Here is a 48,502-nt window from a genome sequence, read left to right on the forward strand (position 1 = left end):
AAGCCGACATCCGCGCCTGGGTCAAGAACTGGAATGCAGACCCCAAGCCGTTCATCTGGACCAAGACCGCCGAGGAGATCCTCGAATCCCTCGCAAGATTCTGCCGACGGATCTCCGGCGCAGGACACTAGGCCGGCACCGGCATGTCCTGGCCGGCGGATGCCGTCACCTGCACGGCCGCTACGAGCGCAAGGCCGAGCATTTCCTGGCCTTCGTCGCCCTTGCCGCAGCCCTGATCAGCTACCGGAGACTCACTGCCTGGACCACTCTGTCAGGCGCTCGGGCCGGTGCGTTCGAAGAGGCAGAACGGGTGGCCCACTGGGTCGTACAGGACGCGTACGTCAGCCTGGGGCTGGAGGTCCGCCACGGTCGCCCCCAGAGCACAAGCATGCTCGACGGCTGATGACAGATCGTTCACCTCGATGTCCAGGTGCATCATCATCTGCTGCTCTGACCGTGTGGAGGGCCACCGCGGAGGCGTGAAGAGCGGCTCCGCCTGGAACGACAGTCCGGCACTGCCGTCGGGCGCTGCGATCTCGACCCAACCCGGTTCTTCCTTCCGCACCGGCCACCCGAGCAGGCCCTGATAGAACTGCGCCAGCTCATGGGGGTTCGGTGCATCAAGAGTGGTCGAGGCCAACATGAAACGCGGTCGGGGCTTCATGCAGCTCTGCTGCCCGGATCCGCTGCTGACAAGCCAGCCGTCCACCAACCGACCGCCGGTTTCTCGCGGTACCCGGGACGCCTGTCATCATCGGCTACGACCAGGTCGCCGTCGAACCGGGCCTGCACGCGCCGGTCGCTGAGGTCTTCCAGGACAAGAATCTGCTGAAGTACGAGGACGGTTGGCGCCCTCTTGGTCTGCGAGGAAGCGCCAGGTGTGCCCCTTGCGGCCGGTTGCTGCACGGCATGCCCGTGTTGGTCGCCGCCAACGGCTCCCATGGAGGGGTACTGAGCGTGAGGGTGATGCCCGGTCCAGTTCTTCCAGGTGCTCACGCATCTGCGCCATCAGGGCGGCGACGTGGGCCCGCTCGAAAGCGATGGTGCCCCCTTCGGGCTCTTGCCGTCGTCCACCGCGACCAGGGCGTTCGCGGCGATGATCCCGTCGAAGTCGCGGCTCAGCGCGGCCGCCCGAGCCAGGGTGGGGAACAACACCGTAGGTGCCGATTTGGGGCGGCCGCGTGTCCGACAGTGCCTCAGCTGCGGCGGCTCGCCGACTGCTCCAGCCGCTCGACCAGCTCGGCAGCCATGGCCTTGATGGTTTCCAGCCCCTGGCGCCCCCACGGCTGCGGGTCCTGGTCGACCACGCAGATCGTGCCCAGCACCACGCCGGTGCTGTCTATCAGCGGTGCGCCCAGGTAGGAGTGGACGCCGATCGCGTCGACCACCGGGTTACCGGCGAACCGCGGGAAGTCGCGGATGTCCTCCAGTACCAGTGCCCGGCGGCGCTTGACCACGTGGGGGCAGATGCCCATGTCGATGTCGCGGGGCATGACGCGGCCGGGCACGGGTTCCTCCAGCAACGGCGGCCCCACGTGAGCCGTGGTGTCCTGCGCGGCGCTGTACAGCCCCGCGAAGTACTGGCGGTCCGCGTCGAGGAAGAAGTTGACCCCGGCGTAGCAGCCGCCGGTACGGTGTGCCAGCTCCCGGGCGAAGGCGTCGAGTTCGGCATCCGGACGAGCATCGATGCCCAGCTCGCGCAGCCGCTCGGATCGGGCACGCACCTGCGGATCCTCCGGGGGGAGGAGCAGATGGCGCAGGGCGATCCCGGCCTCAGGCCCGGACGGTGAGTTGGTCGGTGTCGCTGCCATGGGAACTCCTTGTCGTCATCAGATGCTGAACCAGATCGAGCAGCACGCGTATGCCCGAGTTCTGGACGCGGGCGTCGCACAGCACCACCGGCACCTCCGGCCTGAGGTCGAGCGCGGTGCGCACCTCCTGCGCGCGGTAGCGGTGAGCTCCGTCGAACTCGTTGACGGCGACGACGAAGGGGATGCCACGCCGCTCGAAGAAGTCCACCGCCGCGAAGGAGTGCTCCAGCCTGCGGGTGTCGGCGAGGACCACCGCTCCGAGCGCTCCCTCGGAGAGTTCGTCCCACATGAACCAAAAGCGCTCCTGCCCGGGCGTGCCGAACAGGTACAGGACGTGGGACGGACTGAGCGTGATCCGGCCGAAGTCCAAGGCCACCGTGGTGGTGGCCTTGTTCTCCACTCCGTCCAGCCGGTCCGTGGCCGCGCTGACGGCGGTCAGCATCTCCTCGGTGCTCAGCGGCTCGATCTCGCTGAGCGCGTTGACGAAGGTGGTTTTTCCCACGCCGAAGCCGCCGGCGATCAGCACCTTGACACCCACCGGCAGGATGTCGGCGGGCAGCGGGTCACAGTCGTTTGAGGAGGCCATCGCGTATCGCTTCCAGGAGGTCTGGATCAGGTGGTGCGCAGGGGCTCGTGGGCGCCGGGCGCGTGTCACCTGCGACCACCGCGCCTCCCTCGGCCAGATCGGACAGCAGTACCTTGACCACGGCGGCGGGCACCTGCATCCGGGCCGCGACCTCGGCGACGCTCACCGGCTGTTCGCACAGCGCCAGGACCTGCGCATGCTCCAGGCCGTAGGCGCCCTGTGTCTGGGCGCCGGTGGCCCGCACCGTGGTCACCAGTGTGAAGTGGGACGTGGCCCTGGTCCGGCCGTCGCTCAAGGTGTAGGGACGGACGAGCCGTCCGGCCGCTTCGTCGAGCTGCGGTCCGTCTGGGAGGACCGGCGTCATCGGTCACCCCACCGGGTGCCGGGGCGGTGTGGCCAGGTGCGGACGCACGCTCTTCACCATCATCCCCATCTCGTAGCCCAGTACGGCCGCGTCCGCATCGCGTCCGGCCAGCACCGCCAGCACCGCGCCGTGCCCGGCGGACGAGACGAACAGCAGCGAGGAGCTGAGCTCCGTCACGACCTGTCGCACGTCACCGCCGTCGTCGAAGTGCCGGCCCGCGCTGCGCGCCAGCGAGTACAGTCCACTGGCGAGCGCGGCCAACTGGTCCGCGGCGTCCTGGTCGAGCCCCTCCGCTGCCTTCACGAGCCCATCCGAGGACAGCAACAACGCACTTCGGGTGTGCGGCACCCGGTTCACCAGCCCCGTCAACAGCCAGGAAAGGTCTTCGCTCGCCACGATCTGTGTACTCCTGTTCGGCAGAAGGAAAGTTGTGCTGCACGGACCTCGAGGGCTTCGGGGCGGCCTCGGTCATCAGGGCGTCTGCGCTTCCTCGGCCCTGCGTAGTCCAGTCTGGAATGCGGCCATCAGGCCGGGGTCGTGCGCGATGTCCTCGGCAGCAGCGGCGCTGCGGACCGGCTGCGGCGCTTCGCCGGCATGGTCCTGACGGCGGCGCTGAGGCAGCTCCGGGCGGTCGTCCTCGCCGTCGGAGCAGGCCGGGGCGGGCTCGGGTCCGGTATCGGACCTGCTCGGCTGCGCACCGACGCTCGCCTCTGCCGCCCGGGGGTCCACCGCCTCGGCCTCCCCCAGGTCGTGCGGCTCCGCGTCGGGGGCAGGGGCGGTGTGGTGCGCCGGAGCGGGAGCTGCCGGCTGCGGACCGAGCAGTGCCTGGGGCAGCACCATGACGGCCTGGGTGCCGCCGTAGACGTTGCTCTGCAACTGCACGGCGATGTCGTGCCGCTGAGCCAGGACGGAGACCACGTACAGGCCGATGCGGCCGTCTTGCAGCAGTTCGCCGAGCGCGACCTTGTCGGGTGCATTCAAAACGGTGTTCATCTGTCCGCGCTCGGCCGGGGACATGCCCAGGCCCCGGTCCTCGACCTCGATCGCCACCCCCGCGGCGACGGGCTCCACCCGCACGTGCACGGTGGTGTGGGGCGGGGAGAAGACCGTCGCGTTCTCCAGCAGCTCGGCCAGCAGATGGACGACGTCGACCACGGCGTGGCCGCTGACCGATCCTTCGACGGGCGGGACCAGTTTGACCCGGGCGTACTGGTCGATCTCGGCGACGGCGGAGCGCAGCACGTCGGTCAGGCCGACGGGGCGGGTCCACTGGCGGTGGGTGTTCGCGCCGCCGAGCACGGCCAGGTTCTCGGCGTAGCGGCGGATCCGGGTGGACAGGTGGTCCACCCGGAACAGTCCCTTGAGCAGGTCGGGGTCCTCGACCTCGTTCTCCAGGGTGTCCAGCAGGCCGATCTCGCGGTGCACCAGGGACTCCAGACGGCGCGCCAGGTTGGCGAACACCTCGAACTGCTCCAGCCGGGAGTGGTGTTCCGCACCGATCGCGGAGGCGGCGGTCTCCAGCAGGGCTGCCTCCGCGTCGTGCCGGGCCACAGCGATCTCGAATCCAAGGCGGGAGAGTTCGTCCGGGCCGGTCTGCGGGGGGAGTTCCGGCCGGCGCCGCACAGGCCGCTCTCCCGCCCGCAACCGACGGCACAGTGACTCCAGTTCGGCCCTGCCCTCGGCTGTGGCACGGGTCAACTCGGCAAGCTCGGCACGGTTTCGGTCGGCTGCGCGGGACAGCTCCGCCCAGTGCTCGGTGACTGCTCGTGCCTGCGCCGAAGCCCGCATGCCCGCGATCGCGGTCGCCATGGTGCCGATGAGTACCGCGCCGCCGAACGCCGCGCCCTGGTACGCCCGGTCCAGGTGGCCATCGCAGGCCAGCGCGGTGGCCACCGCACCGGTCACGGCGACCACGCCCGGCGGCAGCACGGACGACAGCACCAGACGCCGTCTCAGGGACCCGGCCGGCGTCTCGGCCGCAACACGGGGTGTCACGGGCGACGCCGTCCGGTCGTCGGGTGGCATGGAGGGATCAGGCATAACAGTCCCTGGGCAGTACGATGATCAGGCCGAGCGCGCACGTTATCGCGGACCGGGACCCTGGTGTCAGCCCCTGGTGCGTACGGAAATAGAACCGTTGTACTTTGAACGCTTTCCCCAAGCGTCGGTCCCGGACCTGCGAGCGGGGTAGGGCCACCGGCGCGGGGGACAGCATCGTGGCCGCGGCCGTCACCTGCGGGCTGGTGCGCGATCACCGCGCCTCCATGGCGGATTCCGTCGGGCAGCGAGCCGAGCGGGGTCAGCCGTTGTGGTCCCGCACTCGGCCGGCGCCCGAGGCGTCGATGCGGTCCACGCCCGTGGTCCGGTCCCAGACCACCCAGCCGTCCGCCTCGATGACACCACCCGGTGCCAAGGGATGTCGCCGCCGGGCACGAAGGACGTCAGGGGGATGCGTTGGACGGCACCCCCGCGCTGGCTGATCCCCAGCACGAACCGGGCCGGGTCGAACCGTGGGTCCCAGCGGATGCGGTGGTAGATCTCGTCGCTGGTTCGCATCACGCCTCCTCTCCGACCGTCACACCTATTCCTCCAGGATGCCGCCCCCTGCCATCGGCAGCCCTTCCTCACTCACCGCGACCTGTGAGGTGCGGTGCGTGAGGGAGTCGGCGTGGGCAATGGGTGCTGCGGAACGGGGCTCCCGAGGCTGCCGTCGTACTCATGCACGATATGGCGATGCACTACGGCGCAGGCCATTAGTAGGACTCCGTTAGGTCTGTCCCGAGGTCCTGTTTGGGGGCATGTTGGGTGTGTGGATGCACATGAAGTGAACCGTACTCGGACGACGTTGGCGTTATTCGTCGCTGATGTGTTCGCGTCGGTGCCGCGCAGGGACCAGCGGGCCAGGGCGACTGCTATCTGCGGGAGCTGATGCTGGAGGTCCTGCACACTGTCGATCTCGACTATCCTGCGGCACTCGCGACGGCAGACCTGTTCCACGATGGCGTCCTGGTTGGCATCGGCGCGGCGATCCGCGCAGCGCGACACCTGCCCGAGTGGGGAACGGGCGCGCTGATCGCAAGGGTGGAGCCGAAGGTCTATGCCGGGCACGGCGTTCGTGTACTCGATCTCAACCGGTGACGCCCTTCCGCCTCGGCCAGCACCCCACGTCCCCGGTGCATCCCCACCGATAACCTGTCCCGTCTCCCGGTAGGCACCATGGTGAATGCCTGCTTGTGGTAGGCGCCCGGGCAAGCCCAATCAGGTTCCTGCGTGTCCCACTGCGGTCCGCCGATGAGGCAGGCAAGCAACTGCGCAGATCGGGACGACATGTCTGCCACCCCTGTGGTCGCTGGCGTCCATCGCCCTCGCGCCTGACAGCCCCAACTGCTGCCCTCGGGGCCACGACGGCGTAGTCCGTGTCTATCAAGCTTAGATACGGCAGCAGCGTGTCCCGCCTCAGCAGACCACCCGCTGCGGAGGTGGTGCAGGCATTCGCGCACCTACCGCTGCTTGGCCAGAAAGCGCTTCGCGATGGTGCGGGCACCGGAGGGGTTCATGCGCATGCGGGCGAACTCGATGCCGTCTCGCGCAGAACGGTCAGGGCCGGCGGGGTCCGGTGCCGTCTGCGGTACCAGGCGGAGGAGAGCGGCTGCGGGCCGAAGCCAGGGAGCAGGACAGGCGCATCCGGGAGCGGCACGCCCGACCCGCAGCGTCGGATGGCGACGGGCCAGGGCCGGTGGCAGCCTGGATTACAACACCTTTCGTTTTCACAGGAGGTGGAGTGCCCGTGCGAAGCCACATATCGCGCACCGGAAGACTGCTGAGCACCGCCGCGGTCGCCGCCCTGTCGGCCACGCTCCTCCCCGCCGTCACGGCCTCGCCCGCGGCGGCCGTCACCTGCGACCAGGCCGTCGCCAACCGGGCCCCGACGGCCGGGACGGTCACCGAGGCCAGGAATGTCGTGATGTGCCTGATCAACGCGCAGCGCACACAGCGCGGACTGCGTCCCCTCACCATCAACCAGGCCCTGACGAACGCGGCCCAGCAGCATGCCGTCGCGTCCGTCCAACTGAAGTGGTGGGGAATGGGCCGGGACCCGCACCGCAACCCCCAAACAGGCTCGACAGCGCAGAGCCGCATCCAGGCGGCCGGATACTGTCCCAACCCACGCTCGTGGGAGTTCAGCGAGATCACCTACACCGGGTGGGGTGGATCGGGAACTCCGCAGGCCGCCGTCAACTGGTGGATGAACAGCCCCGGTCACCGCGCTGTCATCCTCAAACCGTCGCTGAGCGAGATGGGCCCGTGGGCGCAGCCCGGCTCGGCGGACCGGGCCGGGGCCTCGTCGTCCAGCGCCGGCACCTACGTCGTGACGTTCGGACGCTGTCAGCGGTGAATCCCCGATCGGCTATCGGCGACGGGGCGTTCGTCCGCTTCCGAGCGTCGTCCGCCACGCCCGCACCGACACCGAACCGCAAACAGCCCGGACGGGGGCCGTTGAGGCTGTTCGAGCGCCGCCTCTGGATGGGAGAGCTCGCAGTCTTCGGGTGCGTACGAGGGTCTCGAGGGTTCGTCTGTGACGGCAGCGCTGGAGACTCGCCAGCATCCAGGACGGACCCTAAATGGTTAGTTCGAGGAGCCGCTTGTAGCAGCAGACGGCGGATGCCAGCCCTCGACGCCGCCCTTTTCGTGGGCGCCGCGGATGCCGGGCACGGGCTCGCAGTAGAGGCCTCGATGCCGTAGCGGGAACGGAAGGCGGTACAGCGTTCGGCTTCGATCCAGCGGCGTGAGAGGCCCAGCACCTGGGCGGTCCGTGGCTCATCTTCTTCCGCGGTCCCGGCAAAACCGATGCGAGAGCCTTCCGCATTGCTGTGATCCGGCCTCATGAATGGCGGACGAGTTCGAGCATCAGCACGGCTTCCCGCCGGCACCAACGAGGTCCGGCCAGCCAGCCGCGACGATCAGACCGCGGCTCGCGCGCCTGCCCCTCAAGCGGGCCTCATCTCGGCTGACCTGGTCAGTTTCCAGGACAGCATCGGCGACGTCACCTGGGCGGACGTCGGCAACGGCTACTTCCTCGCCCCTGTTACTGACCTTCAACGCATGATGTCGTCATGCTGGTTGGCGCTGGAGGCCGGTGCCGGTGGGGCAGCCGTCGAGGACGTCGGGGCGGTACTGAAGCTGGCGGAGGCCGCGCCGGACGGCGGTGATCACGTCGTCGGGGTTCGCGAAGGCACGGTTGGCTGTAGTGGTGCGTCGCAGGACGGACCAGATGCCTTCGACGGGGTTGAGGTCCGGTGAATAGGACGGCAGTTGAAAGACGGTGAGCCAGTCGCGGTCGGCGATGTAGCGGCGCCTTCCGGCCGTCAGGTGGGTGTTGAGATTGTCCCGAACCAGCACGATCGGGCCGCCGAGCTGCTGGTGGGCGATCTGGATGAGGTCGCGGTAGTCCTTCCAGGAGAAGGGCTTGCGCCCGTCGGGCCGGGCATCGGGACAGGGCCGGTAGATCAGCCGGGAGGGGTTCGCCGGCCCGGTAAGCAGGCCAGGGCGGCGACCGATAAGCGGCGACGGGAGCGGCCCCGCACGCGGATCACCGGGGTGTGGCCACGGCGGGACCAGGTGCGGGTGGTCGGCGGCGTCATCGAGAATCCGGCCTCCTCCTCGAAGACGAGCCGGGCGTCGAGCGCCGCCACGGTCCTTCCACGCTCGGCCAGGTTTCCTTCACCCAGCCGGCCACCGCGGTCTCGTCCCGCTCGATCGCCCGCCGGGCGGGGACCTATCAGCTCCAGCCGCGCCTCTTGAGCTGGGCGGCCACCCCTTTGCACGGTGTAGCTCTTGTGAAAGCAGCGCCCGATCAGTGTCTTGATCCGCGACAGGGTCCAGGTCTGGCCCGGTCAGCCGTGTGCCACCGGCCCCTTGGCCAGCTTCCCCTCCAGCACGGCGAACCACTCGTCACCGAGCAGCGGCAGCGATGCCGGGCCCTTGGACGCCAGACTCCGGGGCCGTTCTGTGACCAGGCCCTGTGCCACCGCTGCACCGGCCGGACGCTGACCCGCAGGTCGTGAGCGATGACTCGGTTCTCGTCGCCCTGCCGGAACCGCTCGGCTGCATCCATCCTCAACTTCTCTGCGGAAGGCCTGCCGTCGTCGGTCGGTCCGCCCTCTTGCGCATGCCTCATGCCATCGACAAACCGCAGGGATCATGAACCGTCAGCCCGCCGACACCACACATTGAAGGTCAGTAGTCGCGAAAGGCATGAATTCGGCAGCGAGTCGGGCGTGGTCGCCGGGTGTGTCTAGGCCGCGCAGTTGTGGCACGTGGTGGCGGGCCAGGAGGTAGTCGGCGGAGTTGCCGCACGTGATGCCGAGGGTGGTCAGCGGTCGGGTGGCTTCCCGGCTGTGTTTGCGCAGGCCGGCGGCGATGTTGTCGCAGCCGGTCAGGCGGAGGGCGCCGATGGCCAGGTTGCGCAGTGCCGCCACGGTCCGGGCGCGGTCCCGGTCCGCACGCGGGAGGCGTCCTCGGCGAAGGTGGTGTCGCGCACGTGGTGGATCTTGTTCTCGATGCCCCAGTGTTCGCGTACACGGTGCGCGATCTCGGGAGCCTCGGACTGTTCCGCCGTCAGGTCGGTGACTGCGTAGACACGTTCCAGGGTCACCTTCCCGGTGGTGACCGTCCGGCGGCGGCGCACGATCTGCACGGCCTGGGCGGCGTGGGGGAAGTCGAAGCTGCGGGTCTACCGGCTGCGGTCGGGTGTCACGATCGACCCCTTCACCACCAACGACGTCTCCCTGGCGCACTTCCAGACGACGGCCGGCCCTGGAGGAGCGGAGGAAGGGCCATCGGCGGTCCTGACGACGGCTATGGAGCACTTCGCCGCCGCTGAGGAGGCCGCCGTCGAACCCCAGGCCCCTGAGGCGGCCCCTGCCCGGATGGCTCATCCGGCACCCCGCCCGGTTCCTGCCAGCACCCGCTCTCCCATGACCGCTCACAAGATCGCCCGGCGGCATCTCGCGGACATGCTCACCCACCTCCAGCAGCATGCGTACCCCCTCATATGGCGCGGCGAGTACCTCGTGCCGACTGGGGAGACGACGACCACCGCTTTGTGGTGGATCGACCTGCCAGGGCAGGTTGAGCAGTGGTACGACACAAGCGAAGTGGAGCGTCTGGTCAGCGCCATCTGTCTGGCAGTAGGGATCATCTGGGAACCGGTCGCGGCGCCCGGCGGCGCCACCCAGCTCGCCGAAGTCCTCGTCCGTTTGGAACAGCGGCGGCAGGGCTGAGGAACCGGCTCGACGGCCCCCTTCCTGTCCGCACGGCGGCTCCGTACGCCATGATGGAAGTGGCCCGAGAGCCGCTTCATCCTTCGAACATCCCGGGGCCACGAGTAGAAGGACACCCTGATGGACCTCGATATCACCGCTGACCAGCACGATCTGCTGACCCTGTGCGCGCTGCGCACCGACGATGCCACCCTCGACTGGAACCTGCTCGCCCGCGGCGCCCACAGCCCCGAGGGCCTGGCCGCGCTCATGGACGGACAGCTGCACGAGGACTCGGGCGCCGCGACCAAGAACCGCCCCCTGCTGCAGCAGGCCCTGTCCGCCGGCCTGGACGATGCCCGGGCCCGCGTCGACGACGAGCTCGCCGCCGCCGGCAAGGCCGGCGCGCGTCTGGTCACCGTCCTGGACAAGGACTACCCGGCGAACCTGCGCGTGATCGGTAACCTGCCGCCGTTCCTCTTCTACCGAGGCGAGCTCGATCAGCGCGACGCCCGCTCCATCGCCATCGTCGGCACCCGCCAGGCAACCGAGGACGGGCTGCGCCGGGCGGCACGGATGGCCCGCGAGCTCGTCGAGCACGACGTCGTGATCGCCAGCGGTCTCGCCAAGGGCATCGACGCAGCTGCCCATCAGGCAACGCTCACTGCGGGCGGCCGGACCTTCGCCGTCATGGGCACCGGCATCGCCGCCCCGATCTACCCGGCGGAGAACCGTCCGCTCGCGAAGGCGATCCTCAGCGCTGGGGGAGCGCTGCTGAGCCAGTTCTGGCCCACGAGCCCGCCGGCGAAGTACACCTTCCCTCGCCGCAACGTCGTCACGTCCGGCACCACGCTGGGCAGCGTCGTCATCGAGGCCTCAAGCACGTCAGGCGCGAAGATGCAGGCCCGCCTGGCCGCCGAGCACGGCAAGCTCGTCTTCCTGATCCGCTCCCTCGCCGACACCCAGCCCTGGGCCAAGAAGATGCTGCACGAGAGCCGGGCGATCCTGGTCACCGCCTCCAGCGACATCACCGACCGCCTCGGCCAGGCAGCGGACATCCAGGCCGCTGGCCAGCAGCGCCAGCAGCTCGCCCTGGTCGGCCTGTGACGGCAGGTCTCCCCAACGCGGCAGGCTTTCCCAACTGCCCGGTATGCGCGTACCGCATCACCGGCACCGCCCGCCTGTGCTCCGACTGCGCCGGCCGCACCGTCCAGCCTGTCGCCGAACCCCACTGCCCCGTCTGCTCCCAGGCCGTCGCGCCCGGCAGACAGTGCAGCAACCGGGTATGCGCGCTCCCGGAAGCCGAGCGGGGGTTCTCCCGCGTCGACGCGGTGGCCATGTACTCCGGAGCCCTACGCGACAAGATCCACACGCTGAAGTACGAAGGCCGGGCGGGCTGGGCGATGATCTTCGGCCGGCTCCTCGTCGGCTGGATGGAAAGCCACCCCGAAGCGATGAACGGCGTCGACTACGTCGTCGGTAACCCCACCCACGTCGACCGCCAGCCCGTCCAGCACATCGAGGCGATCATGGACGCCGCCTACACAGAGGACGTGACCCGGGCCTTCCCGCTCAGCCCGCCAGGCGCGCATCGGCTGGTGAAGCACACGGAGACGGCCCGGTCCGCGAACCGCACTCTGGAGGAGAAGCGTGCGGCCGCGACCGCGCATGCAGCCGCCCTGACCTGGACCGGGGACATCAGCGACATCTGGGGGGCCACCATTCTGCTCGTCGATGACGTGTTCACCAGCGGATCGCAGCTCCAGCATGTCGCGCTCCGGCTCCGGGCGGCCGGAGTCGCCGACGTCCGGGGGCTCGTTCTCGCCCGAGTCCCCTGGAGCGGATGACGCCGCCCCGGACACTGATGAGGATCTGTGAAATCGGTCTGTCCGCAGTTCCCTGAATGATCTTGGCGGTGCGGCTTCTGGGCGTGTGCAGGGTGATGGCCCGCCTGGGAGGCCTCAGCTCGCCTCGGGCGGCCAATCACTGTGCCCGGTGGCGAAAAATACGGGTACGCCTGACAAGTGGAAGTCCGGTCAGCGTCGCGGCAAAAGGCCGGATCACCGTATGCGTGCTGGACTGAGCGGGTTAAGGCGACGAGGTAGGCGGGCCGCTCGGCAGCCGCCTGGGTGGCCCAGGTTTGCGCTGTATGCAGCCGCTCAGGATGGGGTCCGGGAGCGTCCACGTCACAGTGGATGCCCGGTGGTGCGCGTGTGGCCGGGCGACATGCCCGAAGCGCCGGAGTGCTTTGCCGCTGCACTGCCGAACACTGTTCCCGTCAGGGATAGGCCGTGCAGGATCGCTGTCAGCCTGCATCGTCCGTTCCTACGAGGAGGCACGCAGCAACCGTCGACCTCGCCTCGCTGCTCGGCCTGAGCCGTCCCATGGTATTCGCTTCTGCAAACGACTTTCCCTGCCGGTCGCAGTGGGTAAGCGTTGCACGCTAGCGTCTGCGAGGGCGCAGGCGTAGGAGGCGAAATGGCCGCCGATTCACGTCCCACATGTCCGGTTCGCTGCGTTTTTAGAGGGATCGCGGGTACACAGCCCGTCTAGGACAGCGGGACCACCAAGGGAGATGGCATCGATGCTTTTCCTAGGACTACTTCTTCTCGCGGCCACAGCCGCCTTCACCGGCCTGTTGATCGCCGACAACCTGTCGGGGGGCCCTGAGTACACCGTGTCGGTGCTGGGTCATGAGATCGCCACTATGAACACGCTGGCCATCTTCTGCTCCGGCCTCGCGCTGGCTCTTCTCTTCTGTCTGGCCCTGGCCACAGTCAGGGCTGCGGCACACCACACCCACAGGGGCGCCAGGCCTCACCGCACGGAGGATCTGCATGCCGCTGGCGGGACGAGGAGACGGGCCGGCGAGCCCTGAAGCGGTATTAAAGGGTGTTGCAGGAGGCCTGGTGGCGGCGTCTATGGGTGATCGCTGACCTGCTGTTTCACCTTGCCATGGCGAGGTTGTGCATGGTGGCCACCGCTTGGACGGCGTGGTGGAGGCCGTCGCCCCTCTGGCGGCAGTCGCGCAGGATCTTCCAGTTCTTCATCCGGGCGAAGGTGTGCTCGACGCGGGCACGGACGCGCCGGTGTTCGGCGTTGTCTTCCTCCTGACCGCGCAGGAGGGGCCGTCCGGCTCGTCTGCGGTGCGGGACGATCAGGCCGGTGCCCAGGTAGGCGCCGTCCGCGATCACCGTCGTACCGGCGGTCAGGGTCGGCAGGTCCGACTCGCGCCAGACGTGTGCGTCTGCCTTGTTGCCGGGTGCCGGCCGGGCGGATGCCACCACCAGGCGGGTGTCCGCATCGATGATGACCTGCACGTTCGCCGAGAATCGGTAGTTGCGTGAGGAGGCCGCGACCTTGCGGTCGCGGACCGGGATCAGGGTGCCGTCCACGATCCATAACCGGTCGGCGCCCGGGACCGGGCTGGGCGCCGGCGCCAGCGCAAGCAGCGGACCCAGGCGCTGGATGACCCGGCAGACGGTGGCAGGTGAGCAGCCGAAGAGCGGAGCGAGCTGCCGCATGGTCAGGTTCGTGCGGTAGTACACGGCCACCAGCAGCACCCGCTCGGCCAGCGGAAGACACCACGGCCGACCACCACCGGGGCCGTTTCCACCCCGCTCGCGCACCACGCGCAGCAGCTTCTCGAACCGCCCCATGCGCAGCCCGGTGAACGTCTCCACCCACACCGGCTCGGCCCTCAACACCCCACCCATACAGCCAAAATGCCCGCCACCAGGCCTTCTGCACCACCCTTTAGCCGACCATGATCAATCCAATTGCATTGGATGCGAATAGGCGACACCTGTCCTGGAGGCGACCCCAGAGCCGCAAAGAAGCGGCCCCGGAAGCCGGGATCGACCGGGCCGTCGGGGAGAAAGCCGCGTAGGGCCCACCTGCTAGAGGAACCGCCACTGCTGGATGGTCAGGTGGCGCACGTGCAGCTCGGTCGTGGCGCCCCAGGCTAATACGTCCCGTCCATTGCCACGGCGAAAGTTGTCGGCGCCCTCGCGACAGGGGACGTTCGGCGGCTGAGAGACGGTCGTCCGGCGCTGGCGTCGCTGTGGCCGTACTTGGGGGAGGAGGAGCGGTCCGGAAAGGCGGCTACGTCCGGCCAGCAGTGCGACCAGGCCTTGCTGTGGCTCTCGGAGATCAAAGACCGCGGATCATGTCTGCGCCCTTCTCCGCGATCATGATCGTCGGGGCGTTGGTGTTGCCCCGCACCACGGTGGGCATCACCGAGGCGTCCACCACTCGCAGGCCGCCCACGCCGTGCACCCTGAGCCGGGAATCCACGACGGGGCCGATGGAGCAACTGCTCGCCGGGTGGTAAAGAGTCTGCAACTCGCGCCGGGCGAAATCGAGCAGGCCAGCGTCGTCCGTGGAGCGCGGTACGCGGAAGTCGGCACGCCGGTGCTTGGCCAGGCTGGGCTGAGCGGCGATGTCGAGCAACATCCGCAGTGCCCGGATCATCGTGGCGCGATCCTCCTCGGTAGTCAGGTAGTTGTGCAGAACGCGCGGTTTGGCGCTGGGCAGGGCCGACCGCAGGGAGACCTTGCCCCGGCTCGTGGGGGCCAGGACGACCGCGCCGAACATGAACGCGTGGTCGGCCACGGGGCTGATGCCCTCCTCGTGGAACATCAGCGGGGTGGCGTGCACCTGGATGTCGGGGGCGTCCAGTCCCTCACGGGTGCGGTGAAACCCGCCGGCCTCGCCGACGTTCGAGGTGAGGGGACCGCGCCCCTCGGTCTCCAGCAGGCGGACGTTCTCCGGTGTCTCGGCGGTGAACAGCGACTCGGTATCGGTGAGATAGCACAGACCGACATGCGGATGGTCCTGCAGGTTTTCCCCCACGGGGAGGTCGACGCGGGGCCTGATGCCGCAGGAAGCGAGTTCGCTGCCCGGGCCGATGCCGGACAGCATGAGCAGCTGCGGCGAGTTGTAGGCGCCGGCCGACAGCACGACCTCCCGTTCAGCACGCAGGCACAGCAGTTCGCCGTCCCGCTCCACCTCGACACCGGTCGCACGGTCGCCGTCCAGGAGCACGCGGGTGCACGGGACACCGGTGAGCACCTCGAGATTGGGCCGGGACAGGGCCGGCCGCAGATAGGCGTCGGCCGTGCTGCAGCGCAGACCGTTGCGCTGGGTGAGGTGGTAATAGCCGACGCCGTCCTGCTCGGGGCCGTTGAAGTCGCTCGTGTAGTGGTGGCCCGCCTCCTGTGCTGCCGTGACGTAGGCCTCCGCCAACGGATGCCGGGAACGGCCCTCGCTGACCGTCAGAGCCCCCCCGGTGGAGTGCCAGGGCGACGGGGCGCCCCTGAAGTCTTCGGTGCGGAGGAAGTAGGGCAGGACATCCTGCCAGCTCCACCCGTCGGCGCCGCCGGCCGCCCAGGCGTCGTAGTCACGGCGATTGCCACGTATGTAGATCATCGCGTTCATGGACGAGCAGCCGCCGAGCATCCGGCCGCGGGGCAGATAGCGACGGCGGCCGTCCAGTCCCGGTTCGCACTCGGTGAGGTAACTCCAGTCGTACTTGGTCTGGAAGAGCTTGCTGAACGCTGCCGGAATGTGGATCTCGGGGGCGTCGTCCACGGGTCCCGCCTCGATGAGCAGAACGCGCGTGGTCTCGTCCTCGCTGAGCCGGCCCGCCAACACGCACCCCGCCGATCCGGCACCCACAATGATGTAGTCGTACACCTGTCCTCCCTCGCCCGACACGGCTACGCGACCCCTTTACCTAAGCCGCATCGGAGGACGGATCACACCGCGCTACCGGCCAATTGCCCGAGGAGGTCCACCTCCTGCCGAGAACCGACCGCGCACTACCCGCCACAGTGGCGCATGGTGGCGTGGAGGTCGCTTCGCATCAGGGGGTCACCGAGCTCGTGCAGGGAGCTGACGGCCTGCACCAAGGCGTGGGGGTTCTCCCAGTTCAACATGTGTCCGGCGTCCGGCACGGTAATCAGGCGCGCGCCCGGTATGCCGGCGGTCAGGCGTCGGGCGTGGCTGGGCGGTGTGCTGCGATCGGCCGAGCCGACCATGACGACGGTGGGGAGCGCGATCTCGGCCAGGCGTGGATAGCGGTCCTCGCGGGCGAACGCTCGCACGATCGGCACGAGGGAGGCCTGTGCCTGCTGCAGGAAGACCTCGATCATCGCGGGATGCGGGCCAGTCGCTGGAGGATGCCCATCTCCGGCAGCGGGACCTGCAGCCGGTTGTGCGGTGCTCCGTCGTAGATGCGGCCCGCCCGTATCGCGAACAGCACCAGGCCGCGCAGCCGCCGGGCGACGGCGGGATGGTCGAGCACGGCACGAAGCGCGAGGAACCCGCCCACGGAATGCCGGACGAGCACTGCGTCGCGTGCTTCGAAGTGCTCCAGGACCGCCAGGTAGTCCTGCGCCATAGGGTCGGAGCCGATACCGTCCCCCGGCGTCGACCCTCCGTGGCCGCGCTGGTCGAAGACGATGACACGGTGACCGCTGGCCACCAGGGCGGCCTGCACCAGATTCCACTCCAGGAGCGAGGCACCGTATCCGTGCGCCAGTACCACCGGTGAGCCTTCACCCGCGACAATGGTGCGCAGCACCGTCCCGTCGGGGCGGGGAGGAACGCTTCCTCGCCCTCGGGCTCGCGGCGGAGCCGTTGGCAGGGGGCGGGGTCGGGCTGGGGTTCGATCCAGCTGGCCGCTGCCCGCGCAGCGGTGGCAGCGACGGCCGCCGCAGCGGCAGCCCAGAGCAGCCGCACCTTCATCGAGATCCTCCGAATCCGCCCCTGTGTGGTGTCAGGCCGGGTCGAAGCGAGCCGACGGCGCCCACTATGCATCTCAACGGACTGCGGTGCGCCGGGGATTGGGCGGATCGACTCAGATGCAGCTGTTCAACCGGATGTGGCTGGTTGGTGGTTGCCGGTGGGGAAGGAACTCCGTGTCGTTGGGGGAGGGACGGGCTGTGGTAGCACGTTCCCAGTACGACAGGAGGAGCCAGCAGAGGCCGCAGGCACCGAAGGTCGCGTCCCAGGCCGGTGGGGGAGGGGCTGATGACGGAGGCGTCTGCGCTGGACTGCCTGGACTGCCCCGGCAGATTACGGGCATCCGCTGAGCGGGAACCAAGATACCGCGCGGGTATCGGACCGAGTCGACGCTGAGGAAAGGGAAGGCAGTTGCCTATCCGGATCGCTTGTGGCTCAGCGCTCGTCGCCATTGTGCTGTCCTTCGCGGTCGTTCCGGCGTCCGCCGTCGGCGACGGAGCGCGAGCCAACCGCTCCTGTGGCGATATGCGGCTGACGGGCTCACTGCCCGCGCCCCCCGCGGGCATGGCCGTACAGCAGGAGGTCTCGATCGGCGCCGACTGCAGGCCACGACCTGGTGACGCGCGGCTGATACCGCTCGGCCGGGCCGAGGGAACCGCCGCAAGGGCTGGGATCAAACACACCGAGAGCGGCCAGCACGAGCTCTCCAGTTGGAACGAAATGTACGACTGCTGCAACATCCGTATGACCGGCCTGTACTTGACGTCGCGCTGGACCACCGACGGCGGTGTCGTGAGCGCGGCCACCGACGCCACCCAGCAGTGGAACCGGGAGCCGTGGGACGCGGGCTGGTCGCGGAAGTCGGCCACCGAAAGCGTCGACTGCGCCACTGGCTGTTCCGTCTACCGCAGCGAGGCACACGCGGACTTCACGTACCGGGGCATCTTCGACGCGACCGGGACCTGGTACGCCAACACCCACCACTCGTACGTCGACATCAAGGCCGTAGGCACCGTCTCCTGCCACTTCGAGGTGGATCTGCGGCACACCTTCGTGGGCTGGAACTGGCGGCGCGGCTGCGCCTGACGGTCCCCCCGGGGCCGCCGGAACGCTGCGCACCGACCAACGATCTGTCCACCGCGCTGTCACCCGTCGACGTGCCCACGCCGTCGCGGTAGCCAGTGAGCGGGCGATCATTACTTCGCTTGGCAGCGGACCACCGTCACGGCATCCGTTACGTCAACCACCCCGGCGCGCTCACCGCCGCCGACTTCAAGCCTGCCCAGCTCCAGAGGGCCGCCCGGCCCGGCCTGCCCCTCCCGCCGATCCTGATCACCGGTGACGTCGAGGACGCCCAAAAGTTCGCCGCCGAGTACGGGCCCGTGATCTACAAGCCGTTCCGCGGCCTGCCGCCGGCGAAGACGGGAACACCGGCGCCACCTGGGCCCAGCGCGTCGTCCCCGACACCTTCGACGAGTCCTTGGCGGTGACCGCCCACCTGTTCCGGGCGCGGATCCCAAGACCGGCGACGTGCGCGTCACCGTGGTCGGCTGTCGCGTCTTCGCCCAGCGCATCGCGGCGCCGCAGGGTGCCCTCGACCGGCGCTGCGGCGACTGGGACGAGGCCCTGGTCCACGCCCCCATCGTCGTGCCGGCGCCCGTCGAGGCGGCGCTGCACCACTACCTGGAGGCGTTCGGTCTTCTCCCGATGTACGCCAGCGCTCCACTTCGGCCGTTTCTCTGCAGGCGCGTAGACACGGACCGCTCTGAATGGAACGCTCCCTACAGACGCGCGGACCTTCGTTCTCCCGCTCCGCCGGTTCTTCTTCCGCTCCTCGGTCGCCGTCGCCGCTCCCAGCGCAACCACGCACCGCTGTCCGCACGAGCCGCGCACCCCCACCAGGACCCAGTTCCCGCAGCCACCGATTCCTCGTACGCCCAGATTCCTCGCCAGGAGGAGTTCACCGCATGAGAGTCCGAGTCACCCCTGCGACACTCGCCGCCACCGTCCTCGCCATCACGGCGCCACTCGCCGCCACCGCCACCGCTACCGCGGCCCCGGCCGCCGACCCCGCGGAGTTCGTCGTGGACACCACCTCCGACGCGGTGGACGCCGACCCGTCGGACGGCCGGTGCCGCACCGCGTCGGGCGCGTGCAGCCTGCGTGCCGCCGTCATGGCCGCCAACGCCCGGCCGGGCAGTACGATCACACTGCCCCCCGGCCATTACCGGCTCACGATCCCGCCCGACCCCCGGCTGATCATCGGCGACCATCCCGACCCGACCACGGGGGACCTGAACGTCGACGCACCCACCACGATCCGGGGCGCCGGCGCGCGGAGCACCGTCATCGACGCCGACCACCTGGACCGGGTCTTCCGCCTGCGGGCGGACACCCGCATGTCCGATGTGACGATCACCGGGGGAAGGGCCAAGCAGCGCGAACTGCCTTTCACCGACACCGGTGGCGGCGGCATCGCCAACGCAGGACAGCTGACGCTGCGCCGGGTCGCCGTGACCGGTAACTCCGCCGGCTACGGCGGCGGCGTCTTCAACGTCCCGGACTCCCACCTGGATCTCGTCGACAGCACGGTCAGCCGGAACGCCGCCGGAGAGGCCGGCGGCATCAGATTCGACGACAGCGGCACCGTGACGAACTCGACGATCGCCGACAACCGCGTGACGAACCCCGGCGACCGCCCCGGCAGCCTCGGCGGCTACGGCGGAGGCATCGACATCCGCGGCCTAGGAGCCGTGCAGATCCTCAACTCGACCATCACGAGGAACAGTTCCAGCGACGGCGGAGGCGGAATCAACATTGCGCCGGCCTACCTGGACAGCCTGCCCGCGCCCATCCCCGACATCGTCGATCTGCCACTGGGGCGCATGACCCTGCGCAACTCCGTCGTCGCGGGCAACACCGTCGACGGCGCCGCCGCCGACTGCGAGAAGGCCTTCGCCACCATCACGTCGCTGGGCCACAACATCGACGGCGACGGCAGCTGCCGGCTCTCGGCCGCGGGCGATCTGCCCAGTCGTGACCCGCTGGTCGGACCGCTGGCGAACCATGGCGGCCCCACGGACACCGTGGCGCTGCTGCCGGGCAGTCCCGCCCTGGACGCGGCCGAGGGCTGCCCGGCCACCGATCAGCGCGGCGTCACTCGCCCGCAGGGCGCCACCTGTGACATCGGCGCATACGAGCACACGCCATGACCCCCCAACCCCGACACCTGGAGCGAAGGATGAGAGCCCCGAGCCTGCGCCCCGCTTTGGCCCGCGCCACAGCCGCCGTCGCGGCCCTGCTCCTGTTACTGACCGTTCCTGCGTCCACTGCCCGCGCCGCTTCCGCCCCCGACTCCCTGGTCGTGCGTACCGACCGCGGCTGGGTGCGGGGCGCGGCCGTCCACGACGGCGGGCGGGTCTTCCAGGGGATCCCGTTCGCCGCCCCGCCGACCGGTGAGCTGCGCTGGCGTCCGCCGCGCCCCGCGCCGCGATGGTCAGGCGTACGCAACGCCACCGCACCGGCCCACCCCTGCCCCCAGTCACCGCTGACGCTGCTCCCCGACGGCGGCCCCGTCCTGCCCGGCGAGTCCAACCGCACGGGCAGCACCGTGGAGGACTGCCTGTACCTCAACGTCCGGACACCCGCCCGCACCGGCAACCGCCCCCTTCCGGTCCTGGTGTGGCTGCACGGCGGAGGCAACGTCCACGGCGCGGGCAGCGACTACGACGGCACCGCCCTGGCCGCGCGGGGTGTGGTCGTGGTGACCGTCAACTACCGCCTCGGGGCACTGGGGTTCCTGGCCCACCCCGCCCTGTCGGCCGAGAGCCCGGACCACGCCTCGGGTGACTACGGCCTGATGGACCAACAGGCCGCCCTGCGCTGGGTGCGGCGCAACATCGGTGCCTTCGGTGGCGACCGGCACCGGGTGACGCTCGGTGGCCAGTCCGCCGGATCGGCGGACACCTGCCTCCACATCGCCTCGCCGACCGCGAAAGGCCTGTTCCACCGGGCGATCCAGCAGAGCGGAGCCTGCGCCGCGGACGGCGGTCTGACACCCCTCCCGCTCGACGCGGCCGAGCGAAAGGGAAGCGGCTTCGCGGCCTCGGTCGGCTGCACCGACCCGACGACCGCGGCAGGCTGCCTGCGTGCCCTGCCCACCACTGAGCTCGTCCGCGCTACCGGGACAGGGGCCGCCTCCCTGTGGGCCCCCAACACCGGCCCCGGTGTCCTGCCCCGCCCTCCGCACACGGCGTGGGCCGAGGGACGAGTGAACGCGGTCCCGACGCTGAGCGGCAGCACTCATGACGAATACCGCTACTTCACCGCGCTGTACGTCGATCTGCTCGGCGGCGGCCCTCTGACCCCCGACTCGTACGCCGACCTCGTCCGGCTCCAGCACGGCAACCGCGCGGCCGCGGTCCTGGACACCTACCCGGTCCGGGCCTATCCGTCCGCCAACCTGGCCTACTCCGCCATCGGCACCGATCAGCGGTTCGCCTGCCCGGCACGGGCCGATAACCGGCTGTACGGCAGCCGGGCGCCCGTCTACGCCTACGAGTTCCACGACGCCCAGGCACCGCCGTTCATCCCGGCACCGCACACGCCGCAGGGTGCCTTCCACGCCTCCGAACTCGCCTATCTGTTCCCCATGGACTCGGTGGCGCCCCTGACGCCCGCCCAGCGACGGCTGTCCGCCACGATGACCGCCTACTGGGCCCACTTCGCGGCCACCGGCGACCCCAACGCGCCCGGGACTGAGCCCTGGCCGCGCTACACGGCCGACGGGGACCACATCCAGGTGCTGGCCCCGGACCGGGTAGGACCCACCACCGGGTTCGCCGCCGACCACCACTGCGCGTTCTGGCAGCCCGCTTCCGCTCCCGGAGGAGCCGTGCGATGACATCGACACTCGCCCTGATCCGGGACGGGCGCCGGACGCTGCGGCAGGGCCCGGACGCCCTGGCACACCGGCAGCGCGAACGGCTGGCCGCGATGATCGACTTCGCCCGCACCCACTCCCCGTACTACCGCGAGCTGTACTGGACGCTACCCGAACGCGTCGAGGACTCCGCCCTGCTGCCGGTCACGCGCAAGCAGAACCTGATGGCGCGTTTCGACGACTGGGTCACCGATCCCGAGGTGACCATCGAACGCGTACGGGCCTTCGTCGCGGATCCCCGGCGCGCCGGCGAGCGCTTCCTGGGCCGATACCTGGTCACCACCACCTCCGGAACGACCGGCCACCGGGGCCTGTTCCTGCTCGACGACCGCGCGGCGGCGGTGGTCAGGGCCCTGTCGCTGCGGGCCGCCCGGCGTACCCTCACGCCCGTGGTGACGGCCCGGCTGCTCGCCCGCCGCATGCGGGCGGCGCACATCGTGGCCACCGGCGGCCATCTGGCCGCGTACACCGTCATCGTCCGCTCCCGCGCGGCCGGTCGGCTGCCCGCCCGGGGCAGCCGGGTGCTGTCGGTGCACAGCCCGCTGCCCGAGCTGGTGGACCAACTGAACCAGTACCGCCCGGTGTTCCTGGCCGGCTACGCCACTGTGATCGCGCTGCTCGCCGGCGAGCAGCTGGCCGGTCGGCTGCGCATCGCCCCGGCCGCGGTGTCACTGCTGGCCGAGGGCGTCAGTGACCACGACCACCGCAGGATTCGCTCTGCCTTCGGGTCGCACCTGGTCGACACCTACGGCTGCAACGAGAGCCTCGCCCTGGCCTACGGCTGCCCGTCGGGATGGCTCCACGTCCACAGCGACTGGCTGATCCTGGAGCCCGTCGGCCCCGACCTCCGCCCCACCCCTCCGGGACAGGAGTCCTTCACCGTGCTCCTGACCAGCTTGTGCCGATGGGCACAGCCGATCCTGCGCTACGACCTCGGCGACAGCGTTCTGCTGCGTCCTGACCCGTGCCCGTGCGGAGACCCGCTCCCCGCGATCAGAGTACGCGGCCGCGCGGCCGACCTGCTGACGTTCCCACGCCGGGACGGCGGCACCGTGCACATCGTGCCGATGGCCTTCGAGACCATCCTGGAAAGCATCCCGGGCATCGACCTGTTCCAAATCGTCCAGACGGCGCCCACTTGCATCCGCGTGCGGATCCTGTCCGCCGCCGCAGCAGATCGGGAGCGGCTGTGGACGGCGGTGCGAAAGGAGATGGTCGCCCTGCTCACCGCTCACGGCGCGGGCCAGGTGAGCGTCGAACGCGCCCACGAGCCACCCGAGCAGTCTGCGGGCGGCAAGTACCGGGTCGTCATTCCCTGGCCTTGACATCCTCCCCTCCCTGAGGGGAGGGGATTGCTGGCTCAGGCTGCCTCCGGGAGCGGCGCTCCCGGAGGTCTTGCGCCCTTGGCACCAGCCGGGTTGAGACCAGCCCGGGCGAGCATCACGCGGGCGGAGTTCTTGTCCCTGGGGGATACGACTCCGCACGCGGTGCAGGTGTAGGTACGTTTGCTCTTTCCTTGCCCTGCTCCGCAGGGGTCCGATTCCTCCCCGGCCTGAAGGCCGGGGCATCCTCGGAGGTATCACGTGACGCCCGGCGACGGGGCGTCCTCGCCAGGGACGCCCCGCATCGGAACGCCGTGGCGGGCCGCCAGCGCCAGCAACGCCACGCGCAGTGGTCCGGTCTCCAGGACGGTATCCGGCTCGAACCAACGGGCCACGGCGGTTCCGCTCGCCATCCTCAGGGTGAAGCGCGCCAACTCGTCCGCTGCCTCGGGGCGGTCACGCAGCGCGAAGACGGAACTCACCGAATCCCGGGCCCAGGTCAGCAGCGCGTTGCGGTAGTGACGCACCTCGGCCACGGCCGCGGCACTGGCGTCCTGCCGCACCATGCCCAGCCCCAACAACAGCTTCACACCACGCGGTTGGCGCTGGAAGGCGTCCCCGACCTCCATGAGAAAGGTGTCCAGACGCTGCGCGACGTCGGCGCCCGGCACCTCGGCCGGGGGCAGAGCCGCCAGTAGCGCGGTCCTGGCGCGCTCCAGCACGGTGACGTAGATCCCCTCCTTGCTGCCGAAGTGCCAGTAGATCGAGCTGACCGGCAGACCGCACGCGGCGGAGATCATCGAGATGGACGTGGCAGCGTAGCCGTGGCGCGACATCAGGTCGGTGGCGGTGTCGAGTATCGCGTCACGGGACCGCGCGCCGCGGTCCTGGGCCGGTGCCTCCGTCATACGGCGACTCTAGAGGAAGCACAGGCACTACCGGTCAATCCGGCGTGCGTTGCTGGAAGCCGGGCTTGGAGGTGTCCACCGGGCGTGGTTGCACGACGTCGGCGTCGAGTTGTGATCGTGCCGCAGACGCGGGGTCCGGCACGCGCATTGTTCTCAAAGTTCTCGGTGGGTGCCGGGGCCGCCGGCGTGCGGGGGCGGCGGGGACGCGGCGACTCCGGGTCCTTCCCGAACAGCGGTTGCCGGCTGGACCGCGATGGAAGTCGACGGTGGTGTCGCCCGGGCCACCGAGCTGTCGCGGTGGCCCGGCGGCCGTGCCCTGTACGACCCCAGCGTCGGCGAGCCGCGCACACCGGGCCCGGGGATCGCCTGCCGCTTCCACTATTCCGGCGACACACTCTGACCACAGGCGCGGCACCCCAGTTGACGAGGCGGAACTGCGGTGCGTGAGGGGTGGAACTGGGGGAACCAGTCATGGCGCTCGGCGCCCGCGCATATGCCCCGCACCGCGCGGAAATAACTCCCGATTTGTGGGCTTGTCGGCCTGAGGTAGGGGCATCTGGTGGCCAGGAGGTTGATAACGATGGTTCCCCTGCTTCTGGTTCTTCTGCTGGCCCTGATCCTCTTCGGTGCGGGTTTCGCGCTGAAGGCGCTGTGGTGGATCGCGGTGATAGTGCTCGTCGTGTGGCTGCTGGGCTTCGTCGTCCGTACGGCGGACAGTGGCGGCCGCAAGGGCCGCTGGTACCGCTGGTAGCCGATGCGCCACGTGAGAGGTGAGAGGGGCCCGGCCGGATACGGCAGGGCCCCTCTCACGTGACAAGCCCTTCCTGTGCGAACGGTTGGGAGGAATCGGGTGTATCGGGCGCAATGCAAGGTACGTGAGTGACGCACCGGCCCCGCAGGCCCGGCAGTGGAACCCTGCTCCTCCTGTCTGAGCACAACCCGCCGGGGGAGAAGGTCCTCGTCTCCGCCAGTGTCCTCGCCGACCGGGTCGAAGTGCGGATCGTCGACCGCGGCCCCGGGGTACCGGACGAGGCCAAGGAACGCATCTTCGAGCCGTTCCAGCGCTACGGCGACTCACCCCGCGGCGTGCGTGTCGGCCTCGGCCTCGCGGTCGCACGCGGCTTCACCGGTGCCATCCGCGGCACCGTGCACGCCGAGGACACGCCCGGCGGCGGCCTCACCATGGTGCTCAGCGTCCCGATGGCCCCCGAGCGGTTGGAACAGCCTGCGCTTCCGGCCACGGCCGGGCCCTGAGAGTTTCGGGCCCCGGTCAGCGACGACGCGCAGGACCCGCCACAGGAACGGCGTTCCTCAGACCGCGCTCCATGGTCCTCCTCTTGGAGAGCCGCTGGCCGCCCTCGGTCTTCCGGCCACTGGCACCTTCGCCCTTCAGGAAGCACAGGCCCGCGGTCGCGACCTGGTCGTGGTGCATGCCCGGAGCCGGCAGGAAGCACGGCAGGGCTCACCTCGCCTCCGCAGCACGCCGGCAGTCGATGCGCTCCTGAGCGCGGCAGTCCCGGACCGGGCGGCTCTCGAAAGCGGCGTCGCCGTGCACAGAGGAGTCGTCGACGGCCCTGCGCGGCAGGCCCTGCTCCGAGCCTCGGACCACGCCGACCTTCTCGTCCTGGGGGTCCGCCACAGGCGTGGCACGGGCCGCCACGAACTCGGAGCCACCCACCGCGCCGCACTACGCCACTCGCCCTGCTCCGTCGCTTTCGTGGGCGGCCAGTGGCCATCCCCATGTGGGTCGTGAGTGGCGTGATCGGGCGACACCGGTAACGCTCGTTTGACGCTCCGAGCACCCCGGCGGCCCTCTCTTGGAACCGTAGACCAACTCTGACCTGCTCCTTTCGCCGCTGTGTCCGGGGTGATGTGTTTCCGATGACGTTGCACGTGGAGTGCGTGGCGATTCTGAAGCCTGCCGTGAAGGGTGCTTGACCTGCGGATTTGTGTCGCAGGCGGGTCGACCGACCTGTTCCTCTCCATGCAGCGGGTCGCATGGATGGATCGATCCTTGAAGGTTGCCTGATCTGCGACTTCTCGAGGCAGACGGTCGCTTCGGCGGCGCTTTCAGGGGTTCCTTCGAGGAATCTTGACGCTCAGCTGACGCTCGCTTCGGGGCTCTGGGCGTTACTGGGGCCATCGCGGGGTGATCTCGGTATCGCGCACCACACCGGGCAGCTCGGTTCTCGGAGTTCGAAAGTCAGTAACCGGGCGGGGGCCACCCGCACGGCGCCGAGGCACACGACACGGTCGTCCTGGTCGTCGCCGAGCTCGCCGCGAACGCCGTCTTCCGCGGCCGCGTCCCGGGCGGTGCTTGGCTCCGCGCTTTCACGAGGTGGGCTGTCAAAGAGGTGAAGAGAAACGCGGAGAGTGCCCTTGACCTGCAAGAAGCCGAAGGCCGACCCGTGCTGGTCATGGTCCGCGGCGGAAGGCGGAAGGCGGAAGGCGGCAGCGTTGGCGTTGGCGTTGGGCGACGCCCTCACCAGCGCGCTGCATGTGGTCGGCAGAGCGTAGGGGTGTGCCATTCCTGGCTCACACGAGTGCACAGGCGCTGAGACTGGCCGGGCGCCCTCGAGGGTGAAGTGATTGTCGGAGTTCCAGGCACGGTGATGCGCCGCCGCCAGGGGGCGGCTGGTGTCGCCCGCTGCCCACCGCGACGCCGTCGCAGCCCTGACCCGTCTGGTGCGCGCCCTGATCGCAGCGCCTGGCATCGCCGCGGCCGGAAGCCGCAAGGACGGCGTTCCGGCCAGCAGGGCGGCGATTGACCGTCCGGTGTCGTCGATCGGAATTCTGGTTGCCATGTCTGCCGACGTCAGACGGTGTCATTGCGCATCGTGCCGCCCGCACGACCGGCGCGCCCTGGCCAAAAGGCCTTCCCACCCTCAAGCGTGGCCAACGCGAGTACCCCGTCCCGAGCGGAACATGACCGACCGCTCGAATCTCGTGAACTGTGAGGCAGATGTGGCGAAAGCACCGGGGCCGAGGTAGGCCCCTGATGGCTTGGGACCCCCGTTGTGACGGGGGAAACCGCGCGTCTAGCTTTGTGCACTGCGTCGGCGCCCTGCTCGATGGTGTGGCACGCCGGCTCAGGTATCAGGCGGGACAACCCCCGCTCATCGACGGCACGTTCATCGACGAAGGGATATGACGATGGCTTACGAGCGTCCGACTCTCACCAAGGTCGGCGACTTCCAGATGGTCACGGGCCTGGCCGGGAGGGGCAGCCCCGACCTGCTGGGCGGCCACAGCCTGCTCTGACCTTCTCCGGCCGGCCCCGCTGATTGGCATGTGCACGTAACTCACGGGGTTGGTCAAGCGCGTGGGCGGCGCCGCCGGTGCCGCCCACCTGCTTGACCGCACACCGCCGACCGTCCCCGACCGGAAGGACTCGCCCATGGTGACCGGCCCGTCGTCCACCGCCGGGGCCTGCTGGTTCCTGGTCTTCCCGGACACCGATGCCGTCGCGGCCCTCGCCGCGCGAGCCCGGTCGTGCGCAACCCGGGAGATCCCGCATGCCTCGGGACGGCCCTGGCTGATCGGCCGCTGGCCGGACCACGCCCTGACGACAGTGGCGTGCGGGCCTGCCCGGCTGGCAGTGCTCGGACAGCACGCGGTGACCGAGAAGGAAGCGGCACACGCGGCCTGCGCCGGATCGCTCGAGGCCGCCGACGCGTACGCGAGCAAATGGGCCGGCAGCCACCACCTGATCGCCGGTCTCGACGGCAGGACGCTGGTCCGCGGCACCGTCACCGGCGTCCGCAGCGTCTTCGTCGCCCAAGCGCCTGGCACCCACGGCGCCCACCTCGTCTCCGACCGTGCCGACGTCCTGGCCGACCTGGCGGGCGCGGACCTAGACGAGGCGCGCCTGGCCGTGCACCTGCTCAGTCCCGGAATCCTGCACCCGCTGACCACCCAGACGGTCTGGCGCGGCGTCGACGTCGTCCCCGGTGACCGGCGCGTCCTGCTCGACCGCGACGGCCGGCTCCGCACGAGCTGCTGCTGGAGCCCGCCCCCGGCCGAACTGCCGCTCGCCGAAGGCGCCCGGCTGGTCCGGGAGCGCCTGGTCGACGCGGTCGCCGCACGGATCACGGGCCGCGAAGTCATCAGCGCCGATCTGGGCGGCGTCGACTCCACCGCGGTGATCGCCACCGCCGCCCGCGCGGGCGCGAAGACCGTCGCCTACACCGCCGCCGTCCACGACGTCCTCGGCGACGACGTCTCCTATGCACGCCGCACGGTGGAGGCGCTGGACGCGGTGGAACACCATGTGGTGCCCGCGACCGCCGTACCCCTGACCTTCGACCGCGTCGACGCGCTCGACGACGACCTCGACACCCCGTCGATGTACGCGGTCAACCGCCATCGGCGGATGCACATCATCGAGCGGGCCGCGGAGCGCGGCTCCCCTCTGCACCTGAGCGGAATGGGCGGCGACGAACTGTTCACCGGTGCCTCGGCACACGTCCACGGACTGCTGCCGCGCCATCCCCGTACGGCCTGGCGGCTCGCCCGCGGCTTCACCTCCCTGCATCGCTGGTCCCGTCGCACAGCCATCGCCCAGCTCCTGGACCGCCGCCCGTACGGCTCCTGGCTGGCCCGGGTCGCGCACGACCTCACCCTCCCCCAACCCCCCATGTCCGTCCCCCTGTTCACCTGGGGCACCCCGCCGCGACTGCCCCCGTGGGCCACCAGGCCGGCCGTCGAGGCCGTGCGCGCGCTCATTCAAGAGCGGGCCAAGGACACCGAACCGCTCGACCCGGGCCACGGTGGACACCGGGAGCTGGCCACCCTGCGCACCCTGGCCCGCTTCGGCCGGCACGTCCAGCAGATGTCCGAGCCGCTCGGCGTGACCTTCGCCGCGCCCTACTACGACGACCTGCTCGTCGAGGCCGCCCTAGCCGTCCGCCCGCAGGAGCGGGTGACGCCATGGCGGTACAAGCCACTGATCGAGGAGGCCATGCGGGGCGTCGTCCCTGAGTCCGTCCGGCACCGGACCACCAAGGTGCACGCCGCCCTGGAGGAGGAGACCGGACTGCGCCGCCACCGCTCCGCACTGCTTGCCCTCTGGGAGGACTCCCGGCTGCGCGAGCTGGGCCTCGTCGACGAGGCTGCCCTTCGTGACTGGTGCGTCCGGCCGCTCGCCGCCGACTTGGAGAGCGCGCTGCTGCATCCGACCGTCGGCTGCGAGGTGTGGCTGCGCGCACGCGAACGAAGCCGCGGCCCGCTGCGGCCGACGCAAACCGACACAGGAGGTATCACAGCATGACGATGACCCTGCGCCCCGGAGTGGTGACGGCCGACACCGAGTACGGCATGGCGCTGCTCGACCAGAACAGCGGCGAGTACTTCACCCTCAATCCCACCGCCGCGCTGATCGTGCGGACCCTGCTGGACGGCACGAGCAGGCAGCAGGCGGTGACGACGCTCACCGACCAGTACGACGTGACCGCCGACCAGGTCGAGGAGGACATCACCCGCATCGTCCAGGAACTGCGCGCCGCAAGGCTCCTGGCCGCCTGACCCGGAGTACCGCAGTCCTTCCCCCTCCGGGCCCCGCCCCCGCCCGTCCACGTTCCCTCCCGTCCCGTCACGGAGGCATGGCCACAGTGTCCACTTCGCAAGTCGTCCCGCACGACCCCCGGTCGGTGCCCCTCGGCCCGCGGCTCGTGACCCGGCTGGCCGTCGGCTGCGCCTACCTGCTCGCCCGGCAGCCCCCCGCCCGCATCCGCAAGGTCCTGCTGCGGCTGCGCCCTGGAGCCCGGCCCGCGACCCTCGCCGAGGCCGCCCGGGCGCGGGAGATCGTCCTCGCCGTCAGCCTGGCCGCCGGCGGCCAGCGGGGTTGCCTGCCGCGTTCCCTGGCCACCGTGTTGCTGTGCCGGTTGCGCGGTCAGTGGCCGACCTGGTGTGTCGGCGTCCGCACCCAACCGCCGTTCGCCGCGCACGCCTGGGTGGAGGCGGACGGCGTCCTGGTCGGCGAAGGCGCGCCTGCCGACTACTTCCAGCGGTTCATCACGGTGGACTGAACGACAGCGCGTCGGCATTACCTGTGGTGATCTTCATGCGTCCCACGCTTCATACCGGCTCGCCGTGACCACGCTGCTCGTCCTGCTCGCCGGGTGTGGTGGGGCCGGAGTAAGCACCCAAGGACCCGGGCAGGCAATCGACGGCTCGGCGAGCAGCCCAAGGACGTGGCCGACGGTCTAGGCGTCGGCCGACTGGCTTTGCGGCATGGTCGTAGGTCACGGTCCAGTCGGGGCAGGCGGCCGCCACGTCACGCAGGGCCACCACTTCGGTGCTGGTCGGCATTCTGATCGCGTCTTTCGTGGCGCCGGGAATCGAGCCGCCGATCGGGCGGATGGTGGCCCGGGGGATGCGCCGGGGCCTGGCCGCCTTTGTGATGTGTCTCGCCGTGGTCCTCGGGGTGGCGGGGTTTTTCCTGCTGTTCGGCTCGTTCCTGGCGTGCCATATCAGCGGCATCGTCGAGCACTTCCCGCGGTACTTCGACTCCGTCATCGGCTGGATCAACCGGACGTTCCGCACGGATTTGTCGCGGGCCGGCATCCAGGGCCGGCTGTTGCGCCCCGACTGGCTGCGGGCTTACGTACAGAAGAGCGCGGGCGGCGTGTTTGATTTTTCGGCTTCTGTGCTGAGCGGTCTGTTCCGGCTGCTGACGATCTTCTTGTTCGCTTTCTACTTCGCCGTGGACGGCCCCCGGCTGCGCCGCGCGCTGTGCTCGCTGCTGCCTCCGGCCAAGCAGACCAACGTGCTACGGGCGTGGGAGATCGCGGTCGACAAAATGAGCGGATACCTCTACTCCCGGGGGCTGATGGCCCTGATCTCCGCGGTCGCCCACTTCATCATGCTGGCACTGCTGGATGTGCCGTACGCCCTGGCGCTCGCCGTGTGGGTGGGCGTGGTGTCGCAGTTCATACCAGTCATCGGCACCATCTGGCCGCGGCCGTGCCCGTCCTGGCTGCGTTCGCCGTCGACCCCTGGTATGCCGTGTGGGTGCTGGTCTTCGTCGTGGTCTATCAGCAGTTCGACAACTACCTGGTCCAGCCGAAACTCACGTCCAGGACCGTGGACATCCATCCGGCGGTGGCCTTCGGCTCCGTGATCGCGGGCACCGCGCTGCTCGGTGTGGTCGGCACGCTGATCGCCATTCCGGTGGTGGCCACGTTGCAAACGTTTTTTCGGTGCGTATGTGAAGCGGTACGAAGTGGCAGATGATCTGGAGATACAGGACGGCCGGCGTTACCCGCCCGGGGACGGTCCGTCGCTGCGGGCGCGGCTGCGTGGACTGCTGCGCCGCCGCAGTCGGTCCTGACCGGACTTGCGAAGACCTCCGCCAGGTGAATCAGAGCCGGTTGGGTGACGATGGAGGTGTACGGCCCGACCGTGCTTTTCCAGGAGGAGGCAGCGGCATGACTTATCCCTCCGATTCCTCGGGCACTGGCCCTCCGCGCGGCACCGAGTCACAAGACGCCCCCTTGACCGAAGGCCTGGGCGCCTTGGCGAACATGGGCTGGCAGATCCTGCTCACCACGGGCCTGGCCACGATCGCCCTGGGCGTCGTCGTCTTCGCCTGGCCGGACGAGACGCTGCGGGTCGTCGGTGTACTCTTCGGCATCTACCTGCTGGCTACCGGCGTCTTCCAGCTGGCCGCAGCCTTCGGCACGCACGTCCCCCGGCATCTTCGAGTGTTGCACTTCCTCACGGGTGCGCTCTCCGTCCTGCTGGGACTGATCTGTTTCCGAGGCACCCTGCAGTCGATCTTTCTGCTCGCCCTGTGGATCGGCTTCAGCTGGCTGCTGCGCGGCATCATGGTGACGGCTGCGGCGGCCTCCGCCGAGGACACGCCGGCACGCGGCTGGCAGCTGTTCTACGGGATCATCAGCACCCTGGCGGGCATCGTGCTGATCGTCTCGCCGTTCACCTCGATCGCCGCACTCACCCTGGCGGTGGCCATCATGGCCGTGGTCCTGGGGGTGGTCGAGGTGTTCCAGGCCATCAGGATGCGCGTCGAAGTCGGCCGCCTCGCTCCGGGCGGCACTGCCACCGAGCGGCGGCCCCTGTTCCACCGCCCGCACCCCCAGCACTGATCACGACGGAGACCCCGAGCCCCCGCTTGGGCGGCTCCCCTGGACCGGGGCGTGTGCGGCGCGCAGCGTCTGCCCGGCTGCCCCAGCGCACGGATGCGCCGTCAACCCGCGGGGACGCCGCCACACCGTTGTTTTCTACGTCGACCGGGCGGCCGAAGGCTGGCCTGAGCAGCGAGAGGGGGTGCGGTGATGGCTGATGCCCGGACTCGTGCCCGGGTGGTGATCGTGACGAATCCACGCTCGGGCGGCGGCAAGACCGCTCGTTACGGCCTGGTACAGCGGGCCGAGGACATCGGAGCCCAGGTCTGGACGACCAGTGCGGAAGGGGACGCGGCGTCGCTCGCGAGGACGGCCGTCGAGGAGGGTGTGCAGGTGCTGGGGGTCGCGGGCGGCGACGGCACCGTGTCGGCGGTCGCCGCGGTGGCCGCCGACACGGACCGGTCGCTGGTCGTGGTCCCGGCGGGCACCCGCAACCACTTCGCCCGGGATCTGGGCCTCAATCTGCGCGATCCGGGGCGGGCGCTGGAGGCTCTGGTCGACGGTGAGCCCGCGCGGGTGGACCTGGGGGTACTCGGCCCGCGTGTCTTCGTCAACAACGTCTCCTTCGGCATGTACGCCGACGCCCTGCTGGAGCCCGGGTACCGGGAGGACAAGCCGCGCGCGTTCACCGCGGTGGCACCCGACTACGTCAAGGGCAAGCAGTGGGTCGAGGCCCGCGTCGACACACCATGGGGGACCGTTGAGTTCCCGCAGGTGGTGCTGATCTCCAACAACCCTTACCACCTGGCCACGCCGCGCTGGCTGGGCCGTCGCTTCTCGCTCGCCACGGGACAGCTGGGCGCCATCGTCCTGAAGCGCCCGACTCAGGCGCCCCCGGACCTCCTGCGGCACCTGCGCGGCGAGCTGCGACAGCACAAGCGCGGTGCCGGCCCGGTGGGGGAAGGGGTTGTCGTCTGGTCGGCTCCCGGCATCACGCTGCACGGTGACGTCCGGCACCTGGACGCGGGCATCGACGGCGAAGCGGTGCGGCTTCCTCTCCCCGTAGTGTGCGGAATTCGGCCGGGTGCCCTGCGTGTGCTGCTGCCGAAGAACCGGCCAGGGATCCCGCCCGAGCGCGCGGTGCGCGATTGAACGGAAGCTTTCGGCCGGTATCCGTGAGGCTCAGTCTCACCCGTGCGGTACGAACCCGGGCGAGGTGCGGACGAGCCCGGACACTGCTGCCCGTAGATTGAAAGGGCAGGCCGCGCTCGGATCGTGTTACGAGCTCAGAGGATCAAGCATTGCCTTCGGGTCGCCCATCCAGATTTCCGGCGGGAGAACGTGGACAGGGATCAGACGGGCCATCGCGCTCAAGGCGTAGTAGGTGCGGCCACGTCCGCCTCGGCACGCTCGTTCGTTAGTCGCCTCACGCCGGCTTCGCAGCCATCCAGCGGCTTCCAGACGGCGCAGCTGCTTGTAGAGGTTGTTGATCGGGATCGCAGTAGCGGTGTGAAGTCCTGTCGCGTAAACCTCTTGGTCGGCGTGGGTCAGTAGGTGCCGTGCAAGGGGCGGCACGGGCAGAGGGACGCTGATTCGGTCCGGGAACTCGCCGCGGCCGGTCAGATCGGTCAGCGTGCGCGCCTCGGCGCCGAAGCTGTTTGTGCGGCGCCTCGGGTCTCCTGGTCCGGCATACGGACGATGTTGCGGCCGAGCGCGTTGTGCATGGGTTTTCGGATGTGTGTCTCATCCAATTGCCGAAGTAACGCTGTGCCCCGGGGGCTGGGGCGTTGTGGGTCACGTCCTGTTGCTCGGCGGAACAGTTCCGCGCCGATGGCGCGCTCCAACCGGCTGAACTGCATACTCAGCACGCCGCCCTCCACGTTGAGATAGTCGGCGGTGCCCGACAGGGTGGTGAAGGCCACGTGGATCTGGAAGCGGTGCAGGCGCAGCCATCCGTGCATTGTGCCTTCCACCGCTGCCCGGATGTCGCGGGGCACCGAGTCGTCGAGCTTCGCAAGCATGTCTCGTCTGCTGTGGGCGCCGACGGGGCGGATGGTGATACCGAGCTCGGCGAGACGACGCTGGACGGGTCCGTCACATGTTCCGGCTGCGCGGCCGATGTCCCGAACGCTGCGTAGCTGGACCACATATTGATCACGCTAGAGCAGGAATAGCCCGGTTCCTGGCCCTGGCGGCCAACAAGGATCGGAAAGCACACATCCCGTCCTGGCAGCACTGATCAGCCCGCCGACTCCTGGCCCTTTCCTCCGTAGGTGCAGCGGCGTCTGCCGCCGAGTCGAGTTCAGAGCGGAGAGGGCGGACTCAGCCCGCCCTCACGCCGACTTCCAAACTCCCTTGGCCCCCAGTCGGAGCATCAGCGGTTGGCCAGGGTGCGGTTGAGGAGGGGCAGCAGACGGTCCCAGTGAAGCTGCAGTGCGGCGGGGCTGAAGGCATCGGTGTCGGACATGGTGAAGCCGTGGACGGTGCCGGGGTAGATCTCGGAGGTGTAGCGGACCCCCGCAACGTCCAGAGCCTGGTTGAGCTCTCCGAGGGCCTCCGGCGTCAAGTCGCTCTCAGCATGGCCGAAGTGGACCTCGGCGGTGAGCTTGGCGAGGCTCTCGGGCCCGTCGGCGCCAACGGGGCCGTGGAATGCGGCGAGGGCGGCCACCTGGCCGGGGTGGGCCGCGGCGGTGCGCGTTGCCAGGAGGCCACCTATGCAATAGCCGGTCACCGCGACCGGTCCGGCGCCGACCTCGGGCTGGGCCGTGAGGAACCTGAGGTAGGAGTCGGCGTCGCTCAGGACGCGTGCGACGGTGTGCGCCTCGATCAAGGGCATCAGCTGGGCGAAGACCGCGGGCCGGGCCTCTTCTCCGATGTGCTCGGGAAGTTCGATCACCGGTGCCGGGCCATGCCGGTAAAAGGGGTTGGGGACAAGCACGTAGTACCCGTGCCCTGCCAGGTCCTGGGCCATCTCTCGCAGCACGGGCCGGACGCCGAAGCCGTCCGCGTACATCAGCACGCCTGGGTGCTGCTCGCCATGGTCCGGGAAGGCAGCGAACGCGTCGGCTTGGCCGTCCGCGGTGGAAATGTGCAGCGTCTTGGTGGGCATAAATTCTCCTGTCGTGGTTGATGCGTTGAGCCTGTGATCAACACGACGGAGGCGGAGCCCGCGCAACAGCGCAAGATCCTCGATCGGACAGGGGGCCCTCACTGGCCCGTACGGCGCTCAGAAGAGCACCGGGTCACCAATCCGTGTGTGGCGCAATGCCGTCCCGGTAGTCATCGCCGCGCAGTATAGCCCACCGGACGAAACCCGCTGTCAGCACCTTACTGCCTGTTCTCTCTCCGCTCGTGCGGTCGGGCAGGTTGGAACGGGGTGCTGGTTCGGGTGAGTTGTCCGCGTCGGGTGCATGAAGGAACGCGGATGTCGAGTCCAGCGAGAAGCAAGAGGCCCTGTTGTCGAAGTGTCGCGTGGTCGTGGTCGCTCCGGGCGGGCGATGCTGGATGCCCTGGTCGCCGGGGAGCGTAATCCCAGAACGCTGGCGGGCCTCGCCAAAGGGAATCTGGTGAAGAAGAGGCGGCACTGGCCGAAGCACTCACCGGACGGTTCGACGACCACCACGCCCACCTGCTGAACGTGCTGCTGTCAACCGTCGACCATCTCACCGCGCAGATCCAGGAACTCGACCGGCTGATCGTGGATCTCATGGGCCGGACCACGGCCCCGCGCGACGACCGCGGAAGCAGTCCGCCCGGCCGCGCTGACGTGACCGCTCAGCACCTGGCCGAGCGTCTGGATGCCATCCCCGGCGTCGGGCAGGCCACTGCCCAGATCGTCCTCGCCGAGATCGGCCTGGACATGAGCCGCTTTCCCACCCCCGAGCACCTGGTCTCGTGGGCGAAGCTGTGTCCGCGGACCATCCAGTCCGGAGCAAAGAACACTGCCGGTCCGGCCGCCAGGGGCAATCGCTGACTCAAGGGCGCACTGGGTGAAGCCGCCAGCGCCGCTGCCCGCACCGATACCTTCCTTGGTGCCCGTTACCGACGGATCGTCAAACGCCGCGGCCACAGCAAGGCACTGGTCGCCGTTGCCCGTTCGCTTCTTGTCATCACCTGGCACCTGCTCAACGAGCCCGACGCCGCCTACCAAGAACTCGGTGCCGAATGGCACCACCGTCACCTCAATCCCGCCCGCAAGACCAGAGATCTTGTCCGTCAGCTCCAGGCCCTCGGAGAGCGCACCGAGTTCGCGGCCCGGTTCCCGGCAGGCCCCCGCGCGCAGATGGCGTTCCTCCTGGCCAGCTACGCTGGCAACGCCTCCTTGGTCGCCGCGCTGTTGGGCACTGGGGTGCGTACGGTGCGCCGCCACTGCCGTGGGTTGCCGCCACCGCCCGGGCTCCGGCCGCGCCGGGCCCTGCGCCGCAGTGTCGTGGACCGGGTGTGCCTGCGGTGCCTGTCCGATCGTGCGGTGGAAGAAGCGCGCCAGGCGAATCGGGAAGCCCGACGCGCGCGGCCCTACGGCTTCCGCGTGATCAGGGCGGCATGGATCGCTCGTGCCCGAGAACCTGCAGCTCCCTCAGAATGCTGAAAGCTTCTCTGCATTAATGATAGTGAAAAGCCGATTCTCATGCAGAAGTTACATGGATTCGGGTAAGATGGTGGCATGGGATTGCGCTTGGAGGAGTCGCTGCGGCTGACGGTGGCCGCGTTGATGCAGGTAACGGGTGAATCGCAGCGGTCGGTCGCGGGGGTGCTAGGACTGACGCAGACACAGGTGTCGCGCCGGCAGTCGGGCGCCATCTCCTGGAGCCTGCGCGACGTCGACGTCCTGGCCGAGCACTACGGCATCGGCGCGCTGGACCTCCTGGCGGGTCCGACCAGAGCATGCGAGGCACTGCCCGCCGGCAGGCGCCGTAACGTGCGGACCGAAGCGAGGGGGACGGGCCGGTGAGCGACTTCGACGCGATCGACTCGCTGCTCGACGCCGTCGGCCCCCAGGCCGAACTCCCGCCCGGCCACGTGCGCCGCGAGCTGCGCGAGCGGGCCCGGCTGTCCAAGGCACAGGTGGCACGCGCGCTCGGCGTGAGCCCCTCAACCCTCAGCGGATGGGAAAGCGGCCGGGACCCGGCCGGCGAGATCCGCACCAAATACGCCTACCTGCTGGACGGGCTGAACGCCAAGCTCGCCACCGAGACCGAGACCGAGACCGAGACCGAGGCGGCGTCGGCTGCGGAGCAGTCCGTCACGTCAGGGACGGTCGCGACCGTCACACCCTTGTCTTCGCCCGACCTCGGCCAGGACGGGGACGGGGACGACGTGGAGCTGCTCGCTGCCCGCGAGCCCTGTGTGCTGTGCGGCCGTCCCGCCGGACAACGCGTGGCGGGGTTCGCTCAGCACCTGACCCCGGCCGACTGCCGGCCCACCACCACCGCAGCCCCAGCTGCCCCGCCAGCCGGACAGCTCACCGCGCACACCTCGAAAGCGCCGCCGCGCACGGCAGGTCCGGCGCGTGGGACGGAGCGTTCCAAGGGCCCGGCCCCCCGCGCGTTCCAGGAGCCGTCCGGCCCGGTCGACCTGATCCGCGAGGCCGTGCAGGGCGCGCTTACCGAGCACCGGGGTGACGTCGACGCAGCCACGGCGGCGCTGTTGAAGCGCGCGATCCCGGACGCGATGCGACTGCTGGACGAGACCCGTAAAGGCGCCCGCTACGACGTGATCGCGCACCCCTGGATCCCCGACATCCTCAAGAAGCAGACCGCCCGCGGAGCCGACCAGATCTGGGAAGCCCGCCCCAAGTGGACCCGCCACGAACTCCCGCCCGGCCGGCATCAGGTGACCGCGCTCGACATCAACGGCGCTTACCTCTCCGCCCTCAAGACGCACCTCCCCCTGGGCCAGCTCGAGCACTCCACCGGCCTCGCCCACGACCGCCGCCGCTCCGGAGTCCACCTGATCACCCCGCCCGAGTGGGAGCACGAAGCGGTGCTGCCCAACCCGATCGGACAGCGGGACGAGCCCGGCCCGCTGTGGGTCACCGAGCCGACACTCCGCCTCCTGCTGCGCCTGTCCGGCCCCAAGCACCAGCTGTGCGAGCCTCCTCAGATCCACGAGTCGTACACCTCCGGGACCACGGAGAACCTCCTGGAAAAGTTCCGCATCGCCCTGAAGGACGCCCGGGACACGGCGATCGAGCAGGGGGACACGGTGACGCTGGAGTACGTGAAGGCGATGTACTCGAAGTTCGTCTCCACGATGGGGGAGTCGAACTACAACCGGGAGCTCTACCGTCCGGACTGGATGCACCTCATCCGCAGCCAGGCCTTCGCCAATCTGTGGCTCAAGGCGCTCAAGGCCCATGACGAGGGCCTGGCCGTCGTCCGGGCGATGGGCACCGACGAACTCCACGTCATCGGTGACTGGCGCCGTGTCTTCGCCGAAGGCCGAGCTGTTACCGAGGTCAAGGTCAAGGACACGTACACCGCCGGAACCGACGCCGCTGAGCACGCAGGCGAGGGGGAGTAGTGCCGCAGAAGAACATCGACTTCGGACGGTTCGGCGCCCGGGGCATCAAGGGCAGCGACGCCGTCGCTCGCAAACTCGACGAACTCGCGGGCGGCATCGCCACTCCCGTGACCGCCAAGCGCGGCTGGATGGCGCGCCTGCACTACCTGACGAAGTCGCCCCAGATCATGAAAGCCGCGCGGGACGCCGGACTCACCGTGACCCACCGGACGCTGAAGGCCTGGCTGTGGGGCAAACGCCGCCCCTCCAAGGCCAACCTGGAACGCATCGACCAAGCGTACCGGACGGTACGCCGTCACAACGTCGCCCGCCATCTCCTCAGGCGCCTCAACCGCGACGGACGCGGCACCCGGGTGGAGATCCACCCGCTCAACCAGTCCCAGGTGCCGAGGCCGCTGCAGCGCGTGGTGGAGTACCGGACGATGAACGTGCGCCGCTGGGACCGCATCGTCGGCTCCTGGGCGGCCGGCGACCACCAGGGCCTCGACGCCGCGTGGCAGGACACGATCGTCGACCTCGGCTCGCAGTGGGGCCAGTACGAGTACGTCACCAACGTCGGCTTCGCCGCATAGAGCCCGCGCCGAAAAGTGGTCTTTGGCGCCTGCTGGGATGGCGTACGGTGGGGGACACCGACGCGGGGTGGAGCAGCTCGGTAGCTTGCTGGGCTCATAACCCAGAGGTCGCAGGTTCAAATCCCGTCCCCGCTACTGCTGAAGAGGCCCGGATCTACACGATCCGGGCTTTTTCGTGTTCCCGGCACGACCCCACGGCCACCTCCTGCCGGGCAGGAGGGCCGGCCATCCTTGTTGCCTGCCCGAGGTGATCGATCCCAGGCCGTTCTCGCTGGACGCTCTGCGGCGAACGGAGGAGCCGTCGGGGGCCGGCTTCACCCGCTTCACCAGCGGGTGGTCGGCGCAGACCACGGAGGACAAGCAGTGGCCGAAGGGGAGAGCTGCCACGGCGGATCCGGCCAGGACGGATGGCGCCGCGGTGGCGACGGCGAGCAGACGGCCGTCAGGTGCAGGGAGGAGACCACCTGCGCGGCGCCGGGCATCGCTACGGGGTGCGCATAGCAGGGCCGGAGGCGGGCCGTACGCTCGGCGATGAGGTCGTCCACTACTGTCACCGTCAACTCGAAGCGGATGTTTAGCCATTCGCAGGTGGCACGGACCGGGCGGCCTCCGCACGCCGCAGTCCTCGCGGTTCAGGACTGGGCAGCTGTGATGGGTCAAACCCGCCGCGACAGCGGACCCCAGCGCGCCGCGAAACAAAGGCGCGCCGACCGCAGGCGCTGCCCGTCCTGCAGATAGTGAGCCGTTGGCCTGCCGGGATGCCAGGACGACGACGCGTGGATCGGCCGCAAGCGCCGGGTGGTGGAGCGCTACGGCGCCTCCTCCTGCCCAGTGGGCGCCCACTTCCGCGCCAAGGGCATGACGTTCGAGGAGTCCTCCCGCCTCGACTCCGACACCTACGCGGCGTATGGCGGCTGCTTCCCGGTCCGGGTCGAGGACGCCAGTGTGATCGGCACGGTGACGGTCTTCGGACTGCCCCACCTCCAGGACCACCGACTCGTCGTGGAAGCGCTGGAGCGGTTCCCCGGCACGTAGCGGCCGCGCGGGTGGCGGACGCAGGATTACCGCGCGGCTCCCTCCGGTTGGCACCGGTGTGCACGACCATCACGACAGCACACCCACCCGGAGGGAAGGGACCCGATGAGCGAGACGACGGACAGCGCCCGCACCGTCAAGGAGTCGATCGGCCGGTACGGCGTCTGGAACGTGGGCCTCAGGGCCGAGGATCCGGCCCGCCGCGGCGACATCGCCGAGGCCGCCGACGAACTGGAGCAACTCGGCTACGGAGCCGCCTGGCTGGGCGGCAGCAGCGCGCCCCGGCATGCCGCGCCGCTCCTTGAGGCGACGTCCCGGCTGGTCGTCGGCACGAGCATCCAGAGCATCTGGCAGTACGAGGCCGAGGAGAGCGCGGCCGGTTTCGCCGAGCTGGAGTCGGCCCACCCGGGCCGCTTCCTGCTCGGCCTCGGCGTGAGCCACGCCAAGATGGAGGACCAGTACCGGCGCCCGTACTCCGCCCTGGTCGCCTACCTCGACGCGCTGGACGCGGCCGGTGTCCCGGCCGGGCGCCGGGTGCTCGCCGCCCTCGGCCCGAAGACCCTGGAGCTGTCCCGGGACCGGGCGGCGGGCGCGATCCCCTACCTCGTCACCCCCGAGCACACCGCGCGGGCCCGCGAGATCCTGGGCGAGGCCCCGCTGCTGGCACCGGAGTGCGGGGTCGTCCTGGAGAGCGACCCGGCCACCGCCCGCGCCCTGGCCCGCGAGCACCTCGCGATGTACCTCACCCTCCCGAACTACACCAACAGCTTCCTCCGCCTCGGCTACACCGAGGACGACCTGGCCGACGGCGGCAGCGACCGCCTGGTGGACGCCCTGTACGCCTGGGGCGACGAGACCCGCATCCACACTCGCCTCAACGCCTTCCACGAGGCGGGCGCGGACCATGTGGCGATCCAGGTGGTGACGGGTGGCCCGCGCGACTCCCTACCACGGGAGGAGTGGCGCCGCCTGGCCGCCATCCTGGACTGAGGCCGTCTCTCAGATCACAGTCCGACGTGGACTTACGAAGAGACGGTGGCCGCGGGCCACAGCATAGATCCCGGCCGTTGGCGGGCGGCGTTCGAGGTGGCCATGGGACGGATTGCGGGCCGGCTCGCCAGGGTTGAACCCCGGCTGCGGGCCGGGCGGTTGGTGCTGGGGCTGCTGTCGGACCTGCCGCGCAACTGCTGGACGATCGCGGACCGGCTGTGTTGTCAGTGGCCCGGGATACGATCACGGCCTCGATGGGCCGGACGGAGATCGTGAGGGACTCGCGGCCATGGGGGGTGGGTCGCACAGGCCCCGGCATTCAGCTCGGGACTGGAGGTATCTTGCCGTAACCCCACCCCCCTACCTCCTTGCGCCGTCGGAGCCGTATCGGCCTTCGCCGCTGTACGCCCAGCTTCGACAGCCGTTTCTGCTGCTTGGTGTGGCGGAGCATTGATCTTCAGGTGGCGTGGTCGTTCGGGTCTGGTGCTTCGACTTTGGGGGTGGGATTCGGTACGGCTGGAGATCGGCTGCGTTCGGGCGTGATTGGCGTGGCCTGGTGCCAGGTCACTCAGGAGACCGTGAGCGGCACCGTCGGCACCCGACTCGCCGCTCCGCCGGATGGGCAACCGCCGGGTCTGGTTCGGCCACGTACGCGATGCAACGTCAAGCCGCCGGGGTCGGCCACAGTCGTACCGTCCTGTCCGTTCCCCGTCGTGCTGAGCAAGCCTCCGTTCGGTGCGAAGCTCACGCCGGTGACCGGCCCGTGGCGGCCGATGAGCGGCTCGCCCAGTGGTCGGCCGTCCGCCGGCGACCAGAACCGCACGGTCGCGTCGTCACCGGCGCTCGCCACCAGTTGTCCGTCCGGTGAGAAAGCCAAACATCTGACGGGTCCGGTGTGAGCGGTCAGCGGTCGCCCGGTCGGGGAGGCGGCGACCGGATCCCAGAGCCGTACGGTCCCGTCCGCACCGCCACTCGCGATGCGGCGCCCGTCCGGCGAGAACGCGATCGTACGCACGGGGCCTTCGTGGCCACTGAGCGGCCCGGCGGCCGGCCTCCCCACCAAGTCCCACAACCTGACGGTTCCGTCGATGCCGGCGGTCGCCAGGAGTCCGGAAGCGGGCGAGAACGCGAGCGCGTCGACTCCGTTGGTGTGGCCGCCGAAGCTCTCGCGTAACTGATAGCCGCTGAATCGGCCCACCCGCGTGCCTGGCGGCGGGGGCATGCCGGTGTCCTCGTCCAGGAGAAAGCGCGCACTCGGGCTCTGGAACCAGGTCCCGTTGCGGTCCGGCTGCCACAACTCGATGGCTTTGCGTCCAAAGCCCGCGAGGCCCGCGATTGCCAGCAGCCCGTCGCCGCCTGGCGCGAAGGCCACCGCACGCACATCGCTGATCCCGGAGCTGAGACGTTCGGGCTCGGCGGACCGGCCTGCGGCCGGCTTCCAGAGCCAGACGCTTCCGTCCTGGCAGGCCGTGGCCAGCAGACGACGGCCGACATGGAAGTCCAACGCCAGGACCGGCCGGTCGTGGTGAAGGGTACGCACCGGCGACCGGCTCGCCGCTGGCTCCCAGAACCGCAGGGTGCCGTCCGAGCCCACGCTCGCGATCAGGGCTCCGTCGGGCGACAGGGCCATCTCTTCCACCTTCCCGGTGCGGTCGCCGAGGACCAGACCGGCGAGGGGCCAGTGTTCCGACGGCTGCTGTGAGGGCGTCGGGACCAGTGCCAGTCCGTCCTGCAACCGCAGGACTTCCTAAAGGACCTGTTCCAGGAACTTCCGATGTTCGCGTTCGGCACGCGCCTGTTCGGCGAGGTGCTCACTCCGGTGGAGGAGAGCAATTGTCAATACTTGTGGATCGGACAGGAATCAGGGCCACAGCATCTGCTTGGTCCACCCGTCGGGTGAAGACAGGTAGACGAGCCGGGTGTGGCGGCGCTGCTTGTCGCCTTGCCAGAATTCCACCGACTCCGGGCGTACTGAGTACAGTGTCCAACCTGGCGCCACGAGGTCCGGCTCGCTCTTGATCCGCGCGAGTGATGCCTCCACCTGCGCATCCCTCTCGGCCAGATCCGCGAGCGGTTGCGATTGCCGACCGAGCAGGGCTTCCGCCCGTGCCCCCGCACCCCGGGCGAGGAAGTCTGCAGCGCACAGTTCAGGGGTCTCTCGCACAACCGGTCCGCGCACCCGGACCTGGCGGGCAAGCGGTGCCCAGTAGAAGGTCAGCGCCGCATAGGGGCGGGCAGCGAGGTCGCGGCCCTTGAGGCTGTTCGCGTCCGAGGCGAACTGCCAGCCCTCGGGGCTCACGTCCTTGAGGATGAGTACGCGGGCGGTTGGATCACCGCTGGCGTCCGCCGTGGCCAGCGTCATGGCATGCGGCTCCTGCACCCCGGCGCTCAACGCCCTGAGCAACCACTCGGTGAACAGCTCGAACGGCGTGTCTGGCGCAATCGATGGGTCGAACCCGGGAAGCTCGCCGGCGAAGACCTCGATGTCCCGCAGCGTCTGACGCAGGTTGGCCGCACCGGTCACGTTCCACTCCCTCAGTCGTGATCACTCAAGTCGAACTGAACCTATCAACCTGGATAATTCATAAGCTGATTGAGGTTGATCACGCCGCTGCAGCGCCAGGGCGTTCGACAAGGTGGCCGTTTTCGAAGCGGGCTCCAGCACGGACGAGGGCGACGAGGTGGGGTGCGGTGACCGCGCGCCAGCGGGCCTGGGCGGACTCGACCAGCTTGAACACCATCGCGAGGGCTGCGGCCGGGCTTCCGGCGCCGCGGGTGACCTTGGTGCGGAGCTTGACCGTGGAGAACGTCGACTCGATGGGGTTCGTGGTCCGCAGGTGGATCCAGTGCTCGGCCGGGAAGCCGTAGAACGCCAGCAGGCCCTCCCGGTCGTCGGTGATCTTCGCGACGGCCTTGGGCCACTTGGCACCGTAGGTCTTCGCGAATGTCTCGATCGCCTTCTCGGCGTGAGCGCGGTCCTCGGCGTTGTAGATCTCCTGCATCGCCTTCGTCGCGCCCGGCTGAGCGGACTTCGGCAGGCAGTTCGTGACATTCCGGGCCTTGTGGACCCAGCAGCGCTGGTGCCGGGCAGCCGGGAACACCTCGGCCAGCGCCTTCCACAGCCCCATCGCGCCGTCGCCGACGATCAGCTCGGGATCGCGCATGCCCCGGCGGCGGCAGTCGCGCAGCAGGTCGGCCCACGACTCGGCGGACTCGCGCAAGCCCTCGGCCAGCGCGATAAGCTCCTTGGTGCCGTCCAGCCGCACACCCATCAGCACCAGGACGCAGGAGTGCGCCTGCCCGAGCCGGATCTTGGGGTGCACGCCGTCGGCCCACACGTACACATCGTCGCGGTCCGACAGGTCCCGGTCCTGGAATGCGGCGTGGTCGTCCTGCCACTGCTTCGTCAGCCGGGTCACGGTCGCCGCGGACAGGCCCGCCGTGCCGCCGAGGAACTGCTCCAGCGCCGGAACGAAGTCCCCGGACGACAGACCGTGCAGATACAGCAGCGGCAGCACCTCGGAGATCTTCGGCGACTTGCGGCACCAGGGCGGCAGGATCCCGGAGGAGAACCGCTTGCGCTCCCCAGTGGCCTCGTCGATACGGCGGTCGTTGACCCGCGGCGCCTTCACCTCCACCAGCCCGGCTGCGGTGACCACGCTCCGCGGCTGGTGGTAGCCGTTGCGGACCACCAGGCGGCGGCCGGCTCCGTCCGTCTCGGCCGCCAACTCGGCTACGTATGGTTGACTTCGGCCTCCAGGGCGGCGGCGAGCATGCGTCGGGCGCCCTCGCGCACGATCTCATCGATCAGGGAGCCGGACTGCGTGGAGCCCTCGTCGGTGACTACGCTGAGCACGGGCGTGCCTTCCCGACCCGCGCAGCGAACGCGGGCCTACTCGGTGACCATCACAGGATCATTCGGGAAGGTACGCCCGCCGCGTCCCTCCCAGGGGCTGATCCACAGGTCTTGAGCATTGCTCGGTGGAGGAGCTCCTGCCTCTGATGTTCCATGTGTCGCAGATTGTCGGTGAGTTCGGCGATCTGTCCGGTGAGCTCCTTCCGCTCCGTGTCATGTGCTTTGAGCTGCTCGTCCAAGCGCTGCCGCAGCTCGTCGTGCGCGGCTCGGAATTCTTCCTCCATGCGGAAGAGCTGGTACTCGGCCGGTGCTTTGAGACGGACGGACTCGAAGTACAACCGCCGCGTCTCCGCCCGGACGGCCTCGGTCACAGGGCGGCCCGTACGGTCTTTCATCGCGGAGAAGAGCTTGTCCAGGAAGTACGCCTTCGGCTGCCGCTCGCCGGAGAGGACGCGCGAGATGGTCCCCCTGCTGTAGCCGACTGCCTGCGCGAAGGCCTGCAGAGAGGACCAGCCGCTCTCCTCGTACAGCTCCCGCAGGCGCAGGACGAAGGCCAGAACCGGTTCGCTCACATCTTCTTTGACCGGGCCCAGGTCCGGTCGCCTGCCCTCACCACCGCTCACGGCTTCTCCCGTGCGTTGCCCAAGAGGCAATGATCGCACCGGATGACTTCTGGTGGTGCGACTTCCGGCAAGGCAGGCGATGTTCGACGCTCAGGGCATCGACTTCCCCCCGGGAGCGGCCGGCCCTGGCCTCCGCAGGCGTTGCTGAGAGGACCTCCCTGCCCATGCACACTCTCCTCACCACCACGGCCACCCTGCTCAGGGGGCGGCAACGCCCACTCGTGATCGCTCTGTGGCTGCTGCCTCTACTGGTGGTGACGGCCTGCTGCGTACCCGCGCTCCTCGTGCTGCCGTTCTGGCCGGCCGGTCATACCCGAGCCACCGCGTTGGTCCAGCATCTGCGGGAATGGTCCCTGGCTCTGCACGAGACCCACAGCCCTGCGCCCGGTCGGTGACGCGTCGGACCGGTGCTCCGCCAAGCGCTGCAGAAGTCCGGTCCCGCCGTGCTCGCCGCGCCCCCTCGGCCCGAGGTCCCGGACGGCTCGAGCCTCACCGCCACCATTGCCCGGGCCGGGCAACGTGGTGGGAGACGCTGGCTTGTCCCGCCCCGCAACACCACCACCCTGCACCACCGCCTGCTGCGCCTGTCGGTCCAGCTGTGGTGGGACCCCTACTTGGCAGACCGTCCCCTCGGTGTCCGCCGCGCGCGCAGAGCTGTGCCGGTCGGTCCGCGCCTGTGACACAGCGTTCAAGGCGGTCGATCGTCTGGACGCGGGTCAGTAGTCTCCGGCCACGGGAGATGCGGTCAAACCAGAAACGCTGCGCTCCGCTATAGCCAGCGCTGTAGCCGAGTTGCAGTCCTACGAGGTTCCGGCTGAGTGCGTGCGTCTGGGGCTCGCGTCGGGTGAAGAAGACGAAGCCTTCAGGAGCAAGTTCCGCTACGTTCTCACGCGCCTGCGTCCGCTGGCCGTGCCGGAACTGACCACCGTGGCCCGCAAGGTGGTGGACGAGTACGACGTTCCAGCGCTGAAGCAGATTCTCGCGTCGCTGGGTATGACCGGAGTCGACGGCGAGTTCAAGGACCTGATCTTCGCGGCCAACGGCCCAAAGCCCGACGTCGTTCTGCGCGACGCCGTCACTAACCGCCAGGAGATCGTCCGCAACGCCGAATACTGCCTGATGTGCACCCGACCCACAGCCGCAGCACGCCGGCGGCGGGCAGGCCGTAGCGGTCCGTGACCTGGCGATCAGCGACGCGGTCAGCTCCCCGGCCAGTGGCACGGTCCGTAACACTCCTGCTGTCACAGCTCTCCCGACGCTCTCTCCTGCTTCCGGTCCACCGTGCCCAGGCGGTCCACCAGCTCCGCCCGGCTGAGGAGGACCGCGGCTCCCGCGTGGTCCTCCTGCGTGAGCGAGGCAGCGTCGACCACCTGGGCCCTGCCCCCGAGCAGGATCAGCCCGGCGTCGTCGTCCGCGCGGCGAGCAGCTCTGCGACATGGGTTTCGTCGAACACGTGTCGGGCCTTCCGTTCGGCTACGGGTGCCCGGACATGCGGGGCGGCGGTGTGCCGGACCCGCTGCCCGGGCCGGGCGGGTGCCCCCGAGCCGGTGATCCCGATCCTTCGCCGGGGGCGTGCGGGTGCGCGCGGACCGGTGATCCCGGCCCTCCACCGGGTCTCACCCCGCCTGGTCGCTGTCCTTGTGCGCGCCCCAGCCGTGCCAGCGCTCGACCTCGACCCAGGCGCTGAACCGGGTGCGCCCCCGGTCCGGGTAGGGCCGTCCGGTGTAGTGCGTGGAGAGGCGGTCGATGTCGGCCAGACCCTTGTCCTCGTGTATGTCGGTCACCCGGCCGATGAGGGTGACGTGCGTGTACCAGTCGTCCCGGTTGAGGACGGTGAGGGACACCCGCGGGTCGCGGCGTAGGTGCTCCAGACGGACCCGGCCCTCGTCCATGTTCAGGAGGACGCGGCCGTCCTCCCAGAGGTACCAGGTGGGTGTGGTCACCGGGGCGCCGTCCTTGCGCAGGGTGGCTATCACGCACGGGTTGGGGTGACGCAGCATCTCTTCGGCCGCGGGCGGCAGCGGGGGCTTGGACATGGGGTTCCCTTCCTGTCTCCCTGTCGTTGGCCGCCGAGTTCCCTGAACGGGGTGCGGCGCACCTCGCCGGAGCCGTCGGGCCACGTCCCGCGGCCGACTACAGCTCGAATTCCAGGTCGATCAGGTCGGTGAGTTCGACTTCGAGGCCGTGGGTGCGGTGTCCGTTGTCGCGGAAGTAGACCTCGCCCAGGGCCTCGGCGGCGATCTGACGGAGCTGGTCCTCGGTGGCACCTTTTTCCCGGGCGCTGAGGAGGCGGGCGGCGTGTTGTGGGGCGGGGCGAGGGTGAGGTGTCGGATGCGGGCGTCGTCGGTGCTGCCGGGTGCGGCGGTGTAGCCGAAGCGGCCCTGGACATCGATCATGATGCCGTTGGTGGCGGTGGCCGTCTGTTTGGCCTTGGCTCTGATCTGTGGCTGCCAGCGGGCGCGGACCTCGCGTTCGAGCCGGTCGGCGAGTTCCGGGCGGGGCGTTTGGATCTGGTTCTTCACATAGCGTTCGACGGACACGGGCCAGTGCACGCACGAACTTGTCCGGGGCGGCCGCGTCCTGATCGCCTCGACCGGCCGCTGACCACCCCACTCCCTGCCGGGGACCCCCGCTGAACGGGTGACTTGACTTCGAGCGCGCTTCAGCTCGTAGCGTCGCAGGCGCTTCGGTGCCCGGCGTCCCTCACGGGATGCCGGGCGGCCAGATCCGTCGCTAGATGGATGAAGGGGCCCGAAGTCGTCCGTTCGTGACGATCGAGTGCGAGCGAAAGGCTGGAACAGCACATGCGACAGCGCAGTCTGCGGGACCTGCAAGTGTCGGCGATCGGCCTGGGTTGTATGGGCATGTCGGCTTTCTA

Annotated in this window: 45 protein-coding genes, 1 tRNA gene and 14 pseudogenes; 34 read left to right on the forward strand and 26 right to left on the reverse strand. The window is 69.6% G+C overall.

Annotated elements, in window-relative coordinates; genetic code table 11:
* Positions 1–157 precede the first annotated feature (157 nt).
* A pseudogene (locus tag ABZ899_RS34565) lies at positions 158–256 on the forward strand (IS5/IS1182 family transposase); the annotation flags it as partial.
* Positions 257–271: 15 nt separating this feature from the next.
* On the opposite strand, the gene ABZ899_RS34570 reads toward ABZ899_RS34565, so the two are convergent.
* The 8 genes and pseudogenes from ABZ899_RS34570 to ABZ899_RS34605 form a co-directional block, all read right to left on the reverse strand.
* Entirely contained in the window at positions 272–709 is a 438-nt protein-coding gene (locus tag ABZ899_RS34570) for a VOC family protein (protein ID WP_361354328.1), read from the reverse strand.
* 258 nt (positions 710–967) lie between these two features.
* Positions 968–1,155 (reverse strand): annotated as a pseudogene (locus tag ABZ899_RS34575) (TraR/DksA family transcriptional regulator); the annotation flags it as partial.
* A gap of 41 nt (positions 1,156–1,196) precedes the next feature.
* Positions 1,197–1,811 (reverse strand): GAF domain-containing protein, encoded by a 615-nt coding sequence (locus ABZ899_RS34580; protein ID WP_361354331.1) that lies wholly within the window; start codon positions 1,809–1,811, stop codon positions 1,197–1,199.
* Complete coding sequence (locus tag ABZ899_RS34585) at positions 1,774–2,397, reverse strand: ATP/GTP-binding protein (protein ID WP_361354334.1); 624 nt, start codon at positions 2,395–2,397, stop codon at positions 1,774–1,776. Before ABZ899_RS34585 ends, ABZ899_RS34580 begins: the two co-directional genes overlap by 38 nt.
* Positions 2,375–2,761 carry a DUF742 domain-containing protein gene (locus ABZ899_RS34590; protein WP_361354337.1) on the reverse strand — a complete coding sequence of 129 codons (387 nt, stop codon included), beginning with the start codon at positions 2,759–2,761 and terminating at the stop codon, positions 2,375–2,377. Before ABZ899_RS34590 ends, ABZ899_RS34585 begins: the two co-directional genes overlap by 23 nt.
* 3 nt (positions 2,762–2,764) lie before the next feature.
* Positions 2,765–3,157, reverse strand: coding sequence for a roadblock/LC7 domain-containing protein (locus ABZ899_RS34595; protein ID WP_361354339.1), 393 nt, complete (start codon positions 3,155–3,157; stop codon positions 2,765–2,767).
* Positions 3,158–3,232: 75 nt separating this feature from the next.
* Positions 3,233–4,756, reverse strand: a complete 1,524-nt coding sequence (locus ABZ899_RS34600; RefSeq protein WP_361354342.1) for an ATP-binding protein — start codon at positions 4,754–4,756, stop codon at positions 3,233–3,235.
* Between the two features lie 319 nt (positions 4,757–5,075).
* Positions 5,076–5,317: pseudogene (locus tag ABZ899_RS34605) on the reverse strand (DUF504 domain-containing protein); the annotation flags it as partial.
* A gap of 253 nt (positions 5,318–5,570) precedes the next feature.
* Between ABZ899_RS34605 and ABZ899_RS34610 the strand changes: the two are divergent.
* The 3 genes and pseudogenes from ABZ899_RS34610 to ABZ899_RS34620 form a co-directional block, all read left to right on the forward strand.
* Positions 5,571–5,695, forward strand: a pseudogene (locus tag ABZ899_RS34610) (IS701 family transposase); the annotation flags it as partial.
* Positions 5,690–5,899, forward strand: a complete 210-nt coding sequence (locus tag ABZ899_RS34615; protein WP_361354453.1) for a hypothetical protein — start codon at positions 5,690–5,692, stop codon at positions 5,897–5,899. The pseudogene ABZ899_RS34610 and the gene ABZ899_RS34615, both read left to right, overlap by 6 nt.
* Positions 5,900–6,548: 649 nt before the next feature.
* Positions 6,549–7,157, forward strand: coding sequence for a CAP domain-containing protein (locus tag ABZ899_RS34620; protein ID WP_361354344.1), 609 nt, complete (start codon positions 6,549–6,551; stop codon positions 7,155–7,157).
* Positions 7,158–7,873: 716 nt separating this feature from the next.
* Here ABZ899_RS34620 and ABZ899_RS34625 read toward each other — a convergent pair.
* From ABZ899_RS34625 to ABZ899_RS34640, 4 genes and pseudogenes are all read right to left on the reverse strand, one after another.
* Positions 7,874–8,403, reverse strand: a pseudogene (locus ABZ899_RS34625) (transposase).
* Positions 8,400–8,876, reverse strand: a pseudogene (locus ABZ899_RS34630) (winged helix-turn-helix domain-containing protein). Before ABZ899_RS34630 ends, ABZ899_RS34625 begins: the two co-directional pseudogenes overlap by 4 nt.
* A gap of 94 nt (positions 8,877–8,970) precedes the next feature.
* Positions 8,971–9,240, reverse strand: coding sequence for a hypothetical protein (locus ABZ899_RS34635; protein ID WP_361354347.1), 270 nt, complete (start codon positions 9,238–9,240; stop codon positions 8,971–8,973).
* Entirely contained in the window at positions 9,198–9,416 is a 219-nt protein-coding gene (locus ABZ899_RS34640; protein ID WP_361354350.1) for a hypothetical protein, read from the reverse strand. Before ABZ899_RS34640 ends, ABZ899_RS34635 begins: the two co-directional genes overlap by 43 nt.
* Before the next feature lie 10 nt (positions 9,417–9,426).
* Here ABZ899_RS34640 and ABZ899_RS34645 point away from each other — a divergent pair, with 10 nt between their 5' ends.
* The 3 genes from ABZ899_RS34645 (at position 9,427) to ABZ899_RS34655 (ending at position 11,870) form a co-directional block, all read left to right on the forward strand.
* Complete coding sequence (locus ABZ899_RS34645; protein ID WP_361354352.1) at positions 9,427–10,044, forward strand: hypothetical protein; 618 nt, start codon at positions 9,427–9,429, stop codon at positions 10,042–10,044.
* Between the two features lie 120 nt (positions 10,045–10,164).
* A complete protein-coding gene (locus tag ABZ899_RS34650; protein ID WP_361354354.1) occupies positions 10,165–11,130 on the forward strand; it encodes a DNA-processing protein DprA in 966 nt (321 codons plus the stop codon).
* Positions 11,127–11,870 carry a ComF family protein gene (locus ABZ899_RS34655; RefSeq protein ID WP_361354357.1) on the forward strand — a complete coding sequence of 248 codons (744 nt, stop codon included), beginning with the start codon at positions 11,127–11,129 and terminating at the stop codon, positions 11,868–11,870. The genes ABZ899_RS34650 and ABZ899_RS34655 overlap by 4 nt, the downstream gene beginning before the upstream one ends.
* A gap of 1,098 nt (positions 11,871–12,968) precedes the next feature.
* Here the strand turns inward: ABZ899_RS34655 and ABZ899_RS34660 are convergent.
* The 4 genes from ABZ899_RS34660 to ABZ899_RS34675 form a co-directional block, all read right to left on the reverse strand.
* Positions 12,969–13,739, reverse strand: a complete 771-nt coding sequence (locus tag ABZ899_RS34660; RefSeq protein ID WP_361354360.1) for a transposase — start codon at positions 13,737–13,739, stop codon at positions 12,969–12,971.
* A 436-nt stretch (positions 13,740–14,175) separates the two neighbouring features.
* The gene (locus tag ABZ899_RS34665; RefSeq protein WP_361354363.1) at positions 14,176–15,720 is read right to left on the reverse strand and encodes a GMC family oxidoreductase N-terminal domain-containing protein; all 1,545 of its coding nucleotides are present in this window, start codon (positions 15,718–15,720) and stop codon (positions 14,176–14,178) included.
* Positions 15,721–15,845: 125 nt separating this feature from the next.
* Positions 15,846–16,178, reverse strand: a complete 333-nt coding sequence (locus ABZ899_RS34670) for an alpha/beta fold hydrolase (RefSeq protein ID WP_361354366.1) — start codon at positions 16,176–16,178, stop codon at positions 15,846–15,848.
* On the reverse strand, positions 16,175–16,573 hold the full coding sequence (locus tag ABZ899_RS34675; RefSeq protein ID WP_361354369.1) for an alpha/beta fold hydrolase: 399 nt from the start codon (positions 16,571–16,573) through the stop codon (positions 16,175–16,177). The genes ABZ899_RS34670 and ABZ899_RS34675 overlap by 4 nt, the downstream gene beginning before the upstream one ends.
* Positions 16,574–17,334: 761 nt before the next feature.
* On the opposite strand from ABZ899_RS34675, the gene ABZ899_RS34680 reads away from it, so the two are divergent.
* The 5 genes from ABZ899_RS34680 to ABZ899_RS34700 all read left to right on the forward strand — a co-directional run bounded on the left by ABZ899_RS34680 (position 17,335) and on the right by ABZ899_RS34700 (position 23,037).
* A complete protein-coding gene (locus ABZ899_RS34680) occupies positions 17,335–17,856 on the forward strand; it encodes a hypothetical protein (RefSeq protein WP_361354372.1) in 522 nt (173 codons plus the stop codon).
* 119 nt (positions 17,857–17,975) lie between these two features.
* Positions 17,976–18,260, forward strand: coding sequence for a hypothetical protein (locus ABZ899_RS34685; protein WP_361354375.1), 285 nt, complete (start codon positions 17,976–17,978; stop codon positions 18,258–18,260).
* A gap of 477 nt (positions 18,261–18,737) precedes the next feature.
* Complete coding sequence (locus ABZ899_RS34690; RefSeq protein ID WP_361354378.1) at positions 18,738–19,982, forward strand: choice-of-anchor Q domain-containing protein; 1,245 nt, start codon at positions 18,738–18,740, stop codon at positions 19,980–19,982.
* A 29-nt stretch (positions 19,983–20,011) separates the two neighbouring features.
* Entirely contained in the window at positions 20,012–21,673 is a 1,662-nt protein-coding gene (locus tag ABZ899_RS34695; RefSeq protein WP_361354382.1) for a carboxylesterase family protein, read from the forward strand.
* The gene (locus ABZ899_RS34700; RefSeq protein ID WP_361354384.1) at positions 21,670–23,037 is read left to right on the forward strand and encodes a phenylacetate--CoA ligase family protein; all 1,368 of its coding nucleotides are present in this window, start codon (positions 21,670–21,672) and stop codon (positions 23,035–23,037) included. The genes ABZ899_RS34695 and ABZ899_RS34700 overlap by 4 nt, the downstream gene beginning before the upstream one ends.
* A gap of 35 nt (positions 23,038–23,072) precedes the next feature.
* On the opposite strand, the pseudogene ABZ899_RS34705 reads toward ABZ899_RS34700, so the two are convergent.
* A pseudogene (locus ABZ899_RS34705) lies at positions 23,073–23,222 on the reverse strand (RNA-guided endonuclease TnpB family protein); the annotation flags it as partial.
* A 69-nt stretch (positions 23,223–23,291) separates the two neighbouring features.
* Positions 23,292–23,942: a TetR/AcrR family transcriptional regulator gene (locus ABZ899_RS34710; protein ID WP_361354387.1), complete on the reverse strand. Its 651-nt coding sequence runs from the start codon at positions 23,940–23,942 to the stop codon at positions 23,292–23,294.
* 253 nt (positions 23,943–24,195) lie between these two features.
* Between ABZ899_RS34710 and ABZ899_RS34715 the strand changes: the two genes are divergently transcribed.
* The 12 genes and pseudogenes from ABZ899_RS34715 to ABZ899_RS34770 all read left to right on the forward strand — a co-directional run bounded on the left by ABZ899_RS34715 (position 24,196) and on the right by ABZ899_RS34770 (position 33,178).
* Positions 24,196–24,342: a hypothetical protein gene (locus ABZ899_RS34715; protein WP_361354390.1), complete on the forward strand. Its 147-nt coding sequence runs from the start codon at positions 24,196–24,198 to the stop codon at positions 24,340–24,342.
* Positions 24,343–24,522: 180 nt separating this feature from the next.
* Positions 24,523–24,693 (forward strand): hypothetical protein, encoded by a 171-nt coding sequence (locus ABZ899_RS34720; protein WP_011113206.1) that lies wholly within the window; start codon positions 24,523–24,525, stop codon positions 24,691–24,693.
* Positions 24,694–24,872: 179 nt separating this feature from the next.
* Positions 24,873–25,196: pseudogene (locus tag ABZ899_RS34725) on the forward strand (sensor histidine kinase); the annotation flags it as partial.
* Positions 25,197–25,368: 172 nt separating this feature from the next.
* Positions 25,369–25,695 carry a universal stress protein gene (locus tag ABZ899_RS34730; protein ID WP_361354447.1) on the forward strand — a complete coding sequence of 109 codons (327 nt, stop codon included), beginning with the start codon at positions 25,369–25,371 and terminating at the stop codon, positions 25,693–25,695.
* Positions 25,696–26,161: 466 nt separating this feature from the next.
* Positions 26,162–26,254, forward strand: a pseudogene (locus ABZ899_RS34735) (ATP-binding protein); the annotation flags it as partial.
* 841 nt (positions 26,255–27,095) lie between these two features.
* Positions 27,096–27,203 carry a keywimysin-related RiPP gene (locus ABZ899_RS34740; protein ID WP_361354394.1) on the forward strand — a complete coding sequence of 36 codons (108 nt, stop codon included), beginning with the start codon at positions 27,096–27,098 and terminating at the stop codon, positions 27,201–27,203.
* Between the two features lie 136 nt (positions 27,204–27,339).
* A complete protein-coding gene (locus ABZ899_RS34745) occupies positions 27,340–29,211 on the forward strand; it encodes an asparagine synthase-related protein (protein WP_361354397.1) in 1,872 nt (623 codons plus the stop codon).
* Positions 29,208–29,465 (forward strand): lasso peptide biosynthesis PqqD family chaperone, encoded by a 258-nt coding sequence (locus ABZ899_RS34750; RefSeq protein ID WP_361354400.1) that lies wholly within the window; start codon positions 29,208–29,210, stop codon positions 29,463–29,465. Before ABZ899_RS34745 ends, ABZ899_RS34750 begins: the two co-directional genes overlap by 4 nt.
* An 86-nt stretch (positions 29,466–29,551) precedes the next feature.
* A complete protein-coding gene (locus ABZ899_RS34755) occupies positions 29,552–29,968 on the forward strand; it encodes a lasso peptide biosynthesis B2 protein (RefSeq protein WP_361354403.1) in 417 nt (138 codons plus the stop codon).
* Between the two features lie 269 nt (positions 29,969–30,237).
* A pseudogene (locus tag ABZ899_RS34760) lies at positions 30,238–31,272 on the forward strand (AI-2E family transporter); the annotation flags it as partial.
* A gap of 97 nt (positions 31,273–31,369) precedes the next feature.
* Entirely contained in the window at positions 31,370–32,047 is a 678-nt protein-coding gene (locus ABZ899_RS34765) for an HdeD family acid-resistance protein (protein WP_361354406.1), read from the forward strand.
* 225 nt (positions 32,048–32,272) lie between these two features.
* The gene (locus tag ABZ899_RS34770) at positions 32,273–33,178 is read left to right on the forward strand and encodes a diacylglycerol kinase family protein (RefSeq protein ID WP_361354409.1); all 906 of its coding nucleotides are present in this window, start codon (positions 32,273–32,275) and stop codon (positions 33,176–33,178) included.
* Positions 33,179–33,654: 476 nt separating this feature from the next.
* On the opposite strand, the gene ABZ899_RS34775 is transcribed toward ABZ899_RS34770, so the two are convergent.
* A complete protein-coding gene (locus ABZ899_RS34775) occupies positions 33,655–34,047 on the reverse strand; it encodes a hypothetical protein (protein ID WP_361354412.1) in 393 nt (130 codons plus the stop codon).
* A gap of 353 nt (positions 34,048–34,400) precedes the next feature.
* Positions 34,401–35,135 carry a dienelactone hydrolase family protein gene (locus tag ABZ899_RS34780; RefSeq protein ID WP_361354415.1) on the reverse strand — a complete coding sequence of 245 codons (735 nt, stop codon included), beginning with the start codon at positions 35,133–35,135 and terminating at the stop codon, positions 34,401–34,403.
* Between the two features lie 597 nt (positions 35,136–35,732).
* On the opposite strand from ABZ899_RS34780, the gene ABZ899_RS34785 reads away from it, so the two are divergent.
* From ABZ899_RS34785 to ABZ899_RS34820, 8 genes and pseudogenes are all read left to right on the forward strand, one after another.
* A complete protein-coding gene (locus ABZ899_RS34785) occupies positions 35,733–35,999 on the forward strand; it encodes an IS110 family transposase (RefSeq protein ID WP_361354450.1) in 267 nt (88 codons plus the stop codon).
* A 690-nt stretch (positions 36,000–36,689) separates the two neighbouring features.
* A complete protein-coding gene (locus ABZ899_RS34790; protein ID WP_361354418.1) occupies positions 36,690–36,977 on the forward strand; it encodes a helix-turn-helix domain-containing protein in 288 nt (95 codons plus the stop codon).
* On the forward strand, positions 36,974–38,548 hold the full coding sequence (locus ABZ899_RS34795) for a helix-turn-helix transcriptional regulator (RefSeq protein WP_361354421.1): 1,575 nt from the start codon (positions 36,974–36,976) through the stop codon (positions 38,546–38,548). The genes ABZ899_RS34790 and ABZ899_RS34795 overlap by 4 nt, the downstream gene beginning before the upstream one ends.
* On the forward strand, positions 38,548–39,120 hold the full coding sequence (locus ABZ899_RS34800; RefSeq protein WP_361354424.1) for a transcriptional regulator: 573 nt from the start codon (positions 38,548–38,550) through the stop codon (positions 39,118–39,120). The genes ABZ899_RS34795 and ABZ899_RS34800 overlap by 1 nt, the downstream gene beginning before the upstream one ends.
* Before the next feature lie 61 nt (positions 39,121–39,181).
* Positions 39,182–39,255 (forward strand) — tRNA-Met (locus tag ABZ899_RS34805).
* A 615-nt stretch (positions 39,256–39,870) separates the two neighbouring features.
* A pseudogene (locus ABZ899_RS34810) lies at positions 39,871–40,155 on the forward strand (heme-binding protein); the annotation flags it as partial.
* Positions 40,156–40,260: 105 nt separating this feature from the next.
* Complete coding sequence (locus tag ABZ899_RS34815) at positions 40,261–41,145, forward strand: LLM class F420-dependent oxidoreductase (RefSeq protein ID WP_361354427.1); 885 nt, start codon at positions 40,261–40,263, stop codon at positions 41,143–41,145.
* 63 nt (positions 41,146–41,208) lie between these two features.
* Positions 41,209–41,358: pseudogene (locus tag ABZ899_RS34820) on the forward strand (IS701 family transposase); the annotation flags it as partial.
* Between the two features lie 355 nt (positions 41,359–41,713).
* On the opposite strand, the gene ABZ899_RS34825 reads toward ABZ899_RS34820, so the two are convergent.
* From ABZ899_RS34825 to ABZ899_RS34840, 4 genes and pseudogenes are all read right to left on the reverse strand, one after another.
* Positions 41,714–42,880 carry a WD40 repeat domain-containing protein gene (locus tag ABZ899_RS34825; protein ID WP_361354430.1) on the reverse strand — a complete coding sequence of 389 codons (1,167 nt, stop codon included), beginning with the start codon at positions 42,878–42,880 and terminating at the stop codon, positions 41,714–41,716.
* A 126-nt stretch (positions 42,881–43,006) separates the two neighbouring features.
* Entirely contained in the window at positions 43,007–43,669 is a 663-nt protein-coding gene (locus tag ABZ899_RS34830; protein ID WP_361354433.1) for a pyridoxal 5'-phosphate synthase, read from the reverse strand.
* Positions 43,670–43,748: 79 nt separating this feature from the next.
* Positions 43,749–45,001 (reverse strand): annotated as a pseudogene (locus tag ABZ899_RS34835) (IS256 family transposase).
* 50 nt (positions 45,002–45,051) lie between these two features.
* Positions 45,052–45,573 carry a helix-turn-helix domain-containing protein gene (locus ABZ899_RS34840; protein WP_361354435.1) on the reverse strand — a complete coding sequence of 174 codons (522 nt, stop codon included), beginning with the start codon at positions 45,571–45,573 and terminating at the stop codon, positions 45,052–45,054.
* A 215-nt stretch (positions 45,574–45,788) separates the two neighbouring features.
* Between ABZ899_RS34840 and ABZ899_RS34845 the strand changes: the two genes are divergently transcribed.
* Positions 45,789–46,019, forward strand: a complete 231-nt coding sequence (locus ABZ899_RS34845) for a hypothetical protein (protein WP_361354438.1) — start codon at positions 45,789–45,791, stop codon at positions 46,017–46,019.
* A 397-nt stretch (positions 46,020–46,416) separates the two neighbouring features.
* The gene (locus tag ABZ899_RS34850; protein WP_361354441.1) at positions 46,417–46,803 is read left to right on the forward strand and encodes a hypothetical protein; all 387 of its coding nucleotides are present in this window, start codon (positions 46,417–46,419) and stop codon (positions 46,801–46,803) included.
* 437 nt (positions 46,804–47,240) lie between these two features.
* Here the strand turns inward: ABZ899_RS34850 and ABZ899_RS34855 are convergent, their stop codons facing one another.
* Together ABZ899_RS34855 and ABZ899_RS34860 are read right to left on the reverse strand one after the other, a co-directional pair.
* A complete protein-coding gene (locus tag ABZ899_RS34855) occupies positions 47,241–47,660 on the reverse strand; it encodes a PPOX class F420-dependent oxidoreductase (RefSeq protein WP_361354444.1) in 420 nt (139 codons plus the stop codon).
* Positions 47,661–47,757: 97 nt separating this feature from the next.
* Positions 47,758–48,158 (reverse strand): annotated as a pseudogene (locus ABZ899_RS34860) (XRE family transcriptional regulator); the annotation flags it as partial.
* Positions 48,159–48,502 lie beyond the last annotated feature (344 nt).

Origin of the sequence: Streptomyces sp. NPDC046859 (genome assembly GCF_040645135.1) — a bacterium.
GTDB lineage: Bacteria > Actinomycetota > Actinomycetes > Streptomycetales > Streptomycetaceae > Streptomyces.

What these genes read in the sequence shown, in the direction of transcription:
- ABZ899_RS34580 (WP_361354331.1), bottom strand. Translation starts at nt 1,811, where the DNA reads ATGGCAGCGACACCGACCAACTCACCGTCCGGGCCTGAGGCCGGGATC.
- ABZ899_RS34585 (WP_361354334.1), bottom strand. Translation starts at nt 2,397, where the DNA reads ATGGCCTCCTCAAACGACTGTGACCCGCTGCCCGCCGACATCCTGCCG.
- ABZ899_RS34590 (WP_361354337.1), bottom strand. Translation starts at nt 2,761, where the DNA reads ATGACGCCGGTCCTCCCAGACGGACCGCAGCTCGACGAAGCGGCCGGA.
- ABZ899_RS34615 (WP_361354453.1), top strand. Translation starts at nt 5,690, where the DNA reads ATGCTGGAGGTCCTGCACACTGTCGATCTCGACTATCCTGCGGCACTC.
- ABZ899_RS34650 (WP_361354354.1), top strand. Translation starts at nt 10,165, where the DNA reads ATGGACCTCGATATCACCGCTGACCAGCACGATCTGCTGACCCTGTGC.
- ABZ899_RS34660 (WP_361354360.1), bottom strand. Translation starts at nt 13,739, where the DNA reads ATGGGTGGGGTGTTGAGGGCCGAGCCGGTGTGGGTGGAGACGTTCACC.
- ABZ899_RS34670 (WP_361354366.1), bottom strand. Translation starts at nt 16,178, where the DNA reads ATGATCGAGGTCTTCCTGCAGCAGGCACAGGCCTCCCTCGTGCCGATC.
- ABZ899_RS34680 (WP_361354372.1), top strand. Translation starts at nt 17,335, where the DNA reads ATGGCCGTACAGCAGGAGGTCTCGATCGGCGCCGACTGCAGGCCACGA.
- ABZ899_RS34690 (WP_361354378.1), top strand. Translation starts at nt 18,738, where the DNA reads ATGAGAGTCCGAGTCACCCCTGCGACACTCGCCGCCACCGTCCTCGCC.
- ABZ899_RS34695 (WP_361354382.1), top strand. Translation starts at nt 20,012, where the DNA reads ATGAGAGCCCCGAGCCTGCGCCCCGCTTTGGCCCGCGCCACAGCCGCC.
- ABZ899_RS34700 (WP_361354384.1), top strand. Translation starts at nt 21,670, where the DNA reads ATGACATCGACACTCGCCCTGATCCGGGACGGGCGCCGGACGCTGCGG.
- ABZ899_RS34710 (WP_361354387.1), bottom strand. Translation starts at nt 23,942, where the DNA reads ATGACGGAGGCACCGGCCCAGGACCGCGGCGCGCGGTCCCGTGACGCG.
- ABZ899_RS34715 (WP_361354390.1), top strand. Translation starts at nt 24,196, where the DNA reads ATGGAAGTCGACGGTGGTGTCGCCCGGGCCACCGAGCTGTCGCGGTGG.
- ABZ899_RS34720 (WP_011113206.1), top strand. Translation starts at nt 24,523, where the DNA reads ATGGTTCCCCTGCTTCTGGTTCTTCTGCTGGCCCTGATCCTCTTCGGT.
- ABZ899_RS34740 (WP_361354394.1), top strand. Translation starts at nt 27,096, where the DNA reads ATGGCTTACGAGCGTCCGACTCTCACCAAGGTCGGCGACTTCCAGATG.
- ABZ899_RS34745 (WP_361354397.1), top strand. Translation starts at nt 27,340, where the DNA reads ATGGTGACCGGCCCGTCGTCCACCGCCGGGGCCTGCTGGTTCCTGGTC.
- ABZ899_RS34750 (WP_361354400.1), top strand. Translation starts at nt 29,208, where the DNA reads ATGACGATGACCCTGCGCCCCGGAGTGGTGACGGCCGACACCGAGTAC.
- ABZ899_RS34765 (WP_361354406.1), top strand. Translation starts at nt 31,370, where the DNA reads ATGACTTATCCCTCCGATTCCTCGGGCACTGGCCCTCCGCGCGGCACC.
- ABZ899_RS34775 (WP_361354412.1), bottom strand. Translation starts at nt 34,047, where the DNA reads ATGCTTGCGAAGCTCGACGACTCGGTGCCCCGCGACATCCGGGCAGCG.
- ABZ899_RS34780 (WP_361354415.1), bottom strand. Translation starts at nt 35,135, where the DNA reads ATGCCCACCAAGACGCTGCACATTTCCACCGCGGACGGCCAAGCCGAC.
- ABZ899_RS34785 (WP_361354450.1), top strand. Translation starts at nt 35,733, where the DNA reads ATGGGCCGGACCACGGCCCCGCGCGACGACCGCGGAAGCAGTCCGCCC.
- ABZ899_RS34790 (WP_361354418.1), top strand. Translation starts at nt 36,690, where the DNA reads ATGGGATTGCGCTTGGAGGAGTCGCTGCGGCTGACGGTGGCCGCGTTG.
- ABZ899_RS34815 (WP_361354427.1), top strand. Translation starts at nt 40,261, where the DNA reads ATGAGCGAGACGACGGACAGCGCCCGCACCGTCAAGGAGTCGATCGGC.
- ABZ899_RS34845 (WP_361354438.1), top strand. Translation starts at nt 45,789, where the DNA reads ATGCACACTCTCCTCACCACCACGGCCACCCTGCTCAGGGGGCGGCAA.
- ABZ899_RS34855 (WP_361354444.1), bottom strand. Translation starts at nt 47,660, where the DNA reads ATGTCCAAGCCCCCGCTGCCGCCCGCGGCCGAAGAGATGCTGCGTCAC.